54 protein-coding genes (2 of these 54 running past the window's edge) are annotated in these 57,270 nt (G+C 57.3%); 38 read left to right on the plus strand and 16 right to left on the minus strand.

What is annotated here, in order from left to right; translation table 11 throughout:
- Together B9A31_RS00565 and B9A31_RS00570 are read right to left on the minus strand one after the other, a co-directional pair.
- On the minus strand, window positions 1–17 hold the 5' end (the start) of the coding sequence (locus B9A31_RS00565; protein WP_019099409.1) for an NAD(P)/FAD-dependent oxidoreductase. 1,255 nt of this gene lie to the left of the window's left edge; only the first 17 of its 1,272 coding nucleotides appear in the window; its start codon is at window positions 15–17; its stop codon lies beyond the left edge, outside the window.
- A 39-nt stretch (window positions 18–56) separates the two neighbouring features.
- Window positions 57–941, minus strand: a complete 885-nt coding sequence (locus tag B9A31_RS00570; RefSeq protein WP_027609965.1) for an MBL fold metallo-hydrolase — start codon at window positions 939–941, stop codon at window positions 57–59.
- A 222-nt stretch (window positions 942–1,163) separates the two neighbouring features.
- Here B9A31_RS00570 and B9A31_RS00575 point away from each other — a divergent pair, with 222 nt between their 5' ends.
- Window positions 1,164–2,456 (plus strand): sigma-54 interaction domain-containing protein, encoded by a 1,293-nt coding sequence (locus tag B9A31_RS00575; protein WP_019099411.1) that lies wholly within the window; start codon window positions 1,164–1,166, stop codon window positions 2,454–2,456.
- A gap of 128 nt (window positions 2,457–2,584) precedes the next feature.
- The gene (locus B9A31_RS00580; protein ID WP_016712780.1) at window positions 2,585–2,992 is read left to right on the plus strand and encodes an RcnB family protein; all 408 of its coding nucleotides are present in this window, start codon (window positions 2,585–2,587) and stop codon (window positions 2,990–2,992) included.
- A 60-nt stretch (window positions 2,993–3,052) separates the two neighbouring features.
- Here B9A31_RS00580 and gyrB read toward each other — a convergent pair whose 3' ends face one another.
- Genes gyrB through dnaA form a run of 4 tightly spaced genes read right to left on the minus strand, consistent with a single transcriptional unit; the run spans window position 3,053 to window position 9,267 of the window.
- The gene (gene gyrB / locus B9A31_RS00585) at window positions 3,053–5,473 is read right to left on the minus strand and encodes a DNA topoisomerase (ATP-hydrolyzing) subunit B (RefSeq protein WP_016712779.1); all 2,421 of its coding nucleotides are present in this window, start codon (window positions 5,471–5,473) and stop codon (window positions 3,053–3,055) included.
- Window positions 5,474–5,477: 4 nt separating this feature from the next.
- Window positions 5,478–6,581 (minus strand): DNA replication/repair protein RecF, encoded by a 1,104-nt coding sequence (recF, locus tag B9A31_RS00590; protein ID WP_016712778.1) that lies wholly within the window; start codon window positions 6,579–6,581, stop codon window positions 5,478–5,480.
- A gap of 15 nt (window positions 6,582–6,596) precedes the next feature.
- The gene (gene dnaN, locus B9A31_RS00595; protein WP_019099412.1) at window positions 6,597–7,700 is read right to left on the minus strand and encodes a DNA polymerase III subunit beta; all 1,104 of its coding nucleotides are present in this window, start codon (window positions 7,698–7,700) and stop codon (window positions 6,597–6,599) included.
- A gap of 40 nt (window positions 7,701–7,740) precedes the next feature.
- Window positions 7,741–9,267, minus strand: a complete 1,527-nt coding sequence (dnaA, locus tag B9A31_RS00600) for a chromosomal replication initiator protein DnaA (RefSeq protein ID WP_019099413.1) — start codon at window positions 9,265–9,267, stop codon at window positions 7,741–7,743.
- A 177-nt stretch (window positions 9,268–9,444) separates the two neighbouring features.
- On the opposite strand from dnaA, the gene B9A31_RS26865 reads away from it, so the two are divergent.
- The 23 genes from B9A31_RS26865 (at window position 9,445) to B9A31_RS26870 (ending at window position 31,453) form a co-directional block, all read left to right on the plus strand.
- Window positions 9,445–9,777: a hypothetical protein gene (locus B9A31_RS26865; RefSeq protein WP_143511995.1), complete on the plus strand. Its 333-nt coding sequence runs from the start codon at window positions 9,445–9,447 to the stop codon at window positions 9,775–9,777.
- A gap of 85 nt (window positions 9,778–9,862) precedes the next feature.
- Window positions 9,863–9,997: a 50S ribosomal protein L34 gene (gene rpmH / locus B9A31_RS00605; protein ID WP_003253163.1), complete on the plus strand. Its 135-nt coding sequence runs from the start codon at window positions 9,863–9,865 to the stop codon at window positions 9,995–9,997.
- Window positions 9,998–10,010: 13 nt separating this feature from the next.
- Window positions 10,011–10,415, plus strand: coding sequence for a ribonuclease P protein component (gene rnpA, locus B9A31_RS00610; protein WP_016712775.1), 405 nt, complete (start codon window positions 10,011–10,013; stop codon window positions 10,413–10,415).
- A complete protein-coding gene (gene yidD, locus B9A31_RS00615) occupies window positions 10,408–10,653 on the plus strand; it encodes a membrane protein insertion efficiency factor YidD (protein WP_015268406.1) in 246 nt (81 codons plus the stop codon). Before rnpA ends, yidD begins: the two co-directional genes overlap by 8 nt.
- Window positions 10,654–10,655: 2 nt before the next feature.
- On the plus strand, window positions 10,656–12,338 hold the full coding sequence (yidC, locus tag B9A31_RS00620) for a membrane protein insertase YidC (protein ID WP_019099414.1): 1,683 nt from the start codon (window positions 10,656–10,658) through the stop codon (window positions 12,336–12,338).
- An 88-nt stretch (window positions 12,339–12,426) separates the two neighbouring features.
- Window positions 12,427–13,797: a tRNA uridine-5-carboxymethylaminomethyl(34) synthesis GTPase MnmE gene (gene mnmE / locus B9A31_RS00625; RefSeq protein ID WP_016712773.1), complete on the plus strand. Its 1,371-nt coding sequence runs from the start codon at window positions 12,427–12,429 to the stop codon at window positions 13,795–13,797.
- A 546-nt stretch (window positions 13,798–14,343) separates the two neighbouring features.
- Window positions 14,344–16,236, plus strand: coding sequence for a tRNA uridine-5-carboxymethylaminomethyl(34) synthesis enzyme MnmG (gene mnmG / locus B9A31_RS00630; RefSeq protein WP_084296584.1), 1,893 nt, complete (start codon window positions 14,344–14,346; stop codon window positions 16,234–16,236).
- Window positions 16,233–16,883: a 16S rRNA (guanine(527)-N(7))-methyltransferase RsmG gene (gene rsmG, locus B9A31_RS00635; protein ID WP_019099416.1), complete on the plus strand. Its 651-nt coding sequence runs from the start codon at window positions 16,233–16,235 to the stop codon at window positions 16,881–16,883. The genes mnmG and rsmG overlap by 4 nt, the downstream gene beginning before the upstream one ends.
- A gap of 18 nt (window positions 16,884–16,901) precedes the next feature.
- Complete coding sequence (locus B9A31_RS00640) at window positions 16,902–17,693, plus strand: ParA family protein (protein ID WP_012274913.1); 792 nt, start codon at window positions 16,902–16,904, stop codon at window positions 17,691–17,693.
- A 9-nt stretch (window positions 17,694–17,702) separates the two neighbouring features.
- Window positions 17,703–18,575, plus strand: coding sequence for a ParB/RepB/Spo0J family partition protein (locus B9A31_RS00645; RefSeq protein ID WP_016712770.1), 873 nt, complete (start codon window positions 17,703–17,705; stop codon window positions 18,573–18,575).
- Between the two features lie 149 nt (window positions 18,576–18,724).
- Window positions 18,725–19,132, plus strand: coding sequence for a F0F1 ATP synthase subunit I (locus B9A31_RS00650; protein ID WP_011536507.1), 408 nt, complete (start codon window positions 18,725–18,727; stop codon window positions 19,130–19,132).
- Between the two features lie 16 nt (window positions 19,133–19,148).
- Window positions 19,149–20,018 (plus strand): F0F1 ATP synthase subunit A, encoded by an 870-nt coding sequence (gene atpB, locus B9A31_RS00655; RefSeq protein ID WP_003260030.1) that lies wholly within the window; start codon window positions 19,149–19,151, stop codon window positions 20,016–20,018.
- 142 nt (window positions 20,019–20,160) lie between these two features.
- On the plus strand, window positions 20,161–20,418 hold the full coding sequence (gene atpE, locus B9A31_RS00660; protein WP_003097235.1) for a F0F1 ATP synthase subunit C: 258 nt from the start codon (window positions 20,161–20,163) through the stop codon (window positions 20,416–20,418).
- Between the two features lie 56 nt (window positions 20,419–20,474).
- Window positions 20,475–20,945 (plus strand): F0F1 ATP synthase subunit B, encoded by a 471-nt coding sequence (locus tag B9A31_RS00665; protein WP_003253189.1) that lies wholly within the window; start codon window positions 20,475–20,477, stop codon window positions 20,943–20,945.
- 12 nt (window positions 20,946–20,957) lie between these two features.
- The gene (locus B9A31_RS00670) at window positions 20,958–21,494 is read left to right on the plus strand and encodes a F0F1 ATP synthase subunit delta (protein WP_003253191.1); all 537 of its coding nucleotides are present in this window, start codon (window positions 20,958–20,960) and stop codon (window positions 21,492–21,494) included.
- A gap of 21 nt (window positions 21,495–21,515) precedes the next feature.
- Window positions 21,516–23,060, plus strand: a complete 1,545-nt coding sequence (gene atpA / locus B9A31_RS00675) for a F0F1 ATP synthase subunit alpha (protein ID WP_016712768.1) — start codon at window positions 21,516–21,518, stop codon at window positions 23,058–23,060.
- A 48-nt stretch (window positions 23,061–23,108) separates the two neighbouring features.
- The gene (atpG, locus tag B9A31_RS00680) at window positions 23,109–23,969 is read left to right on the plus strand and encodes a F0F1 ATP synthase subunit gamma (RefSeq protein WP_003253195.1); all 861 of its coding nucleotides are present in this window, start codon (window positions 23,109–23,111) and stop codon (window positions 23,967–23,969) included.
- Window positions 23,970–23,996: 27 nt separating this feature from the next.
- A complete protein-coding gene (gene atpD, locus B9A31_RS00685) occupies window positions 23,997–25,373 on the plus strand; it encodes a F0F1 ATP synthase subunit beta (protein WP_027614801.1) in 1,377 nt (458 codons plus the stop codon).
- Window positions 25,374–25,416: 43 nt separating this feature from the next.
- A complete protein-coding gene (locus B9A31_RS00690) occupies window positions 25,417–25,836 on the plus strand; it encodes a F0F1 ATP synthase subunit epsilon (protein WP_010955886.1) in 420 nt (139 codons plus the stop codon).
- A 121-nt stretch (window positions 25,837–25,957) separates the two neighbouring features.
- Window positions 25,958–27,325, plus strand: a complete 1,368-nt coding sequence (gene glmU / locus B9A31_RS00695; RefSeq protein WP_019099417.1) for a bifunctional UDP-N-acetylglucosamine diphosphorylase/glucosamine-1-phosphate N-acetyltransferase GlmU — start codon at window positions 25,958–25,960, stop codon at window positions 27,323–27,325.
- Window positions 27,326–27,516: 191 nt separating this feature from the next.
- Window positions 27,517–28,293 (plus strand): DeoR/GlpR family DNA-binding transcription regulator, encoded by a 777-nt coding sequence (locus tag B9A31_RS00700; RefSeq protein WP_016712766.1) that lies wholly within the window; start codon window positions 27,517–27,519, stop codon window positions 28,291–28,293.
- Window positions 28,294–28,296: 3 nt separating this feature from the next.
- Window positions 28,297–30,132 carry a glutamine--fructose-6-phosphate transaminase (isomerizing) gene (glmS, locus tag B9A31_RS00705; protein WP_084296585.1) on the plus strand — a complete coding sequence of 612 codons (1,836 nt, stop codon included), beginning with the start codon at window positions 28,297–28,299 and terminating at the stop codon, window positions 30,130–30,132.
- Between the two features lie 148 nt (window positions 30,133–30,280).
- On the plus strand, window positions 30,281–31,453 hold the full coding sequence (locus tag B9A31_RS26870) for a TniQ family protein (RefSeq protein ID WP_143511997.1): 1,173 nt from the start codon (window positions 30,281–30,283) through the stop codon (window positions 31,451–31,453).
- Between the two features lie 45 nt (window positions 31,454–31,498).
- Here the strand turns inward: B9A31_RS26870 and B9A31_RS00715 are convergent.
- A protein-coding gene (locus B9A31_RS00715; RefSeq protein WP_085982910.1) for an IS3 family transposase occupies window positions 31,499–32,661 on the minus strand; the annotation gives its coding sequence in 2 pieces (ribosomal slippage) (window positions 31,499–32,406 and window positions 32,406–32,661; 1,164 coding nt in all).
- Window positions 32,662–32,826: 165 nt separating this feature from the next.
- Between B9A31_RS00715 and B9A31_RS00720 the strand changes: the two genes are divergently transcribed.
- On the plus strand, window positions 32,827–33,513 hold the full coding sequence (locus B9A31_RS00720) for a transposase (RefSeq protein ID WP_143511999.1): 687 nt from the start codon (window positions 32,827–32,829) through the stop codon (window positions 33,511–33,513).
- 314 nt (window positions 33,514–33,827) lie between these two features.
- Window positions 33,828–34,307, plus strand: a complete 480-nt coding sequence (locus B9A31_RS00725; RefSeq protein ID WP_012314955.1) for a carboxymuconolactone decarboxylase family protein — start codon at window positions 33,828–33,830, stop codon at window positions 34,305–34,307.
- On the opposite strand, the gene B9A31_RS00730 is transcribed toward B9A31_RS00725, so the two are convergent.
- Window positions 34,300–35,736: a MocR-like pyridoxine biosynthesis transcription factor PdxR gene (locus B9A31_RS00730; RefSeq protein WP_084296588.1), complete on the minus strand. Its 1,437-nt coding sequence runs from the start codon at window positions 35,734–35,736 to the stop codon at window positions 34,300–34,302. The genes B9A31_RS00725 and B9A31_RS00730 overlap by 8 nt on opposite strands.
- A gap of 90 nt (window positions 35,737–35,826) precedes the next feature.
- Between B9A31_RS00730 and B9A31_RS00735 the strand changes: the two genes are divergently transcribed.
- The 3 genes from B9A31_RS00735 (at window position 35,827) to B9A31_RS00745 (ending at window position 37,566) form a co-directional block, all read left to right on the plus strand.
- Window positions 35,827–36,309, plus strand: a complete 483-nt coding sequence (locus B9A31_RS00735) for a GNAT family N-acetyltransferase (RefSeq protein WP_084296589.1) — start codon at window positions 35,827–35,829, stop codon at window positions 36,307–36,309.
- A 30-nt stretch (window positions 36,310–36,339) separates the two neighbouring features.
- Window positions 36,340–37,005, plus strand: coding sequence for an FMN-dependent NADH-azoreductase (locus B9A31_RS00740; RefSeq protein WP_084296590.1), 666 nt, complete (start codon window positions 36,340–36,342; stop codon window positions 37,003–37,005).
- A 111-nt stretch (window positions 37,006–37,116) separates the two neighbouring features.
- On the plus strand, window positions 37,117–37,566 hold the full coding sequence (locus B9A31_RS00745; RefSeq protein WP_084296591.1) for a carboxymuconolactone decarboxylase family protein: 450 nt from the start codon (window positions 37,117–37,119) through the stop codon (window positions 37,564–37,566).
- Window positions 37,567–38,034: 468 nt separating this feature from the next.
- On the opposite strand, the gene B9A31_RS00750 is transcribed toward B9A31_RS00745, so the two are convergent.
- The gene (locus B9A31_RS00750; RefSeq protein WP_084296592.1) at window positions 38,035–38,508 is read right to left on the minus strand and encodes an OsmC family protein; all 474 of its coding nucleotides are present in this window, start codon (window positions 38,506–38,508) and stop codon (window positions 38,035–38,037) included.
- A gap of 303 nt (window positions 38,509–38,811) precedes the next feature.
- Between B9A31_RS00750 and B9A31_RS00755 the strand changes: the two genes are divergently transcribed.
- The gene (locus tag B9A31_RS00755) at window positions 38,812–39,798 is read left to right on the plus strand and encodes a LysR family transcriptional regulator (RefSeq protein ID WP_174244659.1); all 987 of its coding nucleotides are present in this window, start codon (window positions 38,812–38,814) and stop codon (window positions 39,796–39,798) included.
- A 19-nt stretch (window positions 39,799–39,817) separates the two neighbouring features.
- Here B9A31_RS00755 and B9A31_RS00760 read toward each other — a convergent pair whose 3' ends face one another.
- Complete coding sequence (locus B9A31_RS00760; RefSeq protein WP_084296594.1) at window positions 39,818–40,279, minus strand: RidA family protein; 462 nt, start codon at window positions 40,277–40,279, stop codon at window positions 39,818–39,820.
- A 207-nt stretch (window positions 40,280–40,486) separates the two neighbouring features.
- Here B9A31_RS00760 and B9A31_RS00765 point away from each other — a divergent pair, with 207 nt between their 5' ends.
- The 3 genes from B9A31_RS00765 to B9A31_RS26880 all read left to right on the plus strand — a co-directional run bounded on the left by B9A31_RS00765 (window position 40,487) and on the right by B9A31_RS26880 (window position 42,982).
- Window positions 40,487–41,173, plus strand: a complete 687-nt coding sequence (locus B9A31_RS00765; protein ID WP_084296595.1) for a hydrolase — start codon at window positions 40,487–40,489, stop codon at window positions 41,171–41,173.
- 167 nt (window positions 41,174–41,340) lie between these two features.
- A complete protein-coding gene (locus B9A31_RS00770) occupies window positions 41,341–41,721 on the plus strand; it encodes a helix-turn-helix domain-containing protein (RefSeq protein ID WP_084296596.1) in 381 nt (126 codons plus the stop codon).
- A 313-nt stretch (window positions 41,722–42,034) separates the two neighbouring features.
- On the plus strand, window positions 42,035–42,982 hold the full coding sequence (locus B9A31_RS26880; protein WP_143512000.1) for a hypothetical protein: 948 nt from the start codon (window positions 42,035–42,037) through the stop codon (window positions 42,980–42,982).
- Window positions 42,983–43,320: 338 nt separating this feature from the next.
- On the opposite strand, the gene B9A31_RS26885 is transcribed toward B9A31_RS26880, so the two are convergent.
- On the minus strand, window positions 43,321–44,013 hold the full coding sequence (locus B9A31_RS26885; RefSeq protein WP_143512002.1) for a hypothetical protein: 693 nt from the start codon (window positions 44,011–44,013) through the stop codon (window positions 43,321–43,323).
- Window positions 44,014–44,756: 743 nt separating this feature from the next.
- On the opposite strand from B9A31_RS26885, the gene B9A31_RS00775 reads away from it, so the two are divergent.
- Both B9A31_RS00775 and B9A31_RS00780 read left to right on the plus strand, forming a co-directional pair.
- Window positions 44,757–45,698 carry a hypothetical protein gene (locus tag B9A31_RS00775; RefSeq protein ID WP_178092331.1) on the plus strand — a complete coding sequence of 314 codons (942 nt, stop codon included), beginning with the start codon at window positions 44,757–44,759 and terminating at the stop codon, window positions 45,696–45,698.
- A gap of 92 nt (window positions 45,699–45,790) precedes the next feature.
- On the plus strand, window positions 45,791–47,224 hold the full coding sequence (locus B9A31_RS00780) for a Shedu immune nuclease family protein (protein WP_159453273.1): 1,434 nt from the start codon (window positions 45,791–45,793) through the stop codon (window positions 47,222–47,224).
- A gap of 245 nt (window positions 47,225–47,469) precedes the next feature.
- Here the strand turns inward: B9A31_RS00780 and B9A31_RS00785 are convergent, their stop codons facing one another.
- From B9A31_RS00785 to lpdA, 3 genes are all read right to left on the minus strand, one after another.
- Complete coding sequence (locus B9A31_RS00785) at window positions 47,470–49,233, minus strand: UvrD-helicase domain-containing protein (protein ID WP_084296598.1); 1,764 nt, start codon at window positions 49,231–49,233, stop codon at window positions 47,470–47,472.
- Complete coding sequence (locus B9A31_RS00790; RefSeq protein WP_084296694.1) at window positions 49,230–51,134, minus strand: ATP-dependent nuclease; 1,905 nt, start codon at window positions 51,132–51,134, stop codon at window positions 49,230–49,232. The genes B9A31_RS00785 and B9A31_RS00790 overlap by 4 nt, the downstream gene beginning before the upstream one ends.
- Window positions 51,135–51,480: 346 nt before the next feature.
- Window positions 51,481–52,881, minus strand: coding sequence for a dihydrolipoyl dehydrogenase (gene lpdA, locus B9A31_RS00795; RefSeq protein WP_016712764.1), 1,401 nt, complete (start codon window positions 52,879–52,881; stop codon window positions 51,481–51,483).
- 207 nt (window positions 52,882–53,088) lie between these two features.
- Between lpdA and cfaB the strand changes: the two genes are divergently transcribed.
- Window positions 53,089–54,273, plus strand: a complete 1,185-nt coding sequence (gene cfaB, locus B9A31_RS00800; RefSeq protein WP_019099173.1) for a C17 cyclopropane fatty acid synthase CfaB — start codon at window positions 53,089–53,091, stop codon at window positions 54,271–54,273.
- Between the two features lie 36 nt (window positions 54,274–54,309).
- On the opposite strand, the gene cls is transcribed toward cfaB, so the two are convergent.
- Complete coding sequence (gene cls, locus B9A31_RS00805; protein WP_084296599.1) at window positions 54,310–55,749, minus strand: cardiolipin synthase; 1,440 nt, start codon at window positions 55,747–55,749, stop codon at window positions 54,310–54,312.
- Between the two features lie 132 nt (window positions 55,750–55,881).
- On the opposite strand from cls, the gene B9A31_RS00810 reads away from it, so the two are divergent.
- Entirely contained in the window at window positions 55,882–56,409 is a 528-nt protein-coding gene (locus tag B9A31_RS00810; protein WP_016712761.1) for a DUF3617 domain-containing protein, read from the plus strand.
- On the opposite strand, the gene folE2 is transcribed toward B9A31_RS00810, so the two are convergent.
- Window positions 56,393–57,270 carry the 3' portion of a GTP cyclohydrolase FolE2 gene (gene folE2 / locus B9A31_RS00815; protein WP_019099171.1) on the minus strand. 28 nt of this gene lie beyond the right edge of the window, so the window shows 878 of its 906 coding nt (coding positions 29–906); its start codon lies beyond the right edge, outside the window; it ends in the stop codon at window positions 56,393–56,395. The genes B9A31_RS00810 and folE2 overlap by 17 nt on opposite strands.

The following is a 57,270-nucleotide window of genomic DNA, read 5'->3' on the forward strand; positions in this document are numbered from 1 at the left end:
GACAACAAGGCAGGCATGGCGGTAAATCCTGGAAATCTGATTATGGGGCAGGGCGGTTACAGCTTGTTCAGCGGAATCTTCAGGTAGCTCACGCCATTCTCTTCCGGCGCGGGGAACTGGCCGCTGCGCATGTTCACCTGCACCGAAGGCAGGATCAGCACCGGCATGTCGAGGGTCTTGTCGCGCGCTTCACGCATGGCGACAAAACTGTCTTCGTCGATGCCCTGATGAATGTGGATGTTGCTGGCACGCTGTTCGGCCACGGTAGTGACGTACTGCATGTCGCGGCCACCCGGCAGGTAGTCGTGACACATGAACAGCCGTGTCTGGTCGGGGAAAGCCAGCAATCGACGGATCGAGCGGTACAGGGTGCGGGCATCGGCACCCGGGAAGTCACAGCGGGCAGTACCGTAGTCGGGCATGAACAGGGTATCGCCGACAAACACCGCAATTTCGCCAGCGTCTTCGATCATGAAGCTCATGCACGCGGGCGTGTGCCCCGGAGTGTGCAGGGCACGGGCATGCAGGTTGCCAATGCGGAAACCTTCCTCGTCTACGAACAGTACATCGAACTGGCTGCCATCCCGGGCAAAGCCAGGCTCAGCGTTGAACAACGCACCGAATACTTTCTGCACCTGAGTGATGTGAGCACCGATAGCGGTGTGGCCGCCCAGCTTTTGCTTCAGGTAGGCAGCCGCCGAGAGGTGGTCGGCATGCACATGGGTTTCCAGCACCCACTGAACCTCAGCGCCCAGCGCCTTCACCCGGTCGATCAACTGATCCGCCGAGACGGTGGAGGTACGCCCTGATTTGGGATCATAGTCGAGGACGCTGTCGATCAATGCACACTTGCGCGTTTCGCCATCCATGACCAAGTAGCTAATGGTTGAGGTCGCCTTGTCGAAGAAGGCTTCCACGTGAAGGTTGTTGCCGATGATCATCACGTTCTCCAGATTATCCACCGCGCCTTTTACAGGCGTAGGCAGTGACAGGAGGTTTATCAAGATGCATGCCAGGCTTTTTACTGCGTATGGGCCAATGAAATCGGCCAGGTGCCAATAACTGACAGCAATACTGACACCCCAAATGGCAGTCGACTGACAGCCAATGGCAGTGTTTGGCAGTCCTTGTTACCCTGCGCCGGTACTCCATACGGTGCCGTCATGCCTCAAACCCATCCCCTCATCCTAGCGCTGGTTTCCTACCTTGAGCACGATGCCCTGCCGACCATTGTGCTGGACACCGATTACAACATCCTGGCCGCCAACGCCGCCTATCGCCGCCAGTTCGGCCACCACGAGCAAGCCCCGTTGGGCGAAAAATGCCACAAGGTCTCGCATCACTACGCCGTCCCCTGCGACCAGGCCGGCGAGCATTGCCCGATGCGCAAAGCCTGGGACAGCAAGGTGCCGGAGCGGGTATTGCACATTCATCACACGCCACGTGGCCCCGAGCATGTCGATGTCGAACTGCGCCCCATCCTGGATGAGCAGAGTAGGGTGGTGGCCTTTGTCGAGCGCCTGACTACCATCGCCCTCGCATCGGCTCAGCCCCAGGAACAAGGCCTGGTCGGCCGGGCCCCAGCATTCAAGGTTGCCTTGTCCAGCCTGCAGCGCGCAGCGCCGGCGCAGATCCCGGTTTTATTGCAGGGTGAGTCAGGTACCGGTAAAGAGCTGTTCGCGCGCGCGCTGCACATGGGCAGCCCCAGGGCCAACGGCCCATTGGTAGTGGTCGATTGCACCGGGTTGACCGAGTCGTTGTTCGAGAGTGAGTTGTTCGGCTATGAGAAGGGCGCATTCACCGGCGCCAATCAGCGCAAGATTGGCCTGGCTGAGGCCGCGCATGGCGGTACCCTGTTCCTCGATGAAATTGGCGAAGTACCGTTAGCGATGCAGGTGAAACTGTTACGCCTTATCGAGTCCGGCAGCTTCCGCCCGGTGGGCAGCCTGCGCACGGTGCACTCGGACTTCCGCCTGGTTTCGGCCACACACAAACCGCTCAAGCAAATGGTTGCGCAGGGCACCTTCCGTGAAGACCTGTATTACCGCATCAGTGGTTTCCCCATTCGCCTGCCAGCGCTGCGCGAGCGTGTAGAAGATCTGCCGCTGCTCGCGCAAAGCCTGTTACAGCGAATGGCTGGCAAGCCTACGCCCAGCCTGAGTGAGGATGCCTTGCAGCAGCTTGGGTTACATCCATTTCCGGGCAACATCCGCGAGTTGCGTAACATTCTGGAGCGCGCCCGTTTGTTTGCCGATGACGGGCTGATTCGGCCAGAGCATTTGCCGGAAGATATCGGGCCTACCGAGGTGGTCAAGGGACGCGGCCGTCGCAATGACCTGGGTGAACTGGCGCAGGCGCTGGAGCAGTTCAAGGGCTCACGCAGTGAGCTGGCCAGTCAGCTTGGCATGAGTGAGCGCACGCTGTATCGCCGCTTGAAGTCGCTCGGGCTGAACTAAGCGTGCCCAGACTTTACCGGACCTTTACCTGCGCCCTGACATAAAAGGGCAAAAATCGTGGTCTGATCAGTTATCCGAATCTGGCAGTCAGTGAACGCCAGGCGTTAACAGGCAGAGGCCCCTCTCAAATGAAGAAAACCCTAACCGTGATCTGCGCCGCGCTCATGCTCAGCGCACCGTTGGCCAGCTTCGCACAACCGGGCCCACCCGACCGGCATGATGATGGCCCATCGCACCAAGGCAACCCGCCGCATGGCCAGCCAAAGCAGCAAGGCCGCCATGACAACGGCCGTGCACCCGAGTACCGCAACCCGAACTTCCGCCCGCAGCAGGGCATGCCTGTGCCTCACCAGCAGTGGCAACGAGGGCATGTGGTTGACCCACACTACCGTGGCGACCGCTACTGGGTGACTGACTGGAAAGCACGCCACTTGTATGCGCCACCACGTGACCATCGCTGGTTGTATGTGAATGGCGACTACGTGCTGGTGGCTATTGCCAGTGGTGTGATCGTTAACATTCTCAGCGGTTACTGATTTTCAGACACTAAAAAGCCCGCATCAGCGGGCTTTTTAGTGTGTGCGGATCACACCTGATCAGAAGTCCAGGTTCGATACCGACAGCGCGTTGCTTTCGATGAAGTCACGGCGCGGCTCGACAGCATCACCCATCAGGGTGTTGAAGATCTGGTCGGCTGCGATCGCATCCTCGATGGTGACCTTGAGCATGCGGCGCACGGTCGGGTCCATGGTGGTTTCCCACAGCTGCTCAGGGTTCATCTCACCCAGCCCTTTATAGCGCTGGATGGTGTGGCGCTTGGTGGTTTCGTTCATTAGCCAGTCCAGGCCTTCCTTGAACTCGACGATTGCCTTACGGCGCTCACCGCGCTGAACGTAAGCACCTTCGCCCAACAAGCTGGATAGCTTGGCACCAACGTTGACTACGGTACGGTAGTCATTGCTGCCGAAGAAGTCCCGGTTGAAGGTGACATAGCTAGCCAGGCCGTGGGAGGTGACTTCCACTTCTGGCAACCATACGTTGCGCTCTTTGTCTTCGCGCAGGCTGGCTTTGTAAACCAGGCCGGACTTCTGGCTGTTGCTCAGGCGCTCTTGGAACTTGACCAGCCAGGCTTGCATCACAGCGTGGTCACCCAACTGCTCCACAGTCACTTCCGGCAGGTAGATGAAGTGCTCGGTGATGTCTTCCGGATACAAGCGCGACAGGCGCTTGAGGGTTTTCATCACGCTGCGGAACTCATTCACCAGGCTTTCCAGCTGCACACCGGAAACCGCCGGCGCCGACTCGTCCAAGTGCAGGCTGGCATCTTCCAGGGCCGACTGGGTCATGTACTCTTCCATGGCCTCGTCGTCCTTGATGTACTGCTCCTGCTTGCCTTTCTTCACCTTGTACAGCGGTGGCTGAGCAATATAGATGTAGCCGCGCTCGACCAGCTCCGGCAGCTGACGGAAGAAGAAGGTCAGCAGCAGGGTGCGGATGTGCGAACCGTCAACGTCAGCATCGGTCATGATGATGATGTTGTGATAACGCAGCTTGTCGATGTTGTACTCTTCGCGGCCGATACCACAGCCCAGCGCGGTGATCAGCGTGCCCACTTCCTGGGACGAGATCATCTTGTCGAAACGTGCTTTCTCAACGTTGAGGATCTTACCCTTCAGCGGCAAGATTGCCTGGGTACGACGGTTACGGCCTTGCTTGGCCGAACCACCGGCGGAGTCACCCTCCACCAGGTACAGTTCGGAAAGGGCAGGGTCCTTCTCCTGGCAGTCCGCCAGTTTGCCTGGCAGGCCGGCGATATCCAGCGCACCTTTGCGGCGAGTCATCTCACGGGCTTTACGTGCGGCTTCACGGGCACGGGCAGCGTCGATCATCTTGCCAACGACAGCCTTGGCCTCGTTCGGATTCTCCAGCAGGAAGTCGGCGAAGTACTTGTTCATCTCTTGTTCCACGGCGGTTTTCACCTCCGAGGAGACCAGTTTGTCTTTGGTCTGCGAGCTGAACTTGGGATCCGGCACCTTCACCGAGATGATCGCGGTCAGGCCTTCACGGGCGTCGTCGCCAGTGGTTGCCACCTTGTTCTTCTTGGCCAGGCCTTCCTGCTCGATGTAGCTGTTCAGGCTACGGGTCAGCGAGGAACGGAAGCCGACCAGGTGAGTACCGCCGTCACGCTGCGGAATGTTGTTGGTGAAGCACAACAGGTTTTCGTTGAAGCTGTCGTTCCATTGCAGAGCAACTTCAACACCCACCCCATCGTCACGCTGGACGTTGAAGTGGAACACCTGGGAGTTGACCGGTGTCTTGTTGGTGTTCAGGTACTCGACGAATGCGCGCAGGCCGCCTTCGTACTTGAAGAACTCTTCCTTACCGCTGCGCTCATCCTTCAGCAGAATGCCCACGCCCGAGTTGAGGAACGACAACTCGCGAATACGCTTGGCCAGGATGTCCCAGCTGAAGTGAATGTTCTTGAAGGTTTCAGCCGAAGGCTTGAAGTGAATGTGGGTACCGGTGGTTTCACTGTCACCGACAACCGCCATAGGCGCTTGAGGAACACCGTGAACGTAAGTCTGTTCCCAGATTTTTCCGCTACGGCGAACGGTCAGCACCAGCTTCTCGGACAGGGCGTTCACGACCGAAACACCTACGCCGTGCAGGCCGCCGGACACCTTGTAGGAGTTGTCGTCGAACTTACCGCCGGCGTGCAGCACGGTCATGATGACCTCGGCTGCGGAAACGCCTTCTTCTTTATGCACGTCGACCGGAATGCCGCGACCGTTGTCGCGCACACTGATGGATTCGTCCGGATGGATAATGACAGTGATGTCATCGCAGTGGCCGGCGAGGGCTTCGTCGATGGAGTTGTCGACCACCTCGAAGACCATGTGGTGCAGGCCGCTACCATCATCGGTGTCGCCAATGTACATGCCGGGACGCTTGCGTACGGCATCCAAACCTTTCAGCACCTTGATGCTGGAGGAGTCGTACGTTTGATTTTCGCTCATGCCTTCACTCCCGATGGTCGTGGGTCTGGGTGATACGGCCTTGTTCCACGTGGAACAAAGCAACTGGCGTTTCCGTCTGCCAGCCTTCCCTCAGTAATTCGTGATCTACACAGGTGATGAACACCTGGCAGCGTAATTCTTCAAGCAAGCGGCACAGCGCGCGGCGATGCTGGTCGTCCAGTTCGGACGGCAAGTCATCCACGAGATAAATACAATGACCGCGGCGAGCCTGACTAACGAGGTGGCCCTGGGCAATGCGCAATGCACACACCACCAGCTTTTGCTGACCACGCGACAGGATGTCGGCTGCATTGTTGGCAGCCAAACGAAGACGCAAATCAGCACGCTGCGGACCGGCTTGGGTATGGCCCATCTGCTGATCGCGAAGGAGAGAGGAGGCGAGTACTTCTTGCAGTTCCCGGTCCTTGTCCCAGCCTCGGTAGTAGCTCAGGGTCAACCCGTCCAGCTCGACCAGTTCGCTCAGGGTTCGCTCGAAGACGGGCTTCAAGGCCTTGATGTAGTTGCGACGGTATTCATCTATTTCCGCGCTGGCCAGGCACAGTTCCCGGTCCCAGGCGGCTTGCGAAGCTGGGTCAAGTGTACCATGACGCAACCATGAGTTCCGCTGCCGCAGCGCCTTCTGCAGCCGCTGCCAGGCTGGCAAGAAGCGAGGTTCCACGTGGAACACCCCCCAATCCAGAAACTGGCGACGAATTTTCGGGGCACCTTCCAACAGGCGGAAACTGTCTGGGTTGATGAGCTGAAGCGGTAACAACTCCGCCAGTTGCGCCGCGCTGCGCGCATTCTGCCCATCGATGCGAATAGTGAACTCCCCCTGGCGCTCCCGGGAGACGCCCAGGTTGCTGGTGCCCCCCTCGGTCAACTGCACTTCACCAAACACGGTACAGGCAGCCTGTTCGTACTGGATCACCGGGTTCAGGCGTGTGCTGCGGAAAGAGCGCGCCAGCCCCAGCAAATGCACGGCCTCAAGCACGCTGGTCTTGCCGCTGCCGTTGGCGCCATAAAGTATGTTGATACGGGGGGAGGGTAAGAGAGTCACCGGGTGCAAATTGCGCACCGCGGTGACCATGATACGTCGAAGGGACATGTCGCCTGCTATGGGTTACAGACGCATCGGCATGACAACATAGGAAGAATCGTCATTGCCCGCTTCCTGCAGCAGGGCACTGCTGTTGGAATCCGAGAGGATCAGACGAACTTGCTCAGTAGTCATTACGCCCAGCACGTCGAGCAGGTAGCTGACGTTGAAGCCGATTTCCAGCGAGCTACCTTCGTAGTCCACGCTGATTTCTTCCTCTGCTTCTTCCTGCTCGGGGTTGTTGGCCTGGATTTTCAGTTGGCCAGCAGCCAGTTGCAGACGAATGCCGCGGTACTTTTCGTTGGAAAGAATCGCAGTACGGCTGAAGGCTTCACGCAAGGCCTGGCGGTCACCGACCACCAGCTTGTCACCGCCCTTGGGCAGTACGCGCTCGTAGTCCGGGAACTTGCCGTCCACCAGCTTGGAGGTGAACGTGAATTCACCGGTGGTGGCACGGATGTGATGCTGGCCAAGCACGATGCTGACCATGCCTTCCGGGTCCGTGAGCAAACGCGCGAGCTCCAGGATACCTTTACGTGGCACGATGACCTGATGGCGATCATCTTGCTCAATCGGCGCGGTCATGGAGCACAACGCCAGGCGGTGACCATCGGTGGACACTGCGCGCAGGGTGTTGCGGGACACCTCCAGCAGCATGCCGTTCAGGTAGTAGCGCACATCCTGCTGGGCCATGGCGAAGCTGGTGCGCTCGATCAGCCGGCGCAGCTTGCTCTGTTCCAGGTTGCAGGTCAGCGAGCCCGGGCCTTCTTCCACCGTCGGGAAGTCATTGGCTGGCAGGGTAGACAGGGTGAAGCGGCTACGGCCGGCCTTGACCAACAGTTTCTGCTCGTCGACCTTGATATCGATCAGGACGTCGTTCGGGAGGCTTTTGCAGATGTCCATCAGCTTGCGTGCCGGGACAGTGATTTCGCCGGGCTCAGCCGGCTCTTCCAGTTGCACGCGGCCTACCAGTTCGACTTCCAGGTCGGTACCGGTCAACGACAGTTGCTGGCCTTGCACAACCAGCAATACGTTGGACAGGACCGGCAAGGTCTGACGGCGCTCGACGACACCGGCGACCAGTTGCAGGGGTTTCAACAGGGCTTCGCGTTGAATGGTGAAATGCATGGTCTAGTCCCTTGCCTTCAATTAGCTGCGCAGACGGCCATCAGGTCGTCAGCGTCCGCAGCAGGTTCTTGTAGTCCTCGCGGATATCCGCGTCGGATTCCTTCAGTTCGTTGATCTTGCGGCAGGCGTGCAGCACCGTCGTGTGGTCGCGGCCACCAAACATGTCGCCGATTTCCGGCAGACTGTGGTTGGTCAGCTCCTTCGACAGGGCCATGGCCACCTGGCGTGGACGTGCGACAGAACGGGAACGCCGCTTGGACAACAGATCAGAGATCTTGATCTTGTAGTACTCGGCGACGGTTCGCTGAATGTTATCCACACTGACCAGTTTGTCCTGCAGCGCCAGCAGGTCTTTCAGCGACTCGCGGATCAGTTCGATGGTGATATCGCGACCCATGAAGTGCGAGTGGGCGATCACCCGCTTCAAGGCACCTTCCAGCTCACGCACGTTGGAGCGGATACGCTGGGCAATGAAGAAGGCCGCATCATGCGGCAGCTCGACCTTGGCCTGGTCGGCCTTCTTCATCAGGATGGCCACGCGGGTTTCCAGCTCGGGTGGCTCGACGGCCACCGTCAGGCCCCAGCCAAAGCGCGACTTCAAGCGCTCTTCCAGGCCTTCGATCTCCTTGGGGTAACGGTCAGAGGTCAGGATTACCTGCTGGCCGCCCTCAAGCAGGGCGTTGAAGGTGTGGAAAAACTCTTCCTGCGAACGCTCTTTACGTGCAAAGAACTGGATATCGTCGATCAGCAACGCATCGACCGAGCGGTAGAAGCGTTTGAATTCGTTGATAGCGTTCAATTGCAGAGCCTTGACCATGTCCGCGACGAAGCGCTCCGAATGCAGGTACACGACCTTGGCGTTCGGGTTCTTCTTCAGCAGGTGGTTACCCACAGCATGCATAAGGTGGGTTTTACCCAGGCCCACACCGCCATAGAGGAAAAGCGGGTTGTAGCCATGCTTGGGGTTGTCCGCGACCTGCCAGGCAGCCGCACGCGCCAACTGGTTCGACTTACCTTCGACGAAGGTTTCGAAGGTGAAGGTACGGTTCAGGTAACTGGTGTGCTTGAGCGCACCTTCAACCTGCACGGTGCGCTGCTCGGCCCGACCACCAACGGCGGGTGCCGGAGCCGTTTCGGCCATGGCATCGAAGCTGTCGCGTACGGACGGTTCGGCAAGATCCTCCACCAATACCGGCTCGGTCAATGGCACTGCAACAGGTTCGACCGCTGCCACCGGAGCAGGCTTGTGCTGGCCTTGAGCGAGCGAGGCCGCCACGGCCGCACTGACTGGTGCGTTGGGCGCGGCACGCGGAGCCGAGCTGCGACGGCTACCTATTAACAAGGAAAGGGCAGGCGCAATACCGCTGCCGTTTTCACCTAGCAGCTCAAGCAAGCGACCCAGGTACTTTTCATTGACCCAATCGAGAACGAAACGGTTGGGCGCATAGACGCGCAACTCGTCGCCTTCGGCTTCGACCTGTAGCGGACGGATCCAGGTGTTGAATTGCTGGGCAGGCAGTTCATCGCGCAGAAGCTCCACGCACTGCTGCCAAAGTTCCACTGACACGGATATCCCCTGAGTTTGAAAGCCGGATGAGGCAAAAACAAACCGCCATTGTACCGGTCGGGCGCCCAGTTATCCACATGTGGACACGTTAGGAGCCATGACAAAACAGCCATTTATCGACCAAAACGGCTTTGTCGCGTTGTGAATAAGGTCTGTGGATAACCGACCATGAGGGCTATGCACAACCCTGAGGTCAGGCCTGTTGATAACTCATCTGTGGGTAAGTGGCATTTTAATCCACAGCTTGCCCGCACGAAGAAAACAGGCGCAGCACCGGTTGAGAACACGGTTGTAAAACGCTGTACATGGCGCTATTTGTGGGCTACAGCAGGTTATCCACAGAAGGTTACCCACATAAGATTTATAAGTTCTTCAGAAAAGCTTTTTATATGTCTCTTCTTTTTTTTCATGTTGTCCCCGATTCTTGTGTCCGATCAAGCACCCCTTGGGGATGAACCGGAAGGCACCGTCCATCCTGTGCTCTATATGGAAAGACTGGTTGGAAATTGACCTATGGGCTTGCTTTCTCTAGAATCGCCGGTCTCTTAAAAAGGGGGCCATCCCGGCCCGTCGTCGACAAACCAGGTAACACGCCATGAAACGTACTTTCCAACCAAGCACCATCAAGCGCGCCCGCACCCACGGTTTCCGTGCCCGTATGGCTACCAAGAACGGCCGCGCTGTTCTGTCGCGTCGTCGTGCCAAAGGCCGTAAGCGTCTGGCCATTTGATTTTTCGGCACAGGTGGTGAGTCAGGACTTCAGTCGGGAAAAGCGACTGCTTACACCCCGACACTTCAAAGCGGTCTTCGACTCCCCAACCGGCAAGGTTCCAGGGAAAAACCTGCTGATCCTTGCACGCGAGAACGGCCTTGATCACCCAAGGCTCGGCCTGGTGATTGGCAAGAAGAGCGTCAAGCTCGCCGTTCAACGCAACCGCCTCAAGCGCTTGATGCGCGATTCCTTTCGTCTGAACCAGCAAATGCTCGCCGGGTTGGACATCGTGATCGTCGCGCGCAAGGGATTGGGTGAAGTAGAAAACCCGGAATTGCACCAACACTTTGGCAAACTCTGGAAACGCCTGGCGCGCAGCCGGCCAACACCAGCAGTCACCGCCAATTCCGCAGGGGTAGACAGCCAAGATGCGTAAACTGGCGCTCGTTCCGATCCAGTTTTACCGTTATGCCATCAGCCCCCTGATGGCCAACCACTGTCGTTTCTTCCCCAGCTGCTCCTGTTACGCTTATGAAGCCATCGAAAACCACGGCCTCTGGCGTGGTGGGTGGCTAGCCGTTCGTCGCCTGGGGCGTTGTCATCCGTGGAACGACGGCGGTTTCGATCCCGTTCCACCTGCTCCTTCCTCCCGAACTTCTTCGATAGCCGAGTAATCATGGATATTAAACGCACGATCCTGATCGTCGCCCTGGCAATCGTGTCCTACGTCATGGTCCTCAAGTGGAACCAGGACTACGGCCAGGCTGCCCTGCCGACTCAGAATACTGCTGCCAGCACTGTTGCCCCGGGCTTGCCGGATGGCGTACCGGCCGGTAATGCCGGTGCCAGCGCCGATGTACCGAGCGCCAACGCCGAAACCAGCACAGCCGAACTGGCACCCGCTGCAGTCAGCAAGGACCTGATCCGGGTCAAGACCGATGTTCTGGACCTGGCTATCGATCCGGTCGGTGGTGACATCGTCCAGCTGAACCTGCCGAAGTTCCCACGTCGCCAGGACCACCCGGACATTCCGTTCCAGCTGTTCGACAACGGTGGTGAGCGTGTCTACCTGGCACAAAGCGGCCTGACCGGTGCCAATGGCCCGGATGCCCGCCCTGCCGGTCGCCCGCTTTACGCAGCCGACCAGAAGGGTTACCAGCTGGCTGATGGCCAGGATCAACTGGTGGTCGACCTGAAGTTCAGCGACAACGGCGTCAACTACATCAAGCGCTTCAGCTTCAAGCGGGGTGAGTACGACCTGAATGTCAGCTACCTGATCGACAACCAGAGCGGTCAGGCCTGGAGCGGCAACATGTTTGCCCAGCTCAAGCGTGACGCCAGCTCCGATCCGTCGTCGAGCACCGCTACCGGCACCGCAACCTACCTGGGCGCCGCCCTGTGGACAGCTTCCGAGCCTTACAAAAAAGTCTCGATGAAGGACATCGACAAAGGTAGTTTGAAAGAAAATGTGTCCGGCGGCTGGGTTGCCTGGCTGCAGCACTACTTCGTGACCGCCTGGATTCCGGCCAAGTCGGACAACAACGTTGTCCAGACCCGCAAGGACAGCCAGGGCAACTACATCATCGGTTACACCGGCCCAGTCATCAGCGTGCCTGCTGGCGGCAAGGTCGAAACCAGCGCCATGCTGTACGCCGGTCCGAAAATCCAGTCCAAGCTGAAAGAGTTGTCCCCAGGCCTGGAACTGACCGTCGACTACGGCTTCCTGTGGTTCATTGCCCAGCCGATCTTCTGGCTGCTGCAACATATCCACAGCCTGCTGGGTAACTGGGGCTGGTCGATCATCGTACTGACCATGCTGATCAAAGGCCTGTTCTTCCCGTTGTCGGCTGCAAGCTACCGTTCGATGGCACGTATGCGTGCTGTGGCGCCGAAGCTCGCCGCGCTGAAGGAACGCTTCGGTGACGATCGCCAGAAGATGTCCCAGGCGATGATGGAGCTGTACAAGAAAGAGAAGATCAACCCGCTGGGCGGCTGCCTGCCGATCCTGGTACAAATGCCGGTATTCCTGGCCCTGTACTGGGTACTGCTGGAAAGCGTTGAAATGCGCCAGGCCCCATGGATGCTGTGGATTACCGACCTGTCGATCAAGGATCCGTTCTTCATCCTGCCGATCATCATGGGCGCCACCATGTTCATCCAGCAGCGCCTGAACCCGACCCCACCGGATCCGATGCAGGCCAAGGTGATGAAAATGATGCCGATCATCTTCACCTTCTTCTTCCTGTGGTTCCCGGCTGGTCTGGTGCTGTACTGGGTTGTGAACAACTGCCTGTCGATCACTCAGCAGTGGTACATCACCCGCAGCATCGAGGCAGCCAGCAAAAAAGCTGCTGCTTGACAGGCTGCTGCGCTAGCCTGTGAATAAAAAACGCCCCCTAGTGGGGCGTTTTTGCTATCTGTCGTTTTTGTCGTAGAGGCTTTCGAGCATGAACACTGTGCGTGAAACCATCGCCGCCATCGCTACCGCCCAAGGCCGCGGGGGGGTGGGTATTGTCAGGTTGTCCGGGCCTCTGGCTGCCAAGGCCGGCCAGTTGATCACCGGCCGTACACTCACCCCTCGGCATGCCCATTACGGCCCGTTCCGCGACGATGAAGGGCTTGTACTGGATGAGGGGATCGCGCTGTTCTTCCCTGGGCCGAATTCCTTCACAGGTGAGGATGTGCTCGAACTGCAGGGTCACGGCGGACCAGTTGTCCTGGACATGTTGCTGCAGCGCTGTGTACAAGTCGGCTGCCGCCTGGCCCGCCCGGGCGAATTCAGCGAGCGTGCGTTCCTCAATGACAAACTTGACCTCGCCCAGGCCGAAGCCATTGCCGACCTGATCGAGGCCAGTTCCAGCCAGGCGGCGCGTAACGCCCTGCGTTCGCTGCAAGGGGAGTTCTCGAAACGTGTGCACAGCCTTACCGAAGCGTTGATTGCCCTGCGCATCTACGTCGAGGCGGCTATCGACTTCCCGGAAGAAGAAATCGACTTCCTCGCCGATGGCCACGTGCTGTCGATGCTCGATGCCGTACGCAGCGAGTTGTCCACTGTGCAGCGCGAGGCCGGGCAGGGTGCCTTGCTGCGTGACGGCATGACGGTGGTCATCGCCGGCCGGCCAAATGCGGGCAAGTCGAGCCTGCTGAACCAGCTTGCTGGCCGGGAAGCGGCCATTGTCACCGACATTGCCGGTACCACCCGGGACATCCTGCGGGAACATATCCACATCGACGGCATGCCATTGCACGTCGTCGATACGGCCGGTTTGCGCGATACCGACGACCATGTGGAAAAGATCGGCGTGGAACGCGCCCTGAAGGCCATTGGCGAGGCTGACCGTGTGTTGCTGGTGGTCGACTCCACCGCGCCCGAGGCCAGTGACCCGTTCGCTTTGTGGCCGGAATTTCTCGACCAGCGGCCAGACCCGGCCAAGGTCACGCTGATTCGCAACAAGGCCGACCTGAGTGGTGAGCGGGTAGCGCTGGAGCAGTGTGATGACGGCCATGTGACGATCACCCTCAGCGCCAAAGGCGACGATGCAGGGCTGCAACTGCTGCGCGACCATCTGAAGGCCTGCATGGGTTACGAACAGACTGCAGAGAGTGGGTTCAGTGCCCGTAGGCGCCATCTGGATGCCTTGCGCCAAGCCAGCGAACACCTTGAGCACGGTCGTGCTCAGTTGACCCTGGCGGGCGCAGGAGAGCTGCTGGCTGAGGACTTGCGCCAGGCACAACATGCCCTGGGCGAAATTACCGGGGCATTCAGCTCGGATGATTTGTTGGGGCGGATTTTCTCCAGCTTCTGCATCGGCAAATAATCCACAGCAGGCAAGATCAAGAGCCGCTCCTTCGGGAGCGGCTTTTTTTTGCCTGCAATTTCTCATCTCAAGCCTTGAGGAGATCGCTATGGGAGCGGGTTTACCCGTGACGAGGCCCTCGAAACTCACACATCACTCATCCACAGAAGGCAATCTGTGCTCAGGAACCCTGTGGAAAACCCGCCTTCAGCTCCGTTGATAAGCAGGCTTTTTTGCTGAGGAAAATCTGGCCTGTGGGTAAAGAGCCATTTAATCCACAGGCTAAATCGTGTTATCCATAACCCTCATGGCACTCCAACCACAGGGTTTAATTTCTCTCTACAAGCCATGAACAAAGGGCTACAGAACCTTATCCACAGACAAGGCTGTGCATAAGAATAAACATAAAAACAAAGCTTTTTTAAATTTTTCCTCTTTGTTTTCTGTTGTTTGCCACTCATCCACAGACTGGTCAAAATTTGCTCAGACGGTTTCTTTAAAGGGGGTGAAGTCCCTATACTTGTCCGCTTACCTTCTCTATTCGCAAAAACAGGCACGAGGTGCGTGGTGGATTTCCCTTCCCGTTTTGAAGTGATCGTCATCGGCGGCGGCCATGCCGGTACCGAGGCTGCGCTTGCGTCTGCACGCATGGGTGTGAAAACCCTGCTGTTGACCCATAACGTGGAAACCCTCGGTCACATGAGCTGCAACCCCGCCATCGGCGGTATTGGCAAAAGCCATCTGGTCAAAGAGATCGATGCCCTCGGTGGCGCCATGGCGCTGGCCACCGACAAGAGCGGCATCCAGTTCCGCGTTCTGAACAACCGCAAGGGCCCGGCCGTACGCGCCACCCGAGCACAGGCCGACCGCGCCATCTACAAGGCAGTGGTGCGTGAAATCCTGGAAAACCAGCCGAACCTGTGGATATTCCAGCAGTCCTGCGACGACCTGATCGTCGAGCAGGACCAGGTCAAAGGCGTGGTGACCCAGATGGGCCTGCGTTTCTTCGCCGAATCGGTGGTACTGACCACCGGTACCTTCCTCGGCGGCCTTATCCACATTGGTTTGCAAAACCATTCCGGCGGCCGCGCCGGTGATCCGCCTTCGATCGCCCTGGCCCACCGCATGCGTGAGCTGCCGCTGCGCGTCGGCCGCCTGAAAACCGGTACGCCGCCACGCATCGATGGCCGCTCGGTGGACTTCTCGGTGATGACCGAGCAGCCAGGCGATACGCCGATCCCGGTGATGTCGTTCATGGGCAATGCCGAAATGCACCCACGTCAGGTGAGCTGCTGGATTACCCACACCAATGCGCGCACCCACGAGATCATCGCCTCGAACCTCGACCGTTCGCCGATGTACTCGGGCGTGATCGAAGGTGTCGGTCCGCGCTACTGCCCGTCGATCGAAGACAAGATCCACCGATTCGCCGACAAGGAAAGCCACCAGGTGTTCATCGAGCCGGAAGGCCTGACCACCCATGAGCTGTACCCCAACGGTATTTCCACTTCGCTGCCGTTCGACGTGCAGCTGGAACTGGTGCGTTCGATCCGTGGCATGGAAAACGCCCACATCGTGCGCCCGGGCTATGCCATCGAATACGACTACTTCGACCCGCGCGACCTCAAGTACAGCCTCGAAACCAAAGTCATCGGTGGCCTGTTCTTCGCCGGGCAGATCAACGGCACCACCGGTTACGAAGAAGCCGGTGCCCAGGGCCTGCTGGCCGGTACCAACGCCGCGCTGCGTGCGCAGGGCCGCGACAGCTGGTGCCCACGCCGCGACGAAGCATACATCGGCGTGCTGGTCGACGACCTGATTACCCTGGGTACTCAAGAGCCGTACCGCATGTTCACCTCGCGTGCCGAATACCGCCTGATCCTGCGCGAAGACAACGCCGACCTGCGTTTGACCGAGAAAGGCCGCGAACTGGGCCTGATCGATGACCAACGCTGGGCCGCCTTCTGCGCCAAGCGCGAGGGTATCGAGCGCGAAGAGCAGCGCCTGAAGTCGACCTGGGTGCGCCCGAACACCGAGCAGGGCCAAGCCATTGTGGATAAGTTCGGCACCCCGCTTAGCCACGAGTACAGCCTGCTCAACCTGCTGGCGCGCCCGGAAATCGACTACGCCGGCCTGATCGAGGCGACCGGCGGTGATGCGATCGACCCACACGTTGCCGAGCAGGTCGAGATTCGTACCAAATACGCCGGTTACATCGATCGCCAGCAAGACGAAATCGCCCGCCTGCGTGCCAGCGAAGATACCCGCCTGCCTGTGGATATCGACTACTCGACCATTTCCGGCCTCTCCAAGGAAATCCAGGGCAAGCTTGGCCAGACCCGTCCGGAAACGTTGGGCCAGGCTTCGCGCATCCCGGGCGTGACCCCGGCGGCGATTTCCCTGTTGCTGATTCACTTGAAAAAACGCGGCGCTGGCCGCGAATTGGAGCAAAGCGCTTGAGTTCCCTGGTCACCCCGCAACACGCCGAAGAGTTGTCCACAGGTGCGCGCCAGCTCGATGTCGAGTTGAGCCCCGAGCATCACGAAAAGCTGCTCGGCTACCTGGCCCTGTTGATCAAATGGAACAAAGCCTACAACCTCACCGCCGTGCGCGACCCCGACGAGATGGTGTCGCGCCACCTGCTGGACAGCCTCAGCGTCATGCCGTTTATCCACAGCGAGCGTGTCAACTGGCTGGATGTCGGCAGTGGCGGTGGCATGCCCGGCATTCCCTTGGCTATCCTGCATCCGGACAAGCGCGTGACGGTGCTGGACGCCAACGGCAAGAAGACCCGCTTCCTGACCCAGGTGAAAATGGAGCTCAAGCTGGACAACCTCACGGTTATCCACAGCCGGGTCGAGGCCTTCCAGCCAGCGCAGCCGTTCGACGGCATCATCTCCCGTGCCTTCAGCAGCATGGAGAACTTCACCAACTGGACCCGCCACCTGGGCGACACCGGGACGCAATGGCTTGCAATGAAGGGGCTGCATCCTGCCGATGAACTGGTAGCATTGCCCGCAGACTTCACAGTGGAAAGCGAACAGGCCCTGACCGTTCCGGGTTGCCAGGGCCAGCGCCATCTGCTGATACTGCGCCGCAAGGCATGACTGGGAACACACGCAACAATGGCTAAGGTATTCGCAATCGCGAACCAGAAAGGTGGTGTGGGCAAGACAACCACCTGTATCAATCTCGCCGCCTCGCTGGCGGCGACCAAGCGTCGTGTGCTGCTGATCGACCTCGATCCGCAGGGCAACGCCACCATGGGCAGCGGTGTGGACAAGCACGAGCTCGAGCACTCGGTCTACGACCTGCTGATCGGAGAATGCGATTTGGCCCAGGCCATGCATTACTCCGAGCACGGCGGTTTCCAGTTGCTGCCGGCCAACCGCGACCTGACCGCCGCCGAGGTGGTGCTGCTGGAAATGCAGGTCAAGGAAAGCCGTCTGCGCAACGCGCTGGCGCCCATCCGCGAGAACTACGACTACATCCTCATCGACTGCCCACCGTCGCTGTCGATGCTGACGCTGAACGCCTTGGTCGCTTCCGATGGCGTGATCATCCCCATGCAGTGCGAGTACTACGCACTGGAAGGTCTCAGCGACCTTGTGGATAACATCAAGCGCATCGCTGCCCGGTTGAACCCGGAACTGAAGATCGAGGGCCTGTTGCGGACCATGTACGATCCGCGCCTGAGCCTGAACAACGATGTTTCGGCGCAGCTGAAGGAGCACTTTGGCCCGCAGCTGTACGACACGGTCATTCCGCGCAACATTCGCCTGGCCGAGGCCCCGAGCTTCGGCATGCCGGCACTGGCTTACGACAAGCAATCGCGAGGCGCGCTGGCTTATCTGGCCCTGGCCGGGGAACTGGTACGCCGTCAACGCCGTCAATCACGCACTGCACAAACAACTTAAGGAATCCGTATGGCCGTCAAGAAACGGGGTCTCGGACGTGGGTTGGATGCACTGCTCAGTGGTCCTTCCGTCAGCGCGCTCGAAGAGCAGGCTGTGAAGATCGACCAGAAAGAACTGCAACACCTGCCGGTCGAGCTGATCCAGCGTGGCAAGTACCAGCCGCGCCGGGACATGGACCCGGAGACGCTGGAAGAGCTTGCGCACTCGATCCGCAACCATGGCGTGATGCAGCCGATCGTGGTGCGCCCGATTGGCGACAACCGCTACGAGATCATCGCCGGTGAGCGCCGCTGGCGCGCCACGCAGCAGGCCGGCCTGGACACGATCCCGGCCATGGTCCGGGAAGTGGCCGATGAAGCGGCCATTGCCATGGCGCTGATCGAGAACATCCAGCGCGAAGACCTCAACCCGCTGGAAGAGGCCCTGGCCCTGCAGCGCCTGCAGCAGGAATTCGAGCTCACCCAGCAGCAGGTGGCCGACGCCGTAGGCAAATCGCGGGTGACCGTGGCCAACCTGCTGCGTCTGATTACGCTGCCTGAGGCGATCAAGACCATGCTCGCCCACGGTGACCTGGAGATGGGCCACGCCCGTGCATTGCTCGGTCTGGAAGAAAACCGTCAGGAGGAGGGGGCGCGTCATGTTGTCGCACGTGGCCTCACCGTGCGCCAAACTGAGGCACTGGTGCGTCAGTGGCTCAGTGACAAGCCTGATCCGGTCGAGCCGAGCAAACCTGATCCGGATATCGCACGCCTTGAACAGCGGCTCGCAGAGCGCCTGGGCTCGGCTGTCCAGATCCGTCATGGCAACAAGGGCAAAGGCCAGTTGGTTATTCGTTACAACTCCCTTGACGAGTTGCAGGGCGTGCTTGCTCACATCCGCTGAAACAATTCCTGTTGTAGCGCGCAGTCGGAAATCACTACCGAAGAGTTGAATAGGGGTTAATCCACCCCTATACTCTGCGCGCATTTTGTCGGCACAAATTATGCCAAGTCATAACTGACTTGTTGGTCGACTTCCGAGGAGCAGTTGTGATGGAAATCCGCACGCCAAACCGCCTGCCTTTCCATCGCTGGGCGGTTTTTCCGGTACTGCTGGCTCAATTCGTCGTACTACTGCTGGCAACCTTGGTGTTGTGGCAGTGGAAAGGGGTGGTCAGTGGATATTCAGGCCTTTGCGGAGGTTTGATTGCCTGGCTGCCCAATGTGTACTTCGCCTGGAAGGCTTTTCGCTTCAGCGGAGCTCGGGCGGCACAAGCCATCGTCAAGTCGTTTTACGCTGGCGAGGCAGGCAAGATGATTTTGACGGCAGTGCTTTTTGCACTGACCTTTGCAGGAGTGAAGCCATTGGCGCCGTTAGCAGTATTCGGCGTCTTCGTGCTGACCCTTTTGGTCAGCTGGTTCGCGCCCCTGCTGATGAATAAAAGACTTTCGAGACCTTAGGGCGTTTGAGGCAACCATGGCAGCAGAAACCGCTTCGGGCTATATCCAGCACCACTTGCAGAACCTGACCTACGGTCAACTACCAGACGGCAGCTGGGGCTTCGCCCATTCGGCTGCAGAAGCCAAGGCAATGGGCTTCTGGGCGTTCCACCTGGACACCCTGGGTTGGTCCGTCGCGCTGGGTCTGATCTTCCTGTTCATCTTCCGCATGGCGGCCAAGAAGGCGACTTCCGGCCAACCTGGCGGTCTGCAGAACTTCGTTGAAGTGATGGTCGACTTCGTCAACGGCAGCGTGAAGGACTCCTTCCACGGCCGTAGCCCGGTAATCGCTCCGCTGGCGCTGACCATTTTCGTCTGGGTATTCCTGATGAACGCCGTCGACCTGGTACCGGTCGACTGGATTCCTCAGCTGGCCATCCTGATTTCCGGTGACCCGCACATTCCGTTCCGCGCCGTGTCGACCACCGACCCGAACGCGACCCTGGCCATGGCCTTCTGTGTGTTCGCCCTGATCATCTTCTACAGCATCAAGGTCAAGGGCCTGGGCGGCTTCATCGGTGAGCTGACCCTGCACCCGTTCGGCAGCAAGAACATCTTCGTTCAGATCCTGCTGATTCCGGTCAACTTCCTGCTGGAATTCGTCACCCTGATCGCCAAGCCGATCTCGCTGGCACTGCGTCTGTTCGGCAACATGTATGCCGGCGAACTGGTGTTCATCCTGATCGCAGTCATGTTCGGCTCCGGCCTGCTGTGGCTGAGCGGCCTGGGTGTGGTGCTGCAATGGGCGTGGGCTGTGTTCCACATCCTGATCATCACCCTGCAAGCTTTCATCTTCATGATGCTGACCATCGTCTACCTGTCGATGGCGCACGAAGATAACCATTAAGACCGCCTGGCGTGTCTGATAGCCTTCCTCGCCTGTTCGGGGGGAGGGCTTAAAAAGTCCGCAAGGGCAGCTGTACTCACGATTTGTTTTACCGCTTCAAACTAAAAACCTAACCAATACGACGTAAAAGTCGGGAGGAAAGATGGAAACTGTAGTTGGTCTGACCGCTATCGCTGTTGCTCTGCTGATCGGCCTGGGTGCTCTGGGTACCGCCATTGGTTTCGGCCTGCTGGGCGGCAAATTCCTGGAAGGCGCTGCTCGTCAACCAGAAATGGTTCCGATGCTGCAGGTCAAAATGTTCATCGTTGCCGGTCTGCTCGACGCCGTAACCATGATCGGTGTTGGTATCGCTCTGTTCTTCACCTTCGCGAATCCGTTCGTTGGTCAGATCGCCGGCTAATCACTCGTCACCACGAGTTGATGGCTGTATGAATTAAGACCGAGCGAGGTGTTGGCGTGAACATTAATGCAACCCTGATTGGCCAATCCGTTGCTTTTCTGATTTTTGTACTCTTCTGCATGAAGTATGTATGGCCTCCGGTCATCACTGCTCTGCAAGAGCGCCAAAAGAAGATTGCCGACGGCTTGGACGCTGCCAACCGCGCAGCTCGCGACCTGGAGCTGGCCCAAGAAAAAGCGGGTCAGCAACTGCGTGAAGCTAAAGCACAGGCAGCCGAAATCATTGAGCAAAGCAAGAAACGCGCTGCTCAGCTTGTCGAGGAAGCCCGTGAACAGGCCCGCGTCGAAGCTGACCGTGTGAAGGCTCAGGCTCTGGCCGAGATCGAACAGGAACTGAACAGCGCTAAAGACGCCCTGCGTGCCCAAGTGGGTGCCCTGGCCGTTGGCGGTGCCGAAAAGATCCTTGGCGCCACAATCGATCAAAACGCGCATGCGGAGCTGGTTAACAAACTGGCCGCTGAAATTTAAGCGAGGGCGATCATGGCAGAACTGACCACGTTGGCCCGACCTTACGCTAAGGCTGCCTTTGAGCATGCCCAGGCCCATCAGCAACTGGCCAATTGGTCAGCCATGCTCGGCCTGGCTGCTGCGGTGTCGCAAGACGACACCATGCAGCGCCTGCTCAAGGCCCCGCGACTGACGAGCGCAGAAAAGGCCGCCACGTTCATTGACGTGTGCGGTGACAAGTTCAATGCACAGGCACAGAATTTTATTCATGTTGCCGCGGAAAACGACCGTCTCCTGCTTCTGCCGGAGATTGCCGCCCTGTTCGACCTGTACAAGGCCGAGCAAGAGAAATCCGTGGACGTGGAAGTCACCAGTGCCTTCGCGTTGAACCAAGAACAGCAAGACAAACTCGCCAAGGTTCTCAGTGCACGGTTAGGCCAGGAAGTGCGCCTGCACGCGTCGGAGGATGCCAGCCTGATTGGCGGCGTCGTCATCCGCGCTGGTGACCTGGTAATCGATGGCTCTGTTCGCGGCAAAATCGCGAAACTGGCCGAAGCATTGAAATCTTGAGTTTGAAGGGGCAGCAGAGCAATGCAGCAACTCAATCCTTCCGAAATTAGTGAAATCATCAAGGGCCGCATCGACAACCTCGATGTGAGCTCCCAAGCCCGTAACGAAGGTACCGTTGTTTCGGTATCCGACGGTATCGTGCGGATCCACGGTCTGGCCGACGTCATGTACGGCGAAATGATCGAGTTCCCTGGCAGCGTATTCGGCATGGCCCTGAACCTGGAGCAAGACTCCGTAGGTGCAGTGATCCTGGGTGCATACGACACCCTCGCCGAAGGCATGAGCGCCAAGTGCACCGGCCGCATCCTGGAAGTTCCTGTTGGTAAGGAACTGCTGGGTCGCGTCGTTGACGCACTGGGCAACCCGATCGACGGCAAAGGTCCTCTGGGCAACACCCAGACCGACGCAGTCGAGAAAGTGGCTCCAGGCGTGATCTGGCGTAAGTCGGTAGACCAGCCTGTACAGACTGGCTACAAGTCCGTCGACGCCATGATCCCTGTCGGCCGTGGCCAGCGCGAGCTGATCATCGGTGACCGTCAGATCGGCAAGACCGCCATGGCCATCGACGCCATCATCAACCAGAAAGACTCCGGTATTTTCTGTGTTTATGTTGCTGTCGGCCAGAAGCGTTCCACCGTTGCCAACATCGTTCGCAAGCTGGAAGAAGCCGGCGCCCTGGCCAACACCATCGTGGTCGTTGCCAGTGCTTCGGAATCCGCCGCACTGCAGTTCTTGGCGCCATACGCCGGCTGCACCATGGGCGAGTTCTTCCGTGACCGCGGTGAAGACGCCCTGATCGTTTACGATGACCTGTCCAAGCAGGCCGTTGCTTACCGTCAGATCTCCCTGCTGCTGCGCCGTCCACCAGGACGTGAAGCGTACCCAGGCGACGTGTTCTATCTCCACTCCCGTCTGCTGGAGCGTGCTTCGCGCGTTTCGGAAGAGTACGTCGAGAAGTTCACCAACGGCGCAGTCACTGGCAAAACCGGTTCCCTGACCGCCCTGCCGATCATCGAAACCCAGGCTGGCGACGTTTCCGCGTTCGTTCCGACCAACGTGATTTCCATCACCGACGGTCAGATCTTCCTGGAATCGGCCATGTTCAACTCGGGCATCCGCCCTGCAGTGAACGCCGGTGTTTCGGTATCCCGCGTAGGTGGTGCCGCTCAGACCAAGATCATCAAGAAGCTGTCCGGTGGTATTCGTACCGCGCTGGCTCAGTACCGTGAACTGGCTGCATTCGCCCAGTTCGCGTCCGATCTGGACGAAGCGACCCGCAAGCAGCTGGAGCATGGTCAGCGCGTTACCGAGCTGATGAAGCAGAAGCAGTACGCGCCAATGTCCATCGCAGACATGGCCCTGTCGCTGTACGCCGCTGAGCGTGGCTTCCTGACTGACGTAGAAGTCTCCAAGATCGGCAGCTTCGAGCAAGCACTGATCGCCTTCTTCAACCGTGATCACGCCGAACTGATGGCGAAGATCAACGTGAAGGGTGACTTCAACGACGAAATCGACGCAGGCCTGAAAGCCGGTATCGAGAAGTTCAAGGCCACCCAGACCTGGTAAGCCGCAGCGGGGGCCGTGGCCCCCGCTTGCTAACCTGATAGGTGATACATGGCAGGCGCAAAAGAGATTCGCAGTAAGATTGCGAGCATCAAAAGCACGCAAAAAATTACCAGCGCCATGGAGAAAGTGGCGGTCAGCAAAATGCGCAAGGCACAAATGCGCATGGCTGCTAGCCGTCCTTACGCGGAGCGTATCCGCCAGGTGATCGGTCATCTGGCCAACGCCAACCCCGAATACCGCCACCCGTTCATGATCGAGCGCCCTGTAAAGCGCGCCGGTTATATCGTGGTGAGCAGTGACCGTGGTCTGTGCGGTGGCTTGAACACCAACCTGTTCAAGGCCCTGGTCAAGGACATGAGCGCAAACCGCGAACAGGGCGTGGAAATCGACCTGTGCGTGATCGGCAGCAAGGGTGCGACTTTCTTCCGCATCTTTGGCGGCAACGTCGTAGCCGCGATCAGCCACCTGGGCGAAGAGCCATCGATCAACGACCTGATCGGCTCCGTCAAAGTGATGCTGGACGCCTACCTGGACGGCCGTATCGATCGCCTCTCGGTGGTTTCGAACAAGTTCATCAATACCATGACCCAGAAGCCAACGGTCGAGCAATTGGTACCGTTGGTGGCAACCCCGGATCAGGATCTCAAGCATCACTGGGATTACCTGTACGAACCCGACGCAAAAGAGCTGCTGGACGGCTTGATGGTGCGTTACGTGGAGTCGCAGGTGTACCAGGCGGTGGTCGAGAACAACGCTGCTGAACAAGCGGCCCGGATGATCGCCATGAAGAACGCCACAGACAACGCCGGTGATTTGATCAAAGAGCTTCAGTTGATCTACAACAAGGCGCGTCAGGCTGCGATCACCCAGGAGATCTCGGAAATCGTCGGCGGCGCTGCCGCGGTTTAACGGTTCACATATTCAGAGGATCCAGCTATGAGTAGCGGACGTATCGTTCAAATCATCGGCGCCGTCATCGACGTGGAATTCCCACGTGACGTCGTGCCGAGTGTTTACAACGCGCTGAAAGTACAAGGCGCGGAAACCACCCTGGAAGTTCAGCAGCAGCTGGGCGACGGCGTGGTTCGTACCATTGCGATGGGCTCGACCGAAGGCCTGAAGCGCGGTCTGGAAGTCGTTGACTCCGGCGCTGCCATTTCCGTTCCTGTTGGTAAGGCCACCCTGGGCCGTATCATGGACGTACTGGGCAACCCAATCGACGAAGCCGGCCCGATCGGCGAAGAAGAGCGTCGCGGTATCCACCAGCCAGCGCCATCGTTCGCTGACCAGGCAGGCGGCAACGACCTGCTGGAAACCGGCATCAAGGTTATCGACCTGGTTTGCCCGTTCGCCAAGGGTGGTAAAGTTGGTCTGTTCGGTGGTGCCGGTGTTGGCAAGACCGTAAACATGATGGAACTGATCCGTAACATCGCCATGGAACACAGCGGTTACTCCGTGTTCGCTGGTGTGGGTGAGCGTACTCGTGAGGGTAACGACTTCTACCACGAGATGAAGGACTCCAACGTTCTCGACAAGGTAGCGCTGGTCTACGGTCAGATGAACGAGCCACCAGGAAACCGTCTGCGCGTAGCGCTGACTGGCCTGACCATGGCCGAGAAGTTCCGTGACGAAGGTAACGACGTTCTGCTGTTCGTCGACAACATCTATCGTTACACCCTGGCCGGTACCGAAGTATCCGCACTGCTGGGCCGTATGCCTTCGGCAGTAGGTTACCAGCCGACCCTGGCTGAAGAGATGGGCGTTCTGCAAGAGCGCATCACCTCCACCAAGGAAGGTTCGATCACCTCCGTTCAGGCCGTATACGTACCTGCGGACGACTTGACCGACCCGTCGCCAGCGACCACCTTCGCCCACTTGGACGCCACCGTCGTTCTGTCCCGTGACATCGCCTCCCTGGGTATCTACCCAGCGGTCGACCCACTGGACTCGACTTCGCGCCAGCTTGACCCGAACGTGATCGGCAACGAGCACTACGAGACCGCTCGTGGCGTTCAGTATGTTCTGCAGCGCTACAAAGAGCTGAAAGACATCATCGCGATCCTGGGTATGGACGAACTGTCCGAGACCGACAAGCAACTGGTAGCCCGCGCTCGTAAGATCCAGCGCTTCCTGTCGCAGCCGTTCTTCGTGGCCGAAGTCTTCACCGGTTCGCCAGGCAAGTACGTTTCCCTGAAAGACACCATCGCTGGCTTCAGCGGCATCCTCAAAGGTGACTACGACCACCTGCCAGAACAAGCGTTCTACATGGTCGGCAGCATCGACGAAGCGATCGAGAAAGCCAAGAAACTGTAATTCCTGCGCCCCGCAAGGGGCGCTATCAGGTTGAGGCAAGCAGATGGCTATGACAGTCCATTGCGATATCGTCAGCGCGGAAGGAGAGATTTTCTCCGGCCTGGTCGAGATGGTAGTTGCGCACGGTAACCTGGGTGATCTTGGTATCGCTCCAGGCCACGCGCCGCTGATCACCAATCTCAAGCCTGGTCCGATCACGCTGACCAAGCAGGGTGGCGCCCATGAGGTGTTCTACATCTCTGGTGGCTTCCTCGAGGTTCAGCCAAACATGGTCAAGGTGCTTGCCGATACCGTGCAACGTGCTGCAGACCTGGATGAAGCTCAGGCTCAGGAAGCCCTCAAGGCTGCTGAGAACGCCCTGAATCTGAAAGGCGCGGACTTCGACTACGGTGCCGCCGCCGCACGTCTGGCCGAGGCCGCAGCCCAGCTGCGCACCGTCCAGCAAATGCGCAAAGGCAAGTAATCGGCCTTTGGCTGATAACTTCTGTTGCGATTGAGTAAAAGGGTAGCCTCGGCTACCCTTTTTCTTTTTCTGATTTCTCCCCCCGGTCATTCCACTGACCGCCCAGGATTGGTAGCCAGTAATGTCACTCGATATCGTTATTCTCGCCGCCGGCCAAGGCACCCGCATGCGCTCGGCGCTGCCCAAGGTGCTGCACCCGGTAGCCGGCAACTCCATGCTCGGCCATGTTATCCACAGTGCGCGCCAACTGGAGCCGCAAGGTATTCATGTTGTGATTGGCCATGGTGCCGAGCTGGTTCGCGAGCGCCTGGCCGCTGACGACCTGAACTTCGTCATGCAGGATAAACAGCTGGGTACCGGCCATGCTGTTGCCCAGGCTCTGCCGGCGCTGACTGCCGACACCGTGCTGGTGTTGTACGGTGACGTGCCGTTGATCGAAGTGGAGACCCTGCAGCGTCTGTTGGCCAAGGCCAACGACCAGCAGTTGGGCCTGCTCACTGTTACCCTGGACGATCCGACAGGTTATGGCCGTATCGTCCGTGACGAGCAGGGCAAGGTAACTGCCATCGTTGAGCACAAGGACGCCAACGACGTGCAGAAAGCGATCAAGGAAGGCAACACCGGTATCTTGGCATTGCCAGCTGCGCGTCTGGCTGACTGGATGGGCCGTCTGTCGAACAACAACGCCCAAGGCGAGTATTACCTGACCGACGTCATCGCCATGGCAGTGGCCGATGGCCTGGTAGTGGCTACCGAGCAGCCGCACGACCCGATGGAAGTGCAGGGCGCCAACGACCGCCGCCAGCTGTCCGAGCTGGAGCGTCACTACCAGCTGCGTGAAGGCCGCCGCCTGATGGCCCAAGGTGTAACCCTGCGCGACCCGGCACGCTTCGATGTACGGGGTGAAGTGACCGTTGGCCGTGACGTGCTGATCGACATCAACGTGATTCTCGAAGGCAAGGTTGTCATCGAGGACGATGTGCAGATCGGCCCTAACTGCGTGATCAAGAACACCACCCTGCGCAAAGGCGCGGTGGTCAAGGCTAACAGCCACCTTGAAGGCGCCGTGATGGGCGAGGGTAGCGACGCTGGCCCGTTCGCCCGCCTGCGCCCAGGCAGCGTGCTGGATGCCAAAGCCCATGTGGGTAACTTCGTGGAACTGAAAAACGCCCACTTGGGCGAAGGCGCCAAGGCCGGTCACCTGACCTACCTGGGCGATGCCGAAATCGGTGCGCGCACCAATATTGGCGCCGGTACTATCACCTGCAACTACGATGGCGCGAACAAGTTCAAGACCGTGATGGGTGAGGACGTGTTCATCGGTTCGAACAACTCGCTGGTAGCGCCTGTGGAAATTCAGGCCGGCGCGACCACTGCAGCCGGTTCGACCATCACTCAGGCTGTCGAAGCCGGTGACCTGGCGGTGGCCCGTGCGCGCCAGCGCAACATATCGGGCTGGAAGCGCCCGGAAAAAATCAAGAAGAGCTGATTTGTTCACAGCTGTTTGGATCGAAAGCCGACTTATGTGAGTAAGTCGGCTTTTTTATTGGTTTTTTGCGGTGCCTGTAGGGCTGCAGCGAATCGGGTTAAAACTATCCACAGGGCAGCGACAGCTTGACGAATCGTTCATCTTAGGTTTTGATTGCAATCATTATCTTTCGAAACGAAACTTAAGCACTCATGTCGAAACGAAATACCCCACAGCGGCGGCACAACATCCTGGCGTTGCTCAGTGAGCAGGGCGAGGTGAGCGTGGACGCTTTGGCCAAACGTTTCGAGACTTCGGAAGTAACCATTCGCAAAGATCTTGCCGCCCTCGAAACCAACGGCCTGCTGCTACGCCGCTACGGTGGTGCAGTACCCGTGCCGCAAGAACTGCTCGGTGAGCCGGCCCAGCCTGTGTCTTCCTACAAGAAGGCCATCGCCCGTGCCGCGGTTGGTCGAATCCGCGAACATGCGCGCATCATCATCGACAGCGGCAGCACCACGGCAGCCATGATCCCCGAGCTGGGGCGTCAGCCAGGCCTGGTGGTGATGACCAATTCGCTGAATGTGGCCCGTGCCATCAGCGACCTTGAACACGAGCCGGTGCTGCTGATGACCGGCGGTACCTGGGACCCGCATTCCGAGTCGTTCCAGGGCCAGGTGGCCGAGCAGGTTTTGCGCTCTTACGATTTCGACCAGCTGTTCATCGGTGCCGATGGCATCGACCTCGGCCGGGGTACCACCACCTTCAACGAACTGCTGGGGCTTAGCCGGGTCATGGCTGAAGTTGCCCGCGAAGTGATCGTGATGGTCGAGTCGGACAAGGTGGGGCGCAAGATCCCTAACCTCGAGCTGCCCTGGAGCAGCGTGCACACCCTTATTACAGACGAACGACTGCCCGCAGCGGCACGTGAACAAATTCAAGCCCGCGGCATCAACCTGATCTGCGCCGCGATCAGCCAGGAGCAATAAAACATGTGTGGAATCGTTGGTGCCATCGCCGAGCGCAATATCACAGCCATCCTGATCGAAGGCCTCAAGCGTCTGGAGTACCGCGGGTACGACAGCGCAGGCCTGGCTGTTCTTACCCAAGGCGGTGAATTGCAGCGCCGTCGCCGTATCGGCAAGGTCAGTGAGCTGCAAGCCGCTGTAGCGGCTGACCCACTGGCTGGCCAGCTGGGTATTGCCCATACCCGTTGGGCTACCCACGGTGCGCCGACCGAAGGCAACGCCCACCCGCACTTCTCGGGCAATGAAGTGGCGGTGGTGCACAACGGTATCATCGAGAACCACGAAGAGCTGCGTGAAGAGCTGAAAGGCCTGGGCTACGCCTTCACCTCGCAGACCGACACCGAAGTGATCGTCCACCTTATCCACAACACCCTGAAGAGCACTCCAGACCTGGCCGATGCGCTGAAAGCCGCCGTCAAGCGCCTGCATGGCGCTTATGGCCTGGCACTGGTCAGCGCCAAGCAACCCGACCGACTGGTAGCTGCACGCAGCGGCAGCCCTCTGGTCATTGGCCTGGGCCTTGGCGAAAACTTCCTGGCGTCCGACCAGTTGGCCCTGCGCCAGGTCACTGACCGCTTCATGTACCTGGAAGAAGGCGACATCGCTGAAATTCGCCGTGATCAGGTCACCATCTGGGACGAGAACGGCCACAAGGTCCAGCGCGAAACCGTGCAGTACCATGAAGGTGCCGAGGCTGCTGACAAGGGCAACTATCGCCACTTCATGCTCAAGGAAATCCACGAGCAGCCAAGCGTCGTTCAGCGCACCCTGGAAGGCCGCCTGGGCAAGGACAACGTGATGGTCCAGGCCTTCGGCCCGAAGGCTGCCGAACTGTTCGCCAAGGTGCGCAATGTGCAGATCGTTGCCTGCGGCACCAGCTACCACGCAGGCATGGTCGCCCGTTACTGGCTGGAAAGCCTGGCCGGCATCCCGTGCCAGGTGGAAGTGGCCAGCGAGTTCCGTTACCGCAAGGTGGTGGTGCAACCGGATACCCTGTTCGTTTCGATCTCGCAGTCCGGCGAAACCGCCGATACCCTGGCCGCGCTGCGCAACGCCAAGGAGCTGGGTTTCCTCGGCAGCCTGGCGATCTGCAACGTGGGCATCAGCTCGCTGGTACGCGAGTCGGACCTGACCCTGTTGACCTTGGCTGGCCCGGAAATCGGTGTGGCCTCGACCAAAGCCTTCACCACCCAGCTGGTGTCGCTGATGTTGCTGACCTTGGCCCTGGGCCAGGTGCGCGGTACCCTGGAAGCCGGTGTCGAAGCCGAACTGGTTGAAGAACTGCGTCGCCTGCCGACCCGCCTGGGCGAAGCACTGGCGATGGACGCCACTGTCGAGAAGATCGCCGAGCTGTTCGCCGATAAACACCACACCCTGTTCCTTGGCCGTGGTGCGCAATACCCGGTGGCGATGGAAGGTGCACTCAAGCTCAAGGAAATCTCGTACATCCACGCTGAAGCCTACCCGGCAGGCGAGCTGAAGCACGGCCCGCTGGCGCTGGTGGACAACGACATGCCGGTGGTTACCGTTGCGCCGAACAACGAGCTGCTGGAGAAGTTGAAGTCCAACCTGCAGGAAGTGCGTGCCCGTGGTGGCGAGCTGGTCGTGTTCGCCGACGAGCAGGCTGGCATGACCAATGGGGAAGGCACCCATGTGATCAAGGTGCCGCACATTGCCGATGCCTTGGCGCCAATCCTGTACACCATTCCGCTGCAGCTGCTGTCTTACTATGTCGCCGTACTCAAGGGTACCGACGTTGACCAGCCGCGTAACCTGGCCAAGTCGGTTACGGTTGAGTAAGTAGCGGACAGTCGCTGTTCAAGATGGTTTCCGACAATAAAAGCGGTACCGCGACAATAAAAGCTGTCATGCGCGACTGCGGTCTCCCATAGGGGCCGCGGTCGCGTGGGTCGGCGCGAAACAGTTACGTTATCCAAGCAGTCTCAGCATGCTCTCCATACCGCGTTTGCAAATTCAACCTGAAGAGTCAATTCGCTCGTATCTGGAACGTTCTTTGTTCCTCTGCTGGGACTCTCATGCTGTCGACGACATCCGTAAATTTCAAAATAAGGTTCGATTCTTCAAATCTGACCTGAAAGAAATTTCGGTCTTTTTGGGGTGGGATGGAAGCTATGGTTTCGATCGGCTGATTTCCCTACATACTTCCCTCGCTGTGAATTACGTTGTTAAACATTCACAGGATATTTCCTACTCGCGGAAGCTCTATCCGTTTAAGGGTGAGCCGTACGCCGAAAAAAATGTAAGTTACTGTCCTGAGTGCGCTAAGGAAGACCTAGCAAGGCTTGGGTTCTCATATTGGCGTCGGGCATATACTCTATTTGGAAACGACACTGTTTGCCACAAGCATAATACGTTGTTGCTTACGCACTGCCCGTATTGCGGCCTCTCATTAGGCGACCCGAAGCATCGTTTAGATGTAATGTGGGGAGGCTGTGATGGTCATTACTTGTGGGACGTTGAACCTTCCGTGAATAGTAACGGCGCAGAGTTTCAACGAGCACGCTTCAACCATGCATTTTGCACATCAGTTCGCCACATCTCGGCCGTGGCTGCAGTGAGTGCTGTGCGACGCAAGGTACAGGCGACGATGCCGGAAGGGGTCACCACGTGGCACGACATCTACTGGTTGGAAAAAGATCTCGAGTTAGCGGCCATTCGCATGCAGGATCAAGCCGTCGACAATGATGCTGCGTACTTAGATAGCTCTCTTGAGCTCTTAATAAAAGCAATTTTCTCGCATTATGGCGACATTGATGATTTCATGCGGGACATCGGCGAGCACGGCGTTTCTAGGTTAGTTCAGAATGGATGGGGCACCTACTTAGCAATGGGCGATGAATCTGCTTGGTACGTCACGGAGGACTATACAATGGGTGTAGCAGTTCTTTCCTGTCCCTATCCCTGTTATAAGTCGATGCGTCTCTCTAGTCAGTCGGCATTCCGTGATTTAGATTCTCTGTATCACTATAGCTGTTGTATGCAGAACGACAGTCCATCGCGACGTTTAATCAAGCGGTCACACCTTGTCTTACCTTCAGTTCCCAGACTGGATATCACAACCAGACAAAACATGGGTCACCTGGACGGAGTTGCTGTTTAAGAGTTCGCATTCAGCTCCCGCCAGGGAGCGGAACATATGTAGTGGTCAACTAATCCCGGACACCGGATTAAGTTTTTCCTCGGCAATCGCCGGAGGTAACCCACCGTTGAACTGATGCGGTCGCTCCCAGTTGTAGCGCTGCATCAGAAACCTGCCGATGTCCTGCTGTGCCTGCGCAGCACTCATGTAGCCCACACTTGGCACCCACTCCGTTTTCAGGCTGCGGAACAAACGCTCCATAGGCGCATTGTCCAGGCAATTACCTCTGCGGCTCATGCTTTGCTTGAAGCGGTAACGCCACAACCGCTGACGAAAAGCTCGGCTGCCATACTGGCTGCCCTGATCACTGTGAAACAGTACATTCTGCGGCCGCCCGCGGTGCTCGTACGCCATGTCCAGCGCCTTGATGACCAATTCGCTGTCCGGTTTGGGTGAAAACGCCCAGCCCACCATGCGACGTGCAAAAAGGTCGATAACTGCCGCCACATAGTGCCACTGGCCTTGAGCCCACACATACGTGATGTCGCCGCACCATACTTGATTCGGTGCCGTAACATCGAATGCGCGCTCCAGCACGTTCGGGATGTCAGGGCGCTCTACTGTGGCCTTCTTGTAGGCATGTGAACCCGGTTGCTTACTGATCAGCTTCATTTCGCGCATCAACTTGCGCACCTTGAAGCGGCCGATCTGAATGCCTTCTTGGCGCATCATGCACATGATGGTTCGACTACCTGCGGCACTACGGCTCTGTGTAAATAGCTCGTTAACCCGAACGCGCAGTGCCAGTCGCGCAACGTCCGGAGATCGCCGTTTATGGCAATGCGCGTAGTAACACGAGCGAGTGACTTCAAACACCGAGCAGAGTAATTCGACAGGCTCCTCGCGGCGGAGCTGATCAATCAACGCGAGCGCTCGTGTTCCTCGGCCATCAAGAGCGCGGTAGCCTTTTTTAAAATCGATTTCTCCCGTTCCAGCCGGTTGATCCGAGCTTCCAACTCTTGGATCTTCTGCTGCTCGGGGGTCAGCGCCTTGCTCGTTGGCGTAGCACCGCCACGTTCTGACTGGAGTTGATTCACCCAGCGGCGCAGCGCCGATTCAACCAAGTCGAGCGACCGGGCGGCTTCAGTAAGGCTATAGCCCTGGTCGAGCACCAGGCCGGCTGCCTCGCGCTTGAATTCGGGGGTGAAAGTACGTCGTTGTCTGCTCATCGAACACCTCTGTGTGGCGACCATTTTCGCCTAAAAAGGTGTCCGGGGTTAGTAGACCACTACATATCACTTCTACTGCTGGACGAGACTCAGCATATCGTCAAAGGCCAAGGCACTGCCGTGGTGACCGACATACTACTGACCCTCGCTCGGATAGGTCTGCCTATGATCTACCTCGCCAATTACAGCCTGTTGCATAAGCTCATGGGACGAAATCAGGAGGACACTCAGCGATTGTTGATCCAGCCCAGAGTCATGCAGCCGGACGATCCGGCCGGTCCTGACTGGAAGGCATACGTTGCTGAGTGCGTCAGGGTAAGCAGCGGTCAGATACGAGCCATTGAGGGGGAGTTCGCTGCGGAGCTCTACCGCTTGACCTTCGGACTGAAGCGATTGGCCGTGCACCTGCTGAGCCTCGCCTACATTGAATGTCGCAAGGCCCGCAGAAGCCACATCGTGCTGAGTGATCTAAGCCAGGCCTACCGGTCTACGGAGTACTCCAGCAGCAGGAGAGATGTAGAGGAATTGTACCGGATAGCGGTGGAAGGCCCTAGAGGGACGAAACGGAAGGACCTCTATTGTCCTCTAGAAGCGCCGGCTGCGCGTACATCCAACATTGTGCAGTTCGCCAGGCAGGAGAGAGACGAGCGCGTCACTGCACTGGCGATCGACTCCTCCATGACTGAGCAGGAGCGCAAAGCGATAAAGCATATCGAATCAGCAAGCCGGAGCCCCCACGCCAACCCCCCGCGACGCAAGCCTTTACCCAAGGCCACCCCTGGTGAAACTCAGATGGCATTCGCGAAGTATGTGGAGGAGATGAAGTCGGGTAAGCCTAAAAAACCCAGCTGAAAAGTGCCTGGAGGATGGAGTATGTAAACCCCTTTTTTTTACTGTAAACCTATGTGGTTTACAGGTAAAAAAAGTGGTTTACACGGCCAGTAATTGGCCGCCGCGAATGGCTGCTAACGACCCATTGCGGCCATTCGCGGAGGCCAATAAACGGCCTATTGCGCCCCTTCGACCCTATCGCTCGATAGGTGATCATGGCGCACTTCGATACAGATATGGCCTAGTTCGAAGCTAATATCTTGGCCCTGTGGGGCTATTCCAAGCGTTGCTACAGTGGGCTCCATCAACCATCCACCCACTACGAGCAACTACCCATGAACAACCGCCTTGATTACTTCAAACTGTCTCCCCAAGCGTCCAACAAACTGGTGGAGCTCACCCTGCAACTGAGCAAGAAGCCGCTACTGGCCGATCTCGCCCACCTGATCATGTTGCGCGCTTCGCAGCTCAACGGCTGTTCGTTCTGCGTGGATATGCATGTGAAAGAGGCCAAGATCCATGGCGAGCGCGAGCTGCGTCTTCACCACGTGGCCGTCTGGCGTGAGTCACAGCTGTTTTCGCCAGCAGAGCGGGCGGCGCTGGAGTGGACTGAAGCCCTGACCCAACTGCCGCCTCATGGTATCTCCAACAGCCTGTATGCGAGTGCGCGTGAGCAGTTTTCCGAGCAGGAGCTGTCGGATTTGTCGTTCCTGATCGTCGCCATCAATGGCTGGAATCGCCTCAATGTGGCTTTCCAGGCGATCCCGGGCTCGTCCGATGAACTGTTCGGCCTGAACAAGGCCAACCTCAACTGAGTAACTTGCTGATCAACGCGCCAAGCTGCTCGCCTGGAGCAGTCGTGGCGCAGTTGGTAAAACTCAGGAGCAGACCTGACTGACGCTGCGATGAGGCAGCCCAGCGCGACAATGCTTGTATCGACATGCCCCTTGCCAGCACCTGCTCGGCCAGGGCGGTGTCACTTACGTCCTCCGGCAAACGCAGTACCAGGTGCATGCCGCCTGGCGAGCGTTCCACCTGCATACCCTTCGGTAAACTCCGCTCCAGTGCTTCGATGGTCAATGCCCGTCGCTCGTTGTAGAGGCGGCGCATGCGTTGGATATGCCGAGCGAAGTGTCCCTCGGCAACGAACTCCGCCACCAAAGCCTGGGTAATTGACGGTGACCCGGCAGCAAACAAGGCCCGGCCGACGCGCTCGAACGCTGCCACCTGCGCCTGTGGCACCACCAGATAAGCCAGACGAATACCGGGAAACAGCACCTTGCTGAAGGTGCCGGCATACAGCACGCGCCCATGGCGATCCAAGCTGGCCAGCGCTGGAAGTGGACGACTGACGTAGCGGTACTCGCCGTCGTAATCGTCCTCGACAATCCAGCCACCGGTGCGGGCAGCCCAATCGAGTAGCAGTTGTCGGCGTGGCAGCGACAGTGCCATCGACAGCGGGCTCTGATGCCCTGGTGTCACCATGACGACCTGAGCAGCCCGAGAACCCGCGATGGCGTGTTCTACGTTCATGCCTTCGGCATCAACCGGCACCGCTTCCAGCTCCAGGCCGAACTGGCGAAGCACCTGGCGCGTAGTAGGATAGCCCGGGTCTTCCACCCAGGCGCACTCGCCTGGCTGCAACAAGGTATGTGCGACTAACGACAGGCTATTGCGCCAACCGCTGGTGATAAACACTTGATGGGCACCGCAATCGATACCTCGGGACACCTGCACATACGAGGCAATGGCGCTGCGCAACGCTGCCAGGCCGTGGGGTGCCGGATAGTCCAGATCTCCCAGACGCATCCCGCGTAGGTACCGAGCACCGAGACGCGCCCATATCTTGCGCGGAAATGCATCCAGCGCCGGTACCCCCATCTGGAACGGCAACAGCTGCGGTGGACGCCAGAGCGAATCAGGTGCGTCTTCGATCACTTGGCTGCTGACTGGTAATGCGGTGGCCGCCGACACGGGCTTCTGCAGTTCAGGATTGATTACGGTGCCTTTCTGCCCGAGCGCCAGGAGGTACCCCTCGCTGGCCAGCAGCGAATAGGCCAGTTCGACGGTGCCACGGGCCACCCCCAGCTCCTTAGCCATGGCGCGCGCCGACGGCAAGCGGTCACCGGGGGACAACGTGCCAGCGGCAACGGCGGCCAGCACGCGGTCGTACAGTTGACGATACAGGGGCAAGGCGGACTGCTCTTCCAAGGGAGCAAAAGGCGGCTTGGTGGAGGTCATCATGGCCTAGTTCATATCCCATTTCTTGGCTCAATCAAGTGGGTCAATGGTAGTCCAATATAGCGCCATCACCTACTCATGAGGGCGCCTCCCATGACATTCCCTTTGCACAACTTCATACCCAGCGTGCTCGACCTGGCCGACACGGCCCTGCGTCCCCTGGACAGTACCCATGACCTGTGCAGCGCATTCCCGGTAATGCAGCAATTGCGCCCTCATCTGACGAGCGAAGCCGACTTCGTCAGCCGGATCGAGCGTATGCGTGTTGAAGGCTATCGCCTGATTGGCGCTTATGACTCAGGCGTTCTTGTGGCACTGGCTGGTTACCGCTTACAGGAAAACCTGGTCTACGGCGCATTCCTGTATGTCGATGACCTTGTAACCGCCGAGGCTCAGCGGGGAGGTCAGTGGGGGTCGCGCTTATTGCAAGCCTTGGAGCGACTGGCCCGCGCCAGCGGTTGTGCACGCCTGGTGCTCGACACGGGTTTGTCCAACGCCCGCGCGCAACGTTTCTACTTCCGTGAAGGCCTGTTGACGGGTGCACTGCGCTTTCAAAAACAGTTCGATACTCCATAACCCGCATGCACATCCAAGGAGGCAAACCTCATGACATCGTCCCAACAGCCACTTGCTCCTTTGCGCATTCTTCGCCTGGTCACCAGCCCCAATGCAGAGGCTTCGGAAAGTCTGAAGCTGTCCCAGCAGATCCTATTTGCCTTGGCCAGTCAGGCCGGTAGAAGGGGTATCCAGTTGACCGATCTAGACCTCAACGCCTTGGCACCCGTCGATGCGCCTTACGCCCAGGCACTAGCCAATCAGCGCGTAGTCACGGTAAGCGGGCGGGACAGTACGCTGAGCCGTTCCAACGAATTGATCGACCAACTGCAAGCATGCGACGTACTGCTGATTGCCACGCCGATGCACAACTACAGCGTGCCCGCCCCACTCAAGATGTGGATCGACCAAGTGGTACGCGTGGGTAAAACCTTTGTTGGCACCGCCAAAGGCAAAATCGGAAAGCTGACGGATCGTCCGGTTTATGTCGCAATCGCTAGCGGGGGCTACATCAGCGGCCCGCAGGCCCGTCAACCAGACTTTCTGCGCCCCTACCTGTCCGCCGTCCTCGCCACCATTGGTCTCACTCAAGTGCATTACTTCACTGTTGAGGGTACCGCGAAAGGGGTGGAGTCACTGAGTACTGGAAGGGCAACAGGGTACGGTGATGTGCAGGCGTTCTTTGGTAGGCATAGCCGTCGAGTGGGGCAAGTCTAGAGTCCGCTTCAAGGCCGACATCTACTCCAAGCGCTTAAGTTTGTATCTCAACTGGCCCGTATGCCAACAAGCGGCCACGCTCTTCGTCACTCCTACAAAGGAAAAGAAATCATGAATCGACTGAATTGGTTTGAAGCTTCGCCTGGTGCAGCAAGGGCCCTCGGCGGGCTGCATCATTTCGTGACCACCGCGACAAATTTGCCAGCCTCGTTGATCCACCTCGTGTTTCTCAGGGTTTCTCAAATCAACGGGTGCGCTCATTGCATTGATCTTCACTCACGCGATCTGATCAAAGCAGGTGTATCAGTGGACAAAGTGCTGTTAGTCCCGGTATGGCATGAAGCAGAATATTTGTTCTCGGATCAGGAGCGCTCAGCACTGGCTTGGGCGGAAGAAGTCACCAGGGTAAGCGAGACACAGGTATCCGACGAAGCTTATGCAGCCGCATCGGCGATGTTTGCAGAAAAGGATCTTGTTGACCTGACAGCGGCGATTGCCGCAATGAATGCGTTCAACCGTATGGGCGTCAGCTTCCGACTCAAACCTGCGGCTAGGGCTTGATGACCTAGTGACTCGGCCTGGAGAGGTAATACTTCGAAGACGGCACCTCGCTCCTATCGCGTACCGTCTGCTTCAGGCCAATTGCTGCCCTTTCCGAACGACCGCTATGGGTCGAAGGCGGTCATTCGCGCCTGGCCGCTTTCGACCCACTGCGGCAACATGCACTCCACGGGTCAACGCTATCGATTACGAACGTAGTCGCTCTATTCCCGAGAAGCACACAGATCACTAAATACCGAGCCCAAAGAATGCACACCCGTATCCTGAGGATCGCTTCGCGTCACGCACCCAAGGCAGGAGCCGTATGCGGTAGTTCCGCGCGTACGGATCTGTGCGGGGGTGGCAGGTAACTGCCATCCCTACCGCGACCCCGTAATGGACACTCGCCTTAATACTATTCGCGCCCAGAGGCCGGGAATTGAGTACCGGACGATCAGGTCAGAGCCGCAGCCAGTGCGCGCAAAGGATCTAGTTTCGATGCTTGACAGCAGCACTGCATGTGATGGGGAAGTTGACCGAATTGGCAATAAAACACTCATGGTGAGCATCGTCATGGAGACGTTTTGCCAGATCCAGATCCGATTCGTTGCTGATCATGACCTGAGGCCTTAACTCTGCGCTCTTGAAATGGCCTTTGCGCTGGCCATCAGCTTCAACCATCCGGCCCATCTGGTGGTCGACGTATTCCAGTACGTTCACCTTGTTGACTGCGCACAGATGAAGATACCAAAGCTTGTGACAGGCCGAGATAGAGGCCAGCAACATGTCTTCCGGGTTCCAGCGTTCGGGATTTCCGCGAAAGGCAGGGTCGGCGGAGCCCAGGATAGGTGTTTTGCCTGGAGCTTCCACATTGAAGTCTCTTTGGTAAGCCGTGTAGCTGGCAGTACCATCACCCGTGTTGCCTATCCAATTTACGGCGACAGCGTAACTGTGTTCTTTCATGCTCACTCCTTTGACGAAAGATGGCCAGAAAAACTCCGCGCCGCTTGGGCACAGTTATTGTGCACTCCCTGGATGGTTTTCCACTAGCCCTGCATTTTTAGCGGTGCATGAGAAAGTTGTGCACAAGCAACGAACCGGGAAGAGGACAGCTATCAATGTCTGTTATGGGTCGAAGGCGGACGCTCGCGATTGACTGCGTTCAAAATAAGCTGGCATATGTCTCGGATTGAATGAGTGTGACTTACTCCCAGAATGGTGGGCAGACTAATCCCCTTCTCGTATCATTGCTCCTCCTCATCTGGAATGATTTTCGTGAAGCCTTCACCTGGAAGTGTCTCGCTGACCCAATCGAATTCTAATGGACCGAAATGGGATGCCGGAGAAGCTGTAAGCCAGCTTTCCTGGGACGACTTGCGTATCATCAAAACGCTGAGTGACTGTAGCAACCGCGCGGCCACGGCCAAGAAGCTCGGCATCAATGTGTCCACCGTCTCGCGCCGGGTCGCGCAGGTTGAGAAGACGCTTGGGGTCGCGCTGTTCGATCATCGTAAGGCGGGGTATCTGCTGACTGCCGAGGGTGCCGAACTGCGTGCACTGGCCGAGCGCGTTGAACTGGACATCGTCAGTGTCACCCGCAGGGTTTCTCGCGCCGGCCAAGGCCCGCTGGGGAAACTGCGAATCACCACCAGCGACTCGCTGCTGCTGTACTTTCTAACGCCGATCATCGCGGACTTCAAAGCCCTCAATGAGGGGATCACCGTTGAGGTATTAGTCGGAAACCAGACGTTGAGTTTGGCGAGGGACGAGTCGGACATTGCGATACGTGCGACCAAAAAACCGGCAGATACCCTAGTGGGTCGCAAGCTCGCCAACATCGCCTGGGCGCCGTATCGCAGCGTCAAGCAGGCAGCGATTGCCGACCCCTTCGCTGAGGGGCAGTCGTGGGTATCCTACTCGGGAGGCCTGTGCGGATTGAAGGCAACGAGCTACGTCGAATGTCGGGTGCCCTCTGAGTTCATCTCCTACCGCACCGATTCCGTGGCGGCTGCGAGCGCGGCTATTGCAGCAGGTCTCGGTTTTGGCTTCCTCCCCTGCATGCTGGGCGACATTACCCCAGGATTGGTTCGGGCAGGCCAAGTAGTTCAGGAGCTTCAGGATGAGCTATGGTTGCTTACCCACCAGGACATCAGGAAATCCTGGCGGGTGAAAGCATTCATGACGTTCTGCGCCGCTGCCGTGGCCGACCTCAAACCGCTGGTCGAAGGTCAGCGGGCCATCCCGGTTTCATAGCGGAAACCGGGAGCACCGTTCATTTGGCGTGGGCGCCGATGACGGCTCGACACACGATCTCAATCAGCTGGGGACGCTGGGCGAGCCGCGATACACCGATGATATTGCTGGCCGCCTGCGGGCGTTCCTTGCCGTAAGCTGCCTTACGCACCTTGCCGACGACCGCAAAAGCAGCGTCCATGTCCAGCACATACAGCGTTTCCTCAACGACATCCTGCATCGTGGCGCCATACAGGGCGAGCAACTTGGCAATGTTGTCGTAGGAAACCCGCATCTGTTCGCCCATTGACGAAAAATCGCTCGGACGACCGTCAGCATCCAGTGGCGCCGGCGCTACCAGGTTGCCTTCTTCGTCATGGTTGAACTGCCCCGAGATGAAAATCTCGTTCCCGACTCGCCGCGCCTGCGGATAGCCGTAGCCCTCTTCCCATGGAACGCCCCAGTAGGCGGTGTCGTCGTTGAAAGGTCGTGAAGCGGCCATTGGATTCTCCTTGGCGAAAAATGGATCGACGTGATCCGACTGGCCGAGATCCTAGCACCGGATTGGACGCTACCTGTGGTGCAGTTTTGCTCCCTCAAGAGCGCAAAAATGCGCCACCGTTTCGCTGAGTGTTTCGCTATCTTGTGCTGGCACTCGGCGACAACCCGCCGGGAAACTCTCGCCACCGTTCAACAAAAGGGAAGAACAATGAGCAATCCACACACTGAAGTCCTGACCCCGCTCAACAGCCAACTGATCTTCATCGATCAGCAACCGCAGATGGCTTTTGGCGTACAAAGCATTGACCGGCAGACGTTGAAGAACAACACCGTGGGCCTGGCCAAAGCAGCCAAGATCTTCAATGTCCCCACCATCTTCACCACGGTCGAAACCGAGAGTTTCTCCGGCCATACCTACCCCGAACTGCTCGCGGTATTCCCTGATGCGCCGTTGCTGGAGCGCACCTCCATGAACTCCTGGGACGACCAGAAGGTTCGCGACGCGCTGAAAAAGAACGGTCGGAACAAGATCATTGTTTCGGGCCTGTGGACTGAGGTCTGCAACACCACCTTCGCACTGTCCGCCATGCACGATGCGGGCTACGAGATCTACATGGTTGCCGACGCTTCCGGCGGCACGACCAAGGAAGCACACGACTACGCCATGCAGCGCATGATCCAGGCGGGCGTAGTGCCAGTAACCTGGCAACAGGTGCTGCTGGAGTGGCAGCGCGACTGGAAAAACCGCGACACCTACGATGCGGTCATGGAACTGGTCAAAGAGCATTCGGGTGCCTACGGCATGGGCGTCGACTACGCCTACACCATGGTGCACAAAGCGCCAGAGCGTGTTCAGCACGGCCCTACCTTGGCGCCCGAGGCCGCATCGATCTGAGACCTGATCAGCCCCAAAGTTGATTTTATGCTCAACAAGCGGGGCCGGAACGAACCGATCCGGGCGATCAGTCATGACGGAGTGTTTGAAGCTTCAGAAGATGCTTCACCGAATAGTGCCGCCCGGATCAATTCATCTTCAGATTTTTTCAGGACGAATTGATCTCCATGAACAGTGCTAAGGGCATCGTTATAGCCTCCGTCGCGATTAAGTCGACGGGGCGGCTTAAACCATGGCAAGTCAAAACGGCCAAGCAGCTGATGTTGGATCATCTGGATATCGGCATTTCGGTCACCGCACTTGCGGAAGCATGCGGACTGTCGCGCAGCTATTTCTCGCGCAGGTTCAAGGAATCCACACAGGTCTCTCCTCAGCAGTGGTTGCGTGAGCAGCGGCTGAGGAAGAGTAAAGAACTGCTAGAGACATCGACGATGATGCTCGCCGAGATCGCCCTAGAGTGCGGCTTCTCCGATCAGCCACATTTCTGCCGAGCGTTTATGAAATCCGAAGGCCTAACGCCTCAGGCATGGCGGCAACAGGTGGCTTAGCCGGAACTGTGTGCCGCTAAATTCGGCGTGTACTGCCTTCGTAGATTTCGCTTGCTAGCTCTCCTTTCCGGCATAGATGTGGTACTAAGGTACTACGGCTCTCCGAGACAATTTCCTGAAGGACCGCTATGGGTCGATAGCAGACGCTCACGACTGGCTGCTTTCGACCCATAGCGGCCCTTTATCAAAGTCATGATTTGGCCAATAGCGGCCAATCGATATGGTCATCTCAGCTTCCGCTTATAAGGACTCGGCCACGATCCACATCGAACACCTTTCCCCGGCTTGCGCTTTGGCCCTATATTGATGTGGATTGCTGCATAAAATTGACACTCAAGGCATTTTAATGATTTTAAATACTCCAACATCCGAGGATTTTTTTAAAACAGGTAAGGAACTGCTGTCGTTTGCTTGGGATATTGTTGCGAAGCTTCTAGTCAGCTTGAATGAGGCAGAACAATATGGAATTGATCCTTCTGAGGTTTCCGAAGAATACTGGAGCCTTTCGCAAAGACACCTAACAACGGCGCTTACGATTACTCAACAAGGCGTTGAGTTAGCAATAAAAGGTCGGATATGTGCCATTTCTCCGTACATACTAATCTCTGACTCACCATCAAAATGGCCATCACCATACAATGGCTCGCTAGATTTCAGCATTTTCCGAACAATTGATGCGCAAGACTTAATTAAGGTGCACGATACTTTTTCAGACACGCCATTTGAAGGAGGATTTGTGGATGCATTCAATAACCTGAGAGAAAAACGCAACACGATAATGCATTCTGTAAGTAAGTCATTGGAGGTCACATTCAATGATGTCCTGAGCACGCTATTGTTTATGCATAAAACCCTATTCCCTAATGACTCTTGGGCGCGGCTAAGATTTGATGCATTAAAAAATTCGCCATCTACAGAGCTGGGCAGCAGCGAATTTATTACAAACGAAGCCTGTTTAGAGCTGTTTTACATTATTGAGGCACTGCAGCCAGCACAAGTTAAAGAATACTTCAAGATCGACAAGAAAAAAAGGGCGTATTATTGCCCCCACTGCCACGACGAAGCAAGCCGTGACTATGGGGATTATGAGCCAAAGCTTGCCCGACTTACTATGCCTCAGGCTACCTGCAATATTCTTTATTGTCCGGTATGTGATGATGAGTACGAAGTAGAAAGAACTGACTGCACAAAAGAGTATGTTGGAGATTGCCCTGGAAACGTCATAAGCAGTTATGGATCGTGTATGACGTGTGGGCATTAGCCGATGGCGGCAATCATTTTTCGACACCTGGCTCAGCCAGAAGCAAGGCCTGCGCTGAAGATAGACCGATATCCGTCTATCGCCATCGTCAGCTTTGGTGCGATATCAGCCTCTGCCGGCAGGTAGGAGTCGGCCAGAAGCGGAGACTCTAAGGTGTCTTACGCTTGCAGACGGCTCAAGCGCCGACCCGCTGAAACTGGCCTAGTTAAGAGCGCTCGTAGGCCCTCTTATAGGACCCTGGCCCCTGCCTACAATGTGGCAGGGCCAGATCTCCGCAATTATAGAAGCTCATGCAGCCCTCAGAAAATTGGACTACTTGCCCAAAATGCGCATTCCAACTATGGAACAATTTTGTTGGCGAGAGATTTATATAGTTCCACAAAAGCAGAAAAGTGTGAGTGCTGTACCTGAATCGAGTGCTGACCGAAGTGACGGGCTACTGGGGTTTCTAAAAGATCACCTGCTCCGTAGCCCTGCTTCAAGCGTCCATTGGCTGGTTGAAGAAAGTATAAGGCAGTATTTTTAAAATCTGCACGGCATTTTTCGGATGAATGTGCCACCCGATTTCTTATAGATGAGGCATGCCCCAAAAGCACTGATTTTGATTTTACATCACCGAATCCGTGCGAATTGAAAAGGAAATCAGCTTGATTAGTGACCCAGCTTGGGTCAGTCACCTTTAAGTAATCCTTTCTAGGATTGAACTTGGCGTTATTTGATAGTACTTGATATGCATGTTCGAGGTTTAGAGCCCTCCCATGCTTCGGTGTGGGCTGATAGCCTGCTCCAGTCTTCGCACCTGCAACGTAGCGGACCAGTACCATCTCAAGGAACTCCTCCCAAGATGCGACCACCCCCATAAAGGCAAGCTCCACTATTTGTCGAATATACTTAGGATGTATTCCTGCCGCACCTGCGGGGTTGATTCCACCTTTGAACTGCCTGATCTTAGAAACTAGGTCTTCTGCCGCTTGAATCTCTTTGAAAAAAGTGGTTTTGACGTGATCTACTTCAGGTGGGCGTCCGGCCATTGATTTTAATCCAAGATGTCAATGAGCCACTGACGTTATCCGGGCTTCACAACATTGTCTAGGCTTCGCCTTTAAACAATGCAAGAAGGGGCTATGGAGTTATGAATATGCCTACGACATGAAGCTGTCGTAGCGGGGCGAGAAACCATCTCACCAACGACTCCTACTGGCCGTTAGCTGCCGCCCACGAGGGCAGCTTTGAGTCGATAGCGGTCTTTGTGGAGGTGGTGTCTACGTAGCCGTTCTAGTCATTCTGAATCTCCGGTGTCACCTCTGTTAGGCCGGCACCGCCATGCATCAGATCTTGATTGACACGCGTGCCGCCTTGGATAGTCTTGCAGTTGAGGGCTGCAACTGCGCATTTGTCGGGCCTGGGTACCAGCATGAGCCCCCCCGCAATTTTGGCAGCAGAGGATGCTGGTTTCTCTGAAGTAGTGACGGCGGGCATTGCCGGTCGGATTCTGAACCCAAGGTCGCCAGACTGGGAGCTAAAGGATCGCTGCGACTACTCCTCATCCCTTACCGAAAAGGCACGCGTCGGTTGTGAAGGGAGAACACACTTGCCCTTACTATGCCAATCAATTTTTGTGCGAGGTGATTAGAGTTTTCTCAGCTTATCTGTGAAAAGCATTCCTTCATTTCATAAAAAAATGGCGAGCCTTTCCATTTCACTGGGCCTGGCTTATCACCTATTCTGCGAACCTCCCCTGGCAGGCACTGTCCGGTACCAAGGTCTCGTGGGCTTGAAGATTGAGAGCGTCCACCAGCCCGACGCCGGAAGTAGATCTAGCGGCGACGAAAATTTGGGAGCAGAATCGCCGACTTTGCCTACATTGCACTGGGTTGAGGGGGAAGGTGTGGGAGCAGAGCTGGATCGGGTAAAGGATCGTAAAAGAAGTAGGGCGTTAATCGAGGATCTCTATCTCGACGCGAACCGTGTCTACGTAATCCACTATTCCTGCGAATCGTTCTACGAGAACGATACCGGGGAGTCGAAACGTGTGACATCCATCGCCACACGAAACCTAAAAACGGGTCAGACGAAATCGTGGTCAATCCATAAGGAAGCAGAACTCAGTAAACAGCTTTCCAGCATGCAAACCGAGCTCAACAAATTCGAAAAGTCGATGCTGAAGGGTTTTTTCCAGTGGCTTGATAAGCACAAGGATTGTCGATTTCTACATTGGAACATGCGGGACGAAAATTTCGGGTTCTTTGCACTCGAGCATCGATTTCGGGTGCTCGGCGGTAAGCCTGTAGAGTTACCGGATGACAAAAAAGTAGATCTTGCGCGTGAGCTGGTAGCCCTATACGGAAGAAGCTACGCTCCGCATGCCGATAGTAAAGGAAGGAAAGGCAGGATCATGGCGTTAGCTGAGCTCAATAATGCCAGTGACCAAGATGCGCTGCCGGGTGCTGACGAAGCAGCAGCCTTTGTGAATGCTGAGTACATAAAAATGCATCAATCGACTCTAAGAAAGCTCGATATGTTTGCGAATTTCTTCGAAAGAACGCATGACAAATCTCTTAAGACAAAATCCAAATGGTACGAGCGGAACGGGGTGCACCCTGTAGTTTTGGTTGAGATTGTCAAAGACCACCCGATATACACAACAGTGATCGTGCTCAGCGGCCTTGCCATTGCTACTGTAAACTTCAGCCGTTTCTGGGCGCTTTTCAGTTAGCTCCGATGCCGCAGGCTCTGTTCAACCAACCCCTGCCGTATAATTCTGAAATAGAACGGAACATCCTTACTATTCCAACGAAGGATTGCTACATGGCTAAAGGATCTGGTGGAAACGCAATACCATTACAGATGTTCACTGATCAGGACGTGTTGGATGCGTTTTTTCGCCTGGAAATCGTGGCAGAGCCGGAAGCGCCAGTGCGCAAACTGTATCTCCGGACATACGAGCTTACGGATGCAGACGCTCGGATTTGGCATGCAAAGCCTGAAAGCGAATGGCCACTCCTTGCTTCCATCACTCCGAACCAGATTCTCATGCGGCCTATCCATGTGAACCCACATGCACAACGCTACCTGTCGCCAAAGAATGGTCGGTTTACGACAGTCATTTATATGGCTGAAGTCGGCACCGAATTGCCGAATGATGCCGCGAAAGCGACGAGCCTCATTGAGATGCAACTACCTTGGAAAATCTTTGACTCACCGGATCGCGGTCTAGGTTTGCACGGTGATCTCGACCAGGTGTGGCAAGGTCTCTCGCGAATTCCGAATGCAACGACCCTAGTCGTTAGCCGAAATCCGGATCAGTACGCGGACGACAGAGTAGTTTCCGTAGGTGAAGAGGAACTCGACAAGCTGCGTCGGGGTTTTAATAGGGTGAGAACGAACGGCCGTAAGCTAATTCGCCAAAGTCAGCAAGGTCTCGTGCACGATGGTGTGCTAAACCGGATTGACCCCGAGCGATTTCCACGCATTGTAAGGGTGACAACTCCCTTGGTCGAAATTCGACGTGAGGGTTCAAGGCAAGCTGCAAACCGGGCGCGTATCGAGCGTAGATCCAATGTGCAGACCGTTCGCAGGCAACTCGATGAATTGGTGACCGAGGCCCCTAGGGAGCTGATGTTGCTGCATGCTGAGATCGAGCGAGTGACCCTCGCCAAGATGATCGAGGCTTTCCGTGAGAAGATCGCGGGCAAACTTACCGAGTCCGTGTGGCAGACGTTCTTTGAGATGAACAAGTTTGTCCTGAGCATGGCATTTGCACGCCCTGTTGAGCTGGCACATACGCAATTCCATGCCAAGGGATCTACCTTAACCGGCTCGGGTGCTCAGATCGGTGACTTCCTATTTAAAGAGCGTGGTCATGCGCTGGCTATCGTGGAAATCAAGACTCCGGAAACGATCTTGTTGCGAACCAAGGCCTACCGTGGACAGGAAGTATTCGGACCGACCTCTGATCTCTCTGGAGCGATGACCCAAGTCCTGTTCCAGCAAAATGAGCTCAAGCAACGTTGGGTGCACCATCGGCACGATACTCCGGGATTGCAACAATCAGGTGCCGATGTCATTAAATGCGTGGTCGTTGCAGGGACCTTGCCAACCGATCCGATTCAACTGCGCAGTTTTGAGGTGTTCCGCAACGCCTGCAAGGACGTGGATATCGTCACTTTTGACGAACTTCTTGCGAAGCTGGAATTTCTGGAGAAACACTTGAACCCGGAACCTGAGCAGGATCTTTTCTGATGGATCCACGCAGTGATCACAGGTGAGGTCTGATCTTAAAGGCGGGAGAAGCGGAATCCTTGAAAAACTAACCCCCTGGTGCGCAGTACAGATTCAGCGATCTGCCCGAGGCGTGGGGGCTATTCTTGCTAGGCAGCGTAACACGACGAAGTCACTGACTTCAGTAGGTTCCGACAGTGTGACTGTAATTCCAGCTACCTGAGCTGAGTGGGTTGAGCCCGCCGTGCCACAGTGAGAAACGGGTTTCACTCGACCTTGAGGGCTTGTTTGACGCGTTTCTCCGCCTTACCGCCTGGCACCTCTGTGAAGCCAGCCTTGATGAGGTCCTCTCGTACTTCGCCTAAGCAATTGTCTGGAACGGCGAGCCAGAAAAGGTTTTTCGCTCTCGTCAGTGCCACATAGCCGATGCGGCCGTCCTCCGTCCCTGTGCCGCCCAGCATTGCGCGGATGTTGGCTTTGGTCGCGACGTAGAGCACGGCTCCTATGGATTCGCCTTTAACCTGGTGAACAGTTTCAACCCTCAAGCCATGTGGCTCCTGCTCACCGGCTTTGGCGCCATTGAGTGGGATGTCATTCAAGCGCTTTTTGGCCATCATGTTGCCGAAGGTGGCAATCGTTTTTAGCGAGAACTGTTGGTCAATTTTTGCGAGCAGTGAGCGCAGATTGCCCAAGAGCTTCGGATGCCACTCTGCGCTGGCTTGCAGCGACGAGGAGGGAAGCCCCGTCTCGGCATCTCGGACAAATGTCCACAATAATCGCCTGAGCATCAGCAGCCGCTCTTCGTGGGGCGAACTGTGTAGCGCAGAGCTGAGGCCATGCGGAGCATCGTCGATAAGGCTAACCACCGCGCTGCACACTAGGCGGAAAGCATCTCTTAACCGACCCTGTTGGTCACGGGCAAGTGAAGCCTCCGCGAACAGCTTCACCGTACCTTGTCCTGGAGCCGCTGGCTTCCCTGAAAGCTTTGCGGCTCGATCAGTTCCTCTGCTTAGTATGACTGAATCTGAAGACTCAATGCCCAACTCACTGAAGCGAGCTTTGAACGCCGTGATGAGATGGGGAATTCGGGTGCCCTTGTACCCAATAAAAAACGCACCGCCTTGGTCAGCTTCCCTGTCTGCCTCATCGTTGCGGCCGCAAAGCCGGTTGGCGATATCTATGATGGGGGGGAGGGAACGGTAGTTGCGGGTAAGCTTGTAGTCTTGCACTCCCGGGCGGTCGGCGTAGGTTTTAAGAAACGTGCCATCGGCGCCGGCGAAAGCGAAGATGCCTTGGTTAACGTCACCGATCAGCGAAACCTGGGCGCCCGCATTGATCAGCTGCTCAAGGATTGCCTGATGCATCGACCCCAGATCCTGCGATTCATCTACCAGAATCTGGGGGTAGCGAGTGACGAGCGCTCGCAGAATTGCAGGTTGTTGAATCAACGTTCGATAGACCCAATAGCGCCCCAGTTCATGGGTGTACGCACCAGTACTACCTAGCTTCTCTATAAGCGCTCTGGCCTTCGCGCGGTCAAGTTTTTCGACGCCAGCATGAGTTTCGACGAAAAAAAATGCTTTTCCAGCCTCTACGCCCACTTGCAGATCTTTCAGCGGGATAGGGCGCTCCTTCTCTTGCTCATTCCTCCAGTACTGGAAACTGTTTAAGAAGGGTTCTGATCCTGACACGAGATAGGCGGCTTGCTTGGCGCCCATGGAGCGGAAGGCATGGGGGCGTAGAACATGCTGGGTGAAGAAGCCATCCAATGTGTCCACTTCTACACGCTTACGATTAGCATCGTCTGGTAAACCTGAAGCGAGCTGCGCGTAACCTTTGTTGAAGGTGTTCACAGCGACATTGGAAAACGACAGCAGCAAGACTCGCCCGCGGTGATCTGCGAGCTTTTCTCGAATCGCGATGAGTCTGCGGATTGCCGTGGCAGTTTTTCCGCTACCGGCGCAAGCGGTAACGGCCATGGCCTGTAATGGCGCGTGGATCACTGCCTTTTGCTCATCGGACAATTTCATAGTTTGCCCGCTCCTTGGCAAACATGCTTGATCGCCTGCTCAAGGTACGCAGGAACTTTGCACCCAGGTGTCAGGGAAATCTGCTCGGCGAGCGCTTGACCGAAACGGCCTTTCTGAACGTTGCTACGGCTGTCCTTGCGCTCGAACATACCGCAGAACAGCGCCTTCGCTTTCGCAGTGTTGTCTGGTGCAGCGTCTACGATTTTACGCAGCGCCTTTGAGATATTCGGATGAAACTCAGCCAATGCTTTCAGCATTGCGTCTCGATTTTCCTCATGCAGAGCAAGGTCATACTCAAGGGTCTTAACGCCGTGGTGCACTTTTACATACTGGTCTTCGGACGCCTTCATCTTCAACGTGTTGCTCGATACCTGAATGGCTTCGCCTAGCCCAGGATAGACAGCCTTGCGCTTGACCTTTTTCTTCTTCCCGTCGCCATCACCAGCCCCCAAGTCGGCAGGCTCTTCGATTTCTTCTTCGTTCTGTGCGTCGGTCTCTTCAAGATAGGCCGCCTCTGCGAGTAGCTCCTCCGCGACCTCCGGGTCAGTCAGTTCTGCTCCCGCTAATTCAGCTATCTCTTCCTCTTCAAACGGGTCGGCATCTGTGACCACAGACACAGGTATACGCAGTCCTTTCTCACCGAACAGTGGGAGGAACGAGTCGAAGTTAAGACCCTCGACGCTGATGAGGCTGATGCCGTAATCCTTCAAATCGAAACCCAGCCGTTTCGCGAGAGCGTCCACCAACATGAGCTCGGCGGCGCCTTCGACAAAAATAACGCGACGGGCGAAAAACAGCTCTGCCCGGGTCACGTCCAGGTAGCGTTCGAGCTTCTCTCGCTTACCCTTTTCGAACTGGACATCGCGAGGGAAGAAAGTCTCCACCCCTGCATCGTTCTCGACCAAGCACACCAGGGACTGGAGCTTTGAATTGCTGGCGAAGTTTGGCGAGTGGCTGGTAACGAACAATTGCACAGGCTTTTCACCTTCATTCGTAGGAATGCCTGCCAGGTAGCTCAATAGCACGCGCTGCAGTTGGGGGTGCAGATGCGCTTCCGGCTCCTCGACAATCAAGCTTCGGTAAGCAGAATCTGGGTTTTTGGCCAGTTCGCTCAGCACCACGGCCATAAAAATCAGATTGTTGAAACCCAGGCCGTTCTGCTCTATTTCCATGGACTCTGCAGTCATGGACAGTCGAGCAGAAAGGCGCTGGAAATCTGTCGCACTGAGTCCCACTGCAAGCACCTGCGCCAACTGCTCACCCATCATGGCGCCGTGACGCGAAGAGATCGCGGCATGGGTACTTTTAATCGACTCATTCTGCTGCAACTGGTCATCCAGCTCTTTCAGTGCGGTGTTGATAGCCTCTCGGCCTTGGTCATCGGTCAGTAGGTGGAGCAAGCGAGCCAGCTGGCTGTTGCGGCTGGGGCGAAGTCCCTGAGCAGCATCCCGCAGAGGCTGAAGATAGACCCCACGCAGGTTTTCCATCATGTCCGAAGTAAGAGCAATGTCCTGGTGATCTCCGCACCATCGTTTAACCCTGAAGCGACCAGATTGATCGGCATCGGTGTAGCGGACGTGGATGTGCGCTTCCATAGAGTTGTCAGCTGAGGGTTTCAGGGCCGCGATAAAGTCAGCCTCGTCATCGTGGCTCAGATCTCTAAAAACAAAATGGAAGCTGATGTCGCCACCTGGTTCGCCCTGAAGGGGCCGGTGGCGATCGGCGATATCAAGACGTGGGTACGGCTCTTCATGCCCGGCCAGAAGCGTTCGCAGCGCGTCGACCACGGCGCTTTTTCCCACGTTGTTGGGCCCGACCAGAACGTTCAACCCGGGCTGAAATTTCAGTGTTGTGTCACGCAGCTTGCGGAAGTTTTTTATGGTGAGTTCAGCGAGGTACATGAAGATCTCCATCCTTGATTTACGGATGGAATCTCATTCGGAGTGGGATGTGCAATAGGGGTGTGGTCGAGCACTCGCCGAAAGAACGCGGAGCGCTTGAGGGCATCGAGCTTTAGATACAACGCAGATCACCGAGCAATCTATAAAAGTAATAAAAATCAGTAAGTTATGGTCATTTACAGGTTTTTTTGTCTGGATGCTGGCTCGATACCCAAGAGTCGCGGGCTGTGACAGGTTGGCGAAAGTGTCAGAAAGGTCCACAGCCTGCGTTCCGCAAAGCACTGAAAATACAGCCTTTATTGAGGAAAACTAAAGAGCCCTCCACACGGAGGGCTTTTTGTTCCTGTCAGATCTGCATTGCCATACCGTCCACATTCATCGCCGCCTGGCGCAATGCCTCGGAGCGGGTCGGGTGCGGGTGGCAGGTGAGGGCGATATCTTCCGCCGAGGCCGAGAACTCCATGGCCACGCAGAATTCGCCGATCATTTCGCTGACACTTGGGCCTACCAGGTGCACACCCAGCACCTCATCGGTTTCGGCATCGGCGATAACCTTGGCGAAGCCTTCGGTTTCGTGGTTGATCTTGGCGCGGCTGTTGGCGGTGAAGGGGAACTTGCCGACCTTGTAGGCACGGCCTTCAGCCTTGAGCTGCTCTTCGGTCTTGCCCACGGTGGCCAGCTCCGGGCGGGTGTAGATCACGCCCGGGATGAGGTTGTAGTTGACCTCGTGTGGCTTGCCGGCGATGCGCTCGATACAGGCCACCGCTTCGTCTTCGGCTTTATGTGCCAGCATCGGGCCGGAGGTGACGTCGCCAATCACCCAGACACCCGGCACGGATGTGCGGTGGTGTTCGTTGGCGAGCATGCCGCGCTTGTCGGTTTCCAGGCCTACGCTTTCCAGGTTCAGCCCTTTGGTATAAGGGCGGCGGCCGATAGCCACCAGCACATAGTCGGCCTGCAGTGATTCTGCCGTGCCACCGGCGGCAGGTTCCAGCACCAGGCTCACGCCGTCGGCACTGGCGGTGGCCTGGGTCACTTTGCTACCCAACTTGAACACCATGCCCTGCTTGGCCAGTGCCTTTTGCAGGGTCTTGGCGGTTTCCGTGTCGGTGCCCGGGCAAATACGGTCGAGGTATTCGATGACCGTGACCTGGCTTCCCAGGCGGCGCCAGACCGAACCCAGCTCAAGGCCGATCACACCGGCACCGATGACGACCAGGTGCTTGGGCACTTGGGGCAGGGACAGCGCACCGGTCGAATCGATGATGCGCTGGTTGTCGATGGTCACGCCCGGCAGCGGGGTGGGTTCGGAGCCGGTGGCAATGACAATGTCCTTGGCCTGCAGCGCAGTTTCGCTGCCGTCTTCGGCCTTGACCACAACCTTGCCAACGCCATCCAGGCGGCCCCAGCCCTTGATCCAGTCCACTTTGTTTTTGCGGAACAGATACTCAATGCCTTTGGTCAGCCCGGTTACGCTCTCGTCCTTCTGTTTCATCATCTGGGCGAGGTTGAGGGTGGGTTTTACTTCGATACCCAGGTGGGCGAACTCGTCGCCACTGGCAGCCTCGTACAGTTCGGAAGCGTGCAGCAACGCCTTGGACGGCATGCAGCCCACGTTCAGGCAGGTGCCGCCCAAGGTCGAGCGGCCTTCCACACAGGCAACGGTCAGGCCCAGCTGGCCGGCGCGGATGGCGGCGTTGTAGCCACCAGGGCCACCGCCGATGATCACCACGTCATAGGATTTCATGGGTTCAACTCCAGGATGAAGAAGCGCGAGAGGGGCACAAGGTTAAGCTGAGATGCTAGAATTGTATACAATCCTCTATGTGGATAAGATCAGTTGGTTCTAGACCATGGTCTCGTATAGGGGAAACCTTCCACGAATGAACTACTCTGATCCGGCGACGTTCGAAATATCAGGCGTCGTGGCCATATACGGACAGGAGGGTCGTTCATGCTTGCTCAACTTCCACCGGCACTGCAGAGTTTGCATCTGCCGCTGCGGCTGAAACTGTGGGACGGAAACCAGTTCGATCTGGGGCCGAGCCCGCAGGTCACGATCCTGGTCAAGGAGCCTCAGCTTATTGGCCAGTTGACCCACCCAAGCATGGAACAGCTGGGCACAGCATTCGTTGAAGGCAAGCTGGAACTGGAAGGCGATATCGGTGAAGCCATTCGTGTGTGCGATGAGCTGAGCGAAGCGCTGTTCACGGACGAAGATGAACAGCCGCCGGAACGCCGATCTCATGACAAGCGCACTGACGCCGAAGCCATCTCTTACCACTATGACGTATCCAACGCCTTCTACCAGTTGTGGCTGGATCAGGATATGGCCTATTCCTGTGCCTACTTCCGTGAACCGGACAACACGCTCGACCAGGCGCAGCAGGATAAATTCGATCACCTGTGCCGCAAGCTGCGGCTGAATGCCGGTGACTACCTGCTAGACGTTGGGTGTGGTTGGGGTGGGCTTGCGCGTTTTGCAGCACGCGAATATGACGCCAAGGTGTTCGGTATTACCCTGAGCAAGGAGCAGCTCAAGCTCGGCCGGCAGCGTGTCAAAGCCGAGGGCTTGACCGACAAAGTGGACCTGCAGATTCTCGATTACCGCGATTTGCCCCAAGATGGTCGCTTCGACAAAGTGGTCAGCGTGGGCATGTTCGAGCATGTCGGGCATGCCAACCTGGCGCTGTATTGCCAGAAACTGTTCGGTGCTGTCAGGGAAGGCGGGCTGGTGATGAACCACGGTATCACCGCCAAACACGTCGATGGCCGTCCGGTAGGGCGGGGTGCAGGTGAGTTCATCGACCGTTATGTATTCCCCCACGGTGAGCTCCCTCATTTGTCGATGATTAGCGCCAGTATCTGTGAAGCGGGGCTGGAGGTGGTAGACGTGGAAAGCCTGCGTCTGCACTACGCCAAGACCTTGCACCACTGGAGCGAAAACCTGGAGAACCAGTTGCACAAAGCCGCGGCGCTGGTGCCAGAAAAAACCCTGCGTATCTGGCGCCTCTACCTTGCAGGCTGTGCCTATGCGTTTGAGAAAGGCTGGATCAACCTGCACCAGATTTTGGCAGTGAAGCCTTATGCGGATGGCCACCACGATTTGCCATGGACGCGTGAGGACATGTATCGCTGAACCCCATTGCCGCCTCTGCAAGGGAGGCGGCCTTTCTCACAGAATGGGTGAAATCAGCCGCGCAATCCGCATCCCCAATTGCTGTAGCCGATGTGTATCGCGGCTGTCCTCCGCAGTAATCTCCCGCGCCTGTTCAAAGTCATTGATCAGCATGTGTTCGACCTGGTCGGCGAAGCTGCGGTCGACCGTTAGCAGGGTGATCTCGAAGTTCAGCCGGAACGAACGGTTGTCCAGGTTGGCACTGCCGATTGCGCTTACCTCATCATCTACCAGCACCACCTTCTGATGCAGGAAGCCCGGCTGGTAGCGGAACATGCGCACACCCGCGCGCACGGCTTCGAAGGCGAACAGGCTGGAGGCGGCATAGACGATGCGGTGGTCTGGCCGTGACGGGATCAGTACCCGCACATCGACACCCCGTAGTACCGCCAGGCGCAGTGCAGCAAAGACCGCTTCGTCCGGGATGAAGTAAGGGCTGGTGATCCATACCCGCCGGGTAGCGGAATGGATCGCCTCGAGGAAGAACAACGAGCAGGTTTCCTGCGGGTCGGCGGGGCCGCTGGCCAACGCCTGGCACAGCACGCCGTTATCCGGGTAGGCATCCGGCAGAATCAGCGGCGGTAGCTGGCGCGTGGCCCAATACCAATCCTCGGCGAACGACTCCTGCAGGCAGGCCAGCACCGGCCCGCTGATCTGCACATGGGTGTCGCGCCAGGGCGACAGCTGAGGATGCTCTCCGAGGTATTCGTCCCCCACGTTGTGGCCGCCGATAAAGCCGAGCAGGCCATCCACCACCACAATCTTGCGATGGTTACGGAAGTTCACCTGGAAGCGGTTGAACCAGCCGCGGCGGGTGGCGAAGGCATGGATCTGCACACCACCGTTGCGCAGTTGCTGGCTGTAGCTGGCCGGCAAGGCATGGCTGCCGACGCGGTCATACAGTACGAACACCTGTACCCCCTCGGCGGCCTTGCGCAACAGCAGTTGCTGCAGTGCCTTGCCGAGGGTGTCGTCATGAATGATGAAGAACTGCACCAGCACCACATCGCGTGCCTTTTCGATAGCCGCGAAGATGGCATCGAATGTGGCTTTGCCATTGACCAATAGCTTTACTTGGTTGTTCGCAAGGCAAGGCATGCGCCCCAGCTTGGGCATGGCGCGCAAGGCTGCGTAGCTTTCCGACTCGCGGGCGGTGAGAGCTTCTTCCACCCAAGGCCGCCAGTTTAGGTTGGCCATGGCCACGTGCATTTCCTGGTTCGCCTGGCGCCGGGCCTTGATGTAGGCATAGAACGAGCGGGCGCCGAAGATCAGGTAGGGGATCAAGGTGAGGTAAGGGATGAAGAACAGGGGCATGGCCCAGGCAATCGCGCCTTGGGCGGTGCGTACAGTGAACAGTGCGTGGAGCGCGGCGACGACACCCAACAGGTGGATAAGGCCGAGTAGGTAACCAAAAAAGTAGGGGCTGTGGTAATCCATATGCATCCTGCTTGCCGAGTACACTTGGGGTAACAGAACACGTTCCCGGCCCGCCTTGCAACCCGCAGGTGGATTTGGCGTCTAAGGCTCAGCCCGGCCCGTTTGGCCGGCTTTTCTCAGGAGCGTTCATCCATGAAGATTCGTCTGCCACTGTTGGCGTTGGCCCTAGGTATGAGCAGCCCGCTGGTGCATGCCCAGATGCTGCAGCCGGGTTTGTGGGAGCTGACCACCAGCAACATGCAGGTCGATGGCAAGCCGTTACCTGACATGGCGTTCATGCTCGGCCAGCTGAAAAACCTGCCGCCCGAGCAGCGTGCCATGATGGAAGGGGTGTTGGCCAAACAGGGGGTGACCGTTGGAGGAAATGGCGTGCGTTCGTGCCTGACGCCAGAGCAGGTGGCAACCAATGACATCCCGCTGCAAGACCCGAAATCCGGCTGCACTCAGAAGATCACCGACCGAACCGGTAATGTGTGGAAGTTCCAGTTCAGCTGCCCGAAGGCTCAGGGCAGTGGCCAGGCTACTTTCCTCAGTGATCGTGAATTCACCACCCAGGTCAGTGGTACGTTCAACGCTTCAGGGGTGCAGCAGCAAGGCAGCATGAACACCCGTGCGGTGTGGTTAGGCAATGACTGCGGCGCGGTTAAACCGCGCAGCTGATATTCCATTGCCACTGGCTGGTGGCAACCGCGTCGTGGGCATGCAGGCTTTCTGCATGTTCCACACGCAGCTTGAAAGCGGTACTCCATTCAACTTGCCGTAGTGCCTTGTGCAGGCGTCGGGCGGCGTCCTCACAGAACATCAAGTTTTGCCCGTTGGCCAAGGCGAAGGCTTGTTCATCTGCGCGCTTCACTGCTGTCTGCACCGCTGTACCCAAGCTCGCCTCTATACGATCGATCAGTTCGGTAATTGGCAGCACCTGCTGACTGCTGTGCAGGCGCACCTGAATCTGAGCCTTGCTTCGCTGGCTATGAGGTGTAGCTACAATTCCTTCGGCACTGCCAAGCCATTGCAGAACGGCAGATTTATCAACCTGCTGCTCGCTGAAGCTCGCCTGAAACTGTTGTTGAATCAGCTGCCTTGCAAGTGCTGCCGAGCAAGGGCAGGTCGAGGAGTAAGGCACGGAAACCGATAGTTCCACGTGGAACATTTCATTTTCGATTCGCGCATCGACGGTTACGGCATAGCTTTTCCAGCCTGCCAAGGGGCTGACCAACGCAGGTCTTTTCAGCAGATGCTCGAAGCTGATTCGCAAGTAGGCAGCGGAAGACAGACCGTCATGGCTGGACAGAAAATCTTCCAGGAGCTGCCTCATTGCCAGCGGTGTGAGTGGCTGGTGTTCCAATGACTCCAGTGCAAGGTAAAGCCGCGACATATGGATGCCGCGTGAACTGCCATCCACCAGGCTTACCCCTGCATCGACTTTGGCAGCTGCGGTACGCCCTTCGAACTGCACAGGCAGGGCAATTCCGCACATGCCAACCCAGCTCAACGGCAAGGTGTGCTTCTGGGTTTGTGCGG

The organism is Pseudomonas sp. URIL14HWK12:I5, assembly GCF_900176445.1.
GTDB classification, from domain to species: domain Bacteria; phylum Pseudomonadota; class Gammaproteobacteria; order Pseudomonadales; family Pseudomonadaceae; genus Aquipseudomonas; species Aquipseudomonas monteilii.

Coding starts and splice junctions, on each gene's coding strand:
- B9A31_RS00570 (WP_027609965.1), bottom strand. CDS start 941: ATGATCATCGGCAACAACCTTCACGTGGAAGCCTTCTTCGACAAGGCG.
- B9A31_RS00575 (WP_019099411.1), top strand. CDS start 1,164: ATGCCTCAAACCCATCCCCTCATCCTAGCGCTGGTTTCCTACCTTGAG.
- B9A31_RS00580 (WP_016712780.1), top strand. CDS start 2,585: ATGAAGAAAACCCTAACCGTGATCTGCGCCGCGCTCATGCTCAGCGCA.
- gyrB (WP_016712779.1), bottom strand. CDS start 5,473: ATGAGCGAAAATCAAACGTACGACTCCTCCAGCATCAAGGTGCTGAAA.
- recF (WP_016712778.1), bottom strand. CDS start 6,581: ATGTCCCTTCGACGTATCATGGTCACCGCGGTGCGCAATTTGCACCCG.
- dnaN (WP_019099412.1), bottom strand. CDS start 7,700: ATGCATTTCACCATTCAACGCGAAGCCCTGTTGAAACCCCTGCAACTG.
- B9A31_RS26865 (WP_143511995.1), top strand. CDS start 9,445: ATGCACAACCCTGAGGTCAGGCCTGTTGATAACTCATCTGTGGGTAAG.
- rpmH (WP_003253163.1), top strand. CDS start 9,863: ATGAAACGTACTTTCCAACCAAGCACCATCAAGCGCGCCCGCACCCAC.
- yidD (WP_015268406.1), top strand. CDS start 10,408: ATGCGTAAACTGGCGCTCGTTCCGATCCAGTTTTACCGTTATGCCATC.
- yidC (WP_019099414.1), top strand. CDS start 10,656: ATGGATATTAAACGCACGATCCTGATCGTCGCCCTGGCAATCGTGTCC.
- mnmE (WP_016712773.1), top strand. CDS start 12,427: ATGAACACTGTGCGTGAAACCATCGCCGCCATCGCTACCGCCCAAGGC.
- B9A31_RS00640 (WP_012274913.1), top strand. CDS start 16,902: ATGGCTAAGGTATTCGCAATCGCGAACCAGAAAGGTGGTGTGGGCAAG.
- B9A31_RS00645 (WP_016712770.1), top strand. CDS start 17,703: ATGGCCGTCAAGAAACGGGGTCTCGGACGTGGGTTGGATGCACTGCTC.
- B9A31_RS00650 (WP_011536507.1), top strand. CDS start 18,725: ATGGAAATCCGCACGCCAAACCGCCTGCCTTTCCATCGCTGGGCGGTT.
- atpB (WP_003260030.1), top strand. CDS start 19,149: ATGGCAGCAGAAACCGCTTCGGGCTATATCCAGCACCACTTGCAGAAC.
- atpE (WP_003097235.1), top strand. CDS start 20,161: ATGGAAACTGTAGTTGGTCTGACCGCTATCGCTGTTGCTCTGCTGATC.
- B9A31_RS00670 (WP_003253191.1), top strand. CDS start 20,958: ATGGCAGAACTGACCACGTTGGCCCGACCTTACGCTAAGGCTGCCTTT.
- atpA (WP_016712768.1), top strand. CDS start 21,516: ATGCAGCAACTCAATCCTTCCGAAATTAGTGAAATCATCAAGGGCCGC.
- atpG (WP_003253195.1), top strand. CDS start 23,109: ATGGCAGGCGCAAAAGAGATTCGCAGTAAGATTGCGAGCATCAAAAGC.
- atpD (WP_027614801.1), top strand. CDS start 23,997: ATGAGTAGCGGACGTATCGTTCAAATCATCGGCGCCGTCATCGACGTG.
- B9A31_RS00690 (WP_010955886.1), top strand. CDS start 25,417: ATGGCTATGACAGTCCATTGCGATATCGTCAGCGCGGAAGGAGAGATT.
- glmU (WP_019099417.1), top strand. CDS start 25,958: ATGTCACTCGATATCGTTATTCTCGCCGCCGGCCAAGGCACCCGCATG.
- B9A31_RS00700 (WP_016712766.1), top strand. CDS start 27,517: ATGTCGAAACGAAATACCCCACAGCGGCGGCACAACATCCTGGCGTTG.
- glmS (WP_084296585.1), top strand. CDS start 28,297: ATGTGTGGAATCGTTGGTGCCATCGCCGAGCGCAATATCACAGCCATC.
- B9A31_RS26870 (WP_143511997.1), top strand. CDS start 30,281: ATGCTCTCCATACCGCGTTTGCAAATTCAACCTGAAGAGTCAATTCGC.
- B9A31_RS00720 (WP_143511999.1), top strand. CDS start 32,827: ATGATCTACCTCGCCAATTACAGCCTGTTGCATAAGCTCATGGGACGA.
- B9A31_RS00725 (WP_012314955.1), top strand. CDS start 33,828: ATGAACAACCGCCTTGATTACTTCAAACTGTCTCCCCAAGCGTCCAAC.
- B9A31_RS00730 (WP_084296588.1), bottom strand. CDS start 35,736: ATGATGACCTCCACCAAGCCGCCTTTTGCTCCCTTGGAAGAGCAGTCC.
- B9A31_RS00735 (WP_084296589.1), top strand. CDS start 35,827: ATGACATTCCCTTTGCACAACTTCATACCCAGCGTGCTCGACCTGGCC.
- B9A31_RS00740 (WP_084296590.1), top strand. CDS start 36,340: ATGACATCGTCCCAACAGCCACTTGCTCCTTTGCGCATTCTTCGCCTG.
- B9A31_RS00745 (WP_084296591.1), top strand. CDS start 37,117: ATGAATCGACTGAATTGGTTTGAAGCTTCGCCTGGTGCAGCAAGGGCC.
- B9A31_RS00750 (WP_084296592.1), bottom strand. CDS start 38,508: ATGAAAGAACACAGTTACGCTGTCGCCGTAAATTGGATAGGCAACACG.
- B9A31_RS00755 (WP_174244659.1), top strand. CDS start 38,812: ATGATTTTCGTGAAGCCTTCACCTGGAAGTGTCTCGCTGACCCAATCG.
- B9A31_RS00760 (WP_084296594.1), bottom strand. CDS start 40,279: ATGGCCGCTTCACGACCTTTCAACGACGACACCGCCTACTGGGGCGTT.
- B9A31_RS00765 (WP_084296595.1), top strand. CDS start 40,487: ATGAGCAATCCACACACTGAAGTCCTGACCCCGCTCAACAGCCAACTG.
- B9A31_RS00770 (WP_084296596.1), top strand. CDS start 41,341: ATGAACAGTGCTAAGGGCATCGTTATAGCCTCCGTCGCGATTAAGTCG.
- B9A31_RS26885 (WP_143512002.1), bottom strand. CDS start 44,013: ATGGCCGGACGCCCACCTGAAGTAGATCACGTCAAAACCACTTTTTTC.
- B9A31_RS00780 (WP_159453273.1), top strand. CDS start 45,791: ATGGCTAAAGGATCTGGTGGAAACGCAATACCATTACAGATGTTCACT.
- B9A31_RS00785 (WP_084296598.1), bottom strand. CDS start 49,233: ATGAAATTGTCCGATGAGCAAAAGGCAGTGATCCACGCGCCATTACAG.
- B9A31_RS00790 (WP_084296694.1), bottom strand. CDS start 51,134: ATGTACCTCGCTGAACTCACCATAAAAAACTTCCGCAAGCTGCGTGAC.
- lpdA (WP_016712764.1), bottom strand. CDS start 52,881: ATGAAATCCTATGACGTGGTGATCATCGGCGGTGGCCCTGGTGGCTAC.
- cfaB (WP_019099173.1), top strand. CDS start 53,089: ATGCTTGCTCAACTTCCACCGGCACTGCAGAGTTTGCATCTGCCGCTG.
- cls (WP_084296599.1), bottom strand. CDS start 55,749: ATGGATTACCACAGCCCCTACTTTTTTGGTTACCTACTCGGCCTTATC.
- B9A31_RS00810 (WP_016712761.1), top strand. CDS start 55,882: ATGAAGATTCGTCTGCCACTGTTGGCGTTGGCCCTAGGTATGAGCAGC.